The sequence below is a fragment of the Collinsella sp. TM06-3 genome (assembly GCF_003436395.1).
Taxonomy (GTDB): Bacteria; Actinomycetota; Coriobacteriia; order Coriobacteriales; family Coriobacteriaceae; genus Collinsella.
Window position 1 is genome coordinate 4304 of sequence record NZ_QSPG01000015.1, and the last position, 46048, is coordinate 50351.

The 46048-nt window shown below is 59.5% G+C and carries 37 protein-coding genes; 23 read left to right on the top strand and 14 right to left on the bottom strand.

Going from position 1 to position 46048, the window contains the following annotated elements; translation table 11 throughout:
- Window positions 1–122: 122 nt before the first annotated feature.
- A complete protein-coding gene (locus DXD56_RS06955; RefSeq protein ID WP_117640691.1) occupies window positions 123–371 on the bottom strand; it encodes a helix-turn-helix domain-containing protein in 249 nt (82 codons plus the stop codon).
- Between the two features lie 122 nt (window positions 372–493).
- On the opposite strand from DXD56_RS06955, the gene DXD56_RS06960 reads away from it, so the two are divergent.
- The 8 genes from DXD56_RS06960 to DXD56_RS06990 all read left to right on the top strand — a co-directional run bounded on the left by DXD56_RS06960 (window position 494) and on the right by DXD56_RS06990 (window position 9646).
- Window positions 494–3850 (top strand): hypothetical protein, encoded by a 3357-nt coding sequence (locus tag DXD56_RS06960; RefSeq protein ID WP_117640692.1) that lies wholly within the window; start codon window positions 494–496, stop codon window positions 3848–3850.
- A gap of 65 nt (window positions 3851–3915) precedes the next feature.
- The gene (locus tag DXD56_RS06965) at window positions 3916–4560 is read left to right on the top strand and encodes a hypothetical protein (protein WP_233524958.1); all 645 of its coding nucleotides are present in this window, start codon (window positions 3916–3918) and stop codon (window positions 4558–4560) included.
- Between the two features lie 627 nt (window positions 4561–5187).
- Window positions 5188–5778, top strand: coding sequence for a ribbon-helix-helix protein, CopG family (locus tag DXD56_RS06970; RefSeq protein WP_117640693.1), 591 nt, complete (start codon window positions 5188–5190; stop codon window positions 5776–5778).
- The gene (locus DXD56_RS06975; RefSeq protein WP_158549371.1) at window positions 5765–6964 is read left to right on the top strand and encodes a relaxase/mobilization nuclease domain-containing protein; all 1200 of its coding nucleotides are present in this window, start codon (window positions 5765–5767) and stop codon (window positions 6962–6964) included. Before DXD56_RS06970 ends, DXD56_RS06975 begins: the two co-directional genes overlap by 14 nt.
- Window positions 6965–7151: 187 nt before the next feature.
- A complete protein-coding gene (locus tag DXD56_RS10255; RefSeq protein ID WP_255413117.1) occupies window positions 7152–7277 on the top strand; it encodes a hypothetical protein in 126 nt (41 codons plus the stop codon).
- A gap of 271 nt (window positions 7278–7548) precedes the next feature.
- The gene (locus DXD56_RS06980) at window positions 7549–8187 is read left to right on the top strand and encodes a metallophosphoesterase (RefSeq protein WP_117640695.1); all 639 of its coding nucleotides are present in this window, start codon (window positions 7549–7551) and stop codon (window positions 8185–8187) included.
- On the top strand, window positions 8184–8909 hold the full coding sequence (locus tag DXD56_RS06985; protein ID WP_117640696.1) for a metallophosphoesterase family protein: 726 nt from the start codon (window positions 8184–8186) through the stop codon (window positions 8907–8909). Before DXD56_RS06980 ends, DXD56_RS06985 begins: the two co-directional genes overlap by 4 nt.
- Window positions 8909–9646 (top strand): metallophosphoesterase, encoded by a 738-nt coding sequence (locus DXD56_RS06990; protein WP_117640719.1) that lies wholly within the window; start codon window positions 8909–8911, stop codon window positions 9644–9646. The genes DXD56_RS06985 and DXD56_RS06990 overlap by 1 nt, the downstream gene beginning before the upstream one ends.
- Before the next feature lie 42 nt (window positions 9647–9688).
- Here DXD56_RS06990 and DXD56_RS06995 read toward each other — a convergent pair whose 3' ends face one another.
- Window positions 9689–10222 (bottom strand): hypothetical protein, encoded by a 534-nt coding sequence (locus tag DXD56_RS06995; protein ID WP_147325192.1) that lies wholly within the window; start codon window positions 10220–10222, stop codon window positions 9689–9691.
- Between the two features lie 232 nt (window positions 10223–10454).
- Here DXD56_RS06995 and DXD56_RS07000 point away from each other — a divergent pair, with 232 nt between their 5' ends.
- Window positions 10455–10667 carry a hypothetical protein gene (locus tag DXD56_RS07000; protein ID WP_117640698.1) on the top strand — a complete coding sequence of 71 codons (213 nt, stop codon included), beginning with the start codon at window positions 10455–10457 and terminating at the stop codon, window positions 10665–10667.
- A 200-nt stretch (window positions 10668–10867) separates the two neighbouring features.
- Here the strand turns inward: DXD56_RS07000 and DXD56_RS07005 are convergent, their stop codons facing one another.
- The 9 genes from DXD56_RS07005 to DXD56_RS07045 all read right to left on the bottom strand — a co-directional run bounded on the left by DXD56_RS07005 (window position 10868) and on the right by DXD56_RS07045 (window position 23818).
- Complete coding sequence (locus tag DXD56_RS07005) at window positions 10868–11254, bottom strand: hypothetical protein (protein WP_117640699.1); 387 nt, start codon at window positions 11252–11254, stop codon at window positions 10868–10870.
- Between the two features lie 9 nt (window positions 11255–11263).
- A complete protein-coding gene (locus tag DXD56_RS07010) occupies window positions 11264–11509 on the bottom strand; it encodes a hypothetical protein (RefSeq protein WP_117640700.1) in 246 nt (81 codons plus the stop codon).
- A gap of 218 nt (window positions 11510–11727) precedes the next feature.
- A complete protein-coding gene (locus tag DXD56_RS07015) occupies window positions 11728–12975 on the bottom strand; it encodes a tyrosine-type recombinase/integrase (protein WP_117640701.1) in 1248 nt (415 codons plus the stop codon).
- Between the two features lie 644 nt (window positions 12976–13619).
- On the bottom strand, window positions 13620–15581 hold the full coding sequence (gene pknB / locus DXD56_RS07020) for a Stk1 family PASTA domain-containing Ser/Thr kinase (protein WP_117640702.1): 1962 nt from the start codon (window positions 15579–15581) through the stop codon (window positions 13620–13622).
- Window positions 15582–15713: 132 nt separating this feature from the next.
- Window positions 15714–18584 carry an FtsW/RodA/SpoVE family cell cycle protein gene (locus DXD56_RS07025; RefSeq protein ID WP_117640703.1) on the bottom strand — a complete coding sequence of 957 codons (2871 nt, stop codon included), beginning with the start codon at window positions 18582–18584 and terminating at the stop codon, window positions 15714–15716.
- Window positions 18585–18600: 16 nt separating this feature from the next.
- Window positions 18601–20535: a Stp1/IreP family PP2C-type Ser/Thr phosphatase gene (locus DXD56_RS07030; protein ID WP_117640704.1), complete on the bottom strand. Its 1935-nt coding sequence runs from the start codon at window positions 20533–20535 to the stop codon at window positions 18601–18603.
- Entirely contained in the window at window positions 20532–20948 is a 417-nt protein-coding gene (locus tag DXD56_RS07035) for an FHA domain-containing protein (protein WP_006235180.1), read from the bottom strand. Before DXD56_RS07035 ends, DXD56_RS07030 begins: the two co-directional genes overlap by 4 nt.
- 6 nt (window positions 20949–20954) lie before the next feature.
- A complete protein-coding gene (locus DXD56_RS07040) occupies window positions 20955–21968 on the bottom strand; it encodes an FhaA domain-containing protein (RefSeq protein ID WP_117640705.1) in 1014 nt (337 codons plus the stop codon).
- Window positions 21965–23818 carry a serine/threonine-protein kinase gene (locus DXD56_RS07045; protein ID WP_117640706.1) on the bottom strand — a complete coding sequence of 618 codons (1854 nt, stop codon included), beginning with the start codon at window positions 23816–23818 and terminating at the stop codon, window positions 21965–21967. The genes DXD56_RS07040 and DXD56_RS07045 overlap by 4 nt, the downstream gene beginning before the upstream one ends.
- Before the next feature lie 437 nt (window positions 23819–24255).
- Between DXD56_RS07045 and DXD56_RS07050 the strand changes: the two genes are divergently transcribed.
- From DXD56_RS07050 to DXD56_RS07075, 6 genes are all read left to right on the top strand, one after another.
- A complete protein-coding gene (locus DXD56_RS07050) occupies window positions 24256–26394 on the top strand; it encodes a LuxR C-terminal-related transcriptional regulator (protein ID WP_158549373.1) in 2139 nt (712 codons plus the stop codon).
- 109 nt (window positions 26395–26503) lie between these two features.
- On the top strand, window positions 26504–27016 hold the full coding sequence (locus DXD56_RS09975; protein ID WP_117778762.1) for a hypothetical protein: 513 nt from the start codon (window positions 26504–26506) through the stop codon (window positions 27014–27016).
- A gap of 94 nt (window positions 27017–27110) precedes the next feature.
- Window positions 27111–27977 carry a hypothetical protein gene (locus tag DXD56_RS07060; RefSeq protein WP_117640709.1) on the top strand — a complete coding sequence of 289 codons (867 nt, stop codon included), beginning with the start codon at window positions 27111–27113 and terminating at the stop codon, window positions 27975–27977.
- Window positions 27978–28015: 38 nt separating this feature from the next.
- On the top strand, window positions 28016–28813 hold the full coding sequence (locus DXD56_RS07065; RefSeq protein ID WP_147325193.1) for a hypothetical protein: 798 nt from the start codon (window positions 28016–28018) through the stop codon (window positions 28811–28813).
- The gene (locus tag DXD56_RS07070) at window positions 28810–29454 is read left to right on the top strand and encodes an ABC transporter ATP-binding protein (protein WP_117640711.1); all 645 of its coding nucleotides are present in this window, start codon (window positions 28810–28812) and stop codon (window positions 29452–29454) included. The genes DXD56_RS07065 and DXD56_RS07070 overlap by 4 nt, the downstream gene beginning before the upstream one ends.
- 5 nt (window positions 29455–29459) lie before the next feature.
- On the top strand, window positions 29460–30119 hold the full coding sequence (locus tag DXD56_RS07075) for a DUF5028 domain-containing protein (protein WP_117640712.1): 660 nt from the start codon (window positions 29460–29462) through the stop codon (window positions 30117–30119).
- A gap of 105 nt (window positions 30120–30224) precedes the next feature.
- On the opposite strand, the gene DXD56_RS07080 is transcribed toward DXD56_RS07075, so the two are convergent.
- Window positions 30225–30941 (bottom strand): hypothetical protein, encoded by a 717-nt coding sequence (locus DXD56_RS07080; protein ID WP_147325194.1) that lies wholly within the window; start codon window positions 30939–30941, stop codon window positions 30225–30227.
- 115 nt (window positions 30942–31056) lie between these two features.
- Here DXD56_RS07080 and dnaX point away from each other — a divergent pair, with 115 nt between their 5' ends.
- A complete protein-coding gene (gene dnaX / locus DXD56_RS07085) occupies window positions 31057–33546 on the top strand; it encodes a DNA polymerase III subunit gamma/tau (RefSeq protein ID WP_158549375.1) in 2490 nt (829 codons plus the stop codon).
- A 54-nt stretch (window positions 33547–33600) separates the two neighbouring features.
- Window positions 33601–33861, top strand: a complete 261-nt coding sequence (locus DXD56_RS07090) for a hypothetical protein (protein ID WP_117638144.1) — start codon at window positions 33601–33603, stop codon at window positions 33859–33861.
- Between the two features lie 22 nt (window positions 33862–33883).
- Here DXD56_RS07090 and DXD56_RS07095 read toward each other — a convergent pair whose 3' ends face one another.
- Window positions 33884–34351, bottom strand: coding sequence for a hypothetical protein (locus DXD56_RS07095; protein WP_089573258.1), 468 nt, complete (start codon window positions 34349–34351; stop codon window positions 33884–33886).
- A 339-nt stretch (window positions 34352–34690) separates the two neighbouring features.
- Here DXD56_RS07095 and DXD56_RS07100 point away from each other — a divergent pair, with 339 nt between their 5' ends.
- The 6 genes from DXD56_RS07100 (at window position 34691) to nifJ (ending at window position 43485) form a co-directional block, all read left to right on the top strand.
- Window positions 34691–35011 carry a YbaB/EbfC family nucleoid-associated protein gene (locus tag DXD56_RS07100; RefSeq protein ID WP_006235174.1) on the top strand — a complete coding sequence of 107 codons (321 nt, stop codon included), beginning with the start codon at window positions 34691–34693 and terminating at the stop codon, window positions 35009–35011.
- A 13-nt stretch (window positions 35012–35024) separates the two neighbouring features.
- On the top strand, window positions 35025–35621 hold the full coding sequence (gene recR / locus DXD56_RS07105; RefSeq protein ID WP_089573257.1) for a recombination mediator RecR: 597 nt from the start codon (window positions 35025–35027) through the stop codon (window positions 35619–35621).
- 245 nt (window positions 35622–35866) lie between these two features.
- Window positions 35867–36760 (top strand): hypothetical protein, encoded by an 894-nt coding sequence (locus tag DXD56_RS07110; protein ID WP_117640715.1) that lies wholly within the window; start codon window positions 35867–35869, stop codon window positions 36758–36760.
- The gene (locus DXD56_RS07115) at window positions 36757–38601 is read left to right on the top strand and encodes a hypothetical protein (RefSeq protein ID WP_117640716.1); all 1845 of its coding nucleotides are present in this window, start codon (window positions 36757–36759) and stop codon (window positions 38599–38601) included. The genes DXD56_RS07110 and DXD56_RS07115 overlap by 4 nt, the downstream gene beginning before the upstream one ends.
- A gap of 3 nt (window positions 38602–38604) precedes the next feature.
- Window positions 38605–39543: an FHA domain-containing protein gene (locus tag DXD56_RS07120; protein WP_117584186.1), complete on the top strand. Its 939-nt coding sequence runs from the start codon at window positions 38605–38607 to the stop codon at window positions 39541–39543.
- A 402-nt stretch (window positions 39544–39945) separates the two neighbouring features.
- On the top strand, window positions 39946–43485 hold the full coding sequence (gene nifJ / locus DXD56_RS07125) for a pyruvate:ferredoxin (flavodoxin) oxidoreductase (RefSeq protein ID WP_117640717.1): 3540 nt from the start codon (window positions 39946–39948) through the stop codon (window positions 43483–43485).
- 435 nt (window positions 43486–43920) lie between these two features.
- On the opposite strand, the gene DXD56_RS07130 is transcribed toward nifJ, so the two are convergent.
- Window positions 43921–45282: an ATP-binding protein gene (locus DXD56_RS07130; RefSeq protein ID WP_117640718.1), complete on the bottom strand. Its 1362-nt coding sequence runs from the start codon at window positions 45280–45282 to the stop codon at window positions 43921–43923.
- Between the last annotated feature and the right edge of the window lie 766 nt (window positions 45283–46048).

The following is a 46048-nucleotide window of genomic DNA, read 5'->3' on the forward strand; positions in this document are numbered from 1 at the left end:
TAGGGACAGCGATGCTGTCCCCCTTCGCTCGCGAAGCTCGCTGCGCGGTCACGTGCCGTGACCTTGCCGCCGGCTGTGCCGTCGATTGATTCGCTCACTGCGTTCGCTGATTGATTGATGGACTAATCCGTTTTCTCAGTCACACCAGTCATGAGTGCAGCGATTGTCATGTCGAATCCGTTAGCAATTTTACAGAGGTTAGAAAGACTGACATTTCTTCGTCCGACCTCTATCGAGGCGTAGTAAGACCTGTCCATGCCGATGCGATTCGCAAATTGTACTTGAGAGTAACCAGACTTTGATCTTAATTCTTTGCAGCGTAGACCAAAGGATCGTTGTAGCGGCGAGATATCCATGACAAAAAGAGTCATGGATTGTTGTATAAAAGCCAACGGACCATATACAACAATCCCTGTTAAGGCGCATAATTATCTCTATTGGAAAGCACCCTGATGCCCAGTCGGATAGGGCACGGAAAAGGAATGGAATAGCAATGACTCAGGGAAAGCATTTCGCTGCCGGCGGCGATCACTTCGCCACACTGCCAAACAAAAAGATTCACACTCCGAAGGGGATCGCGCGTCTGACCGTCACCGCGGCGACCATGGCCGCCATGACCGGATCGAGCCTCATCTCACCGTTCACGGCATTCGCCCAGACCGGTGACGGGACCACGCAGCACCCCGCCGTGATGTCGCCGATCGCTGCCCACGCCGGCGCGGCATCCGGTACCGGCGCGAAATCCGCCGCACAGACCATCGCGGACCTGCAGAAGGCGGTCGACGAGGCGAAGGCGAAGGAGGACGCCGCCAAGGCATCCTACGATGAGGCCGCCGGTCCCTACAACGAGGCGGCTTCCGCCCGCGACCAGGCCAAGGCATCCTACGATTCGGCAGTCAGCGCCGGCACGGCAGCCGACCGAGCGGCGATGGACGAGTACGCCCGTCAGGTCGCAGAGGGCAAGGACGCCGCCGATGCTGCCGGCAAGGACCTCGAGCAGGCGAAGGCGGGTCTCGCAGACGCCAAGGCGGATGCGTCCGAGAAGGACGAAGCGTACCAGTCCGCCCTCAAGGCGGCCCAGGATGCCAAGGATGCCCTCGATAAAGCCAAGGCAGATGCCGTAAGCGCCACCCCGGAGGCAATCAGTGCCGCCGAGCAGGCCGTGCGCGACGCCACGGATGCCGTGAGCAGGGCACAAGCCGAACTCGACAACGCCAACGCGACGCTTGCCGATGCCCAGTCCAAGCTGGTTGCGGCCCAGTCTGCAAAGGATGCCGCCGATTCTGTCCTCGCTGCAGCCAAGCAGAACAAGGACGCGGCGGATGCGAAGGCCGCAGCCGCCAGCGCCGCCTACGAGAAGGCGAAAGCAGACCTCGCCGCAGCGGAGGCAGGCGCCAGCGGTCCGGAGTACGATGCCGCGAAGCAGAAGGTCGCGGACGCAGAGGCAGCCCTCGCAGACGCACGAGAGGCACAGTCCCAGTGCGAGTCCGAGCTCGAGCAGGCGCAGTCCGCTGCGGCAACGGCGCAGACTGACCTGAATGATGCCCAGGTATCCCTCTCCGTAAAGCAGCAGGCCGCGGCCGATGCCGAATCCGGCGTGAACGCCGCCCAGTCCGCACTCGATGCCGCGAACGCCGACCTCGATGCGGCCAAGCAGGCGAACGTCGACGCCATCTCCAAGCTGGATGCCGCGAAGCAAGCTGTCAAGGACGCTGAGTCCGCCAAGGCAGCCGCCGATGTAGAGCTCGCGAACACCAAGGCCGCAAAGGATACCGCAGACGCCGCCGTGACCGCCGCGCAGCAGAAGGTCGACGAGGCACAGGCAAAACTCGATTCCGCCGACGCGCAGCTCAAGCAGGGAGCCATCGGCTTCTTCCGTGCCATGGGTGCCGATGACGCAGTCAACATCATCCTGAACGCCAAATATGCCGGAAAGACCGAAGTCGGCAACTCCAAGGACGCCACGTCCCTTGATAACATGCTCAATGCGATCAGGTGGATGAAGTCCGTCAACGACTACCGCAAGTCGGTCGGCCTGTCCGAGCTCCAGGTCACCTACAAGCTCATCGCCGGTGCCATTGCGGATGCCAACTACAGTGACACTGTGCTCGATCATGCCCGTCAATATAATTTTGCCGAAAACCTGGCATGGAATTACGGAATCGATCCGAGTGGGCAGTGGATCGAGCAGGAGAAGGGCTTTTTCGACAAGGCAACGGAGGCCCTTTATGGAGTCACCGGTCTTGTCGGCAAGGATGCCTATGATTTCTATGCAAAGAACGGCGTCGCAATCAACCATTGGATTGCAAACAACTGCCGCTGGGAGAACGGCAGCAGCGGCACCGTCGGCCATTACATGAACATCATCAATCCCGAACTCGCCGTTATGGGAATGGCAACCTGCACCAAGGGCACCATGTCCGGGCTTCAGACGCAGTGCTACACCGCAGAGATCTCCGGCTGGTCCGGCTCCGGTTGGAACACGAACCCCATCTCCGTCGACGAGTACGAGCAAAAGCTGACCTCCTATATCAACGGTCTCAAGAACGCCAAGAGCGCACTCGACGCAGCCAAGGCCGATCTCGCATCCAAGCAGCAGGCAGCCACCGACGCCGCTGAAACCGTCCAGCAGAAGCAGGACGCAGCGGATTCCGCACAGGCAGGTGTCGATGCCGCGAAGCAGGACGCCACCGATGCCCAGCGTATCGTCGATGCCGCAAAGGCTGATCTCGCATCCAAGCAGCAGGGCGTCACGGATGCCCAGACCGAGCTTGATGCGGCGAAATCGGACCTCGATGACGCCAATGCGGCAGTCGATACGGCAAAGTTGACCGTCCAGCAGAAACAGGTCGCCTTTGATGCCGCCAACGCAGCCGTAACGGCCGCACAGACCAAGCTGGATTCCGCCAAGGCGAACACCGAGGCCAAGCAGCAGGACGTCATGGATGCGAACGCCGATCTCGCGAAGTTCTTCCAGGACGTCGCCGACGCCAAGAAGGCGCTCGATACAGCAAAGAGCGTCCATGACGCGGCGGCAGCCGATCAGGTCGAGAAGGCGACCGTCCTCGCCGCCGCCGAGCAAAAGGCGGACGCCACCGCACGCGCCCTCGCGGATGCCCAGCGTGCCGTCGATGCCGCAAAGGCCGACACCGGCGTTGCCGCCGACAGGCTTACCGGCTCCCAGACCAATCTCGAGGACGCACAGTCGAACCTCGACATCCTCACCGATCTTGCCGCGAAGCTCGCAGAGGCACAGCAGCGCGAGCAGGATGCAGTAAAGGCCGTCAATGACACCAAGGCCGCGCTCGATGCCGCGAAGGCGGATACCATCGCCGCCGAGTCCCTGGTCTCCGCCGCCGAACAGGCAAAGGCACAGGCAGACGCCAAGCTGTCGAAGCTGAACTCCATCGACGCCGGTGCGGCGGTCGCTTCCGGCCATGATGTGAACGCGGATGACGCCCTCAACGCGCTTTTCGCCGCAGCAGTCGAGGCACGTGCCAAGGTCGCGCCCGCCAAGGCCATCCTGGACGAGAAGCAGACCGCGGTGGACGAGCTCCAGCCCGGCTATGATGCGGCACTCGCCGCCTACGAGTTGGCGAAGTCCGACCGCATCGCGGCAGAGCAGGAGCTTTCCGCCGAGATCGCCCGTCAGGAGGCGGAGGAGGCCGCAAAGAAGCAGGCGGCATACAGCCCGAAGCACCTCGCCGGCACGGAGACCGCCCAGTCCGGTAGCCTCGCCCAGACCGGCGACCGCGCGGGCCTCATCGGGGAGACGTTCGCCATCGGCGGTACCGTCCTCGTGGCGACCGGCGTCTTCCTCGACCGGAAGAAACGCCGCGAGCAGATGTAAAAGCGAGCCGGGCGTTGGATATCGGCTAGTGTCCAACGCCCGGTTTCACGGACGGGGAGATCGGTGTGAGAACAAAGGCTATTATCGTTGCGCTTCTGGTGTGCCTTTCGGCACCTCAACTTGGATGTGCCAGCATTGCAAAGCAAGGAAGCGGCTCTGCGGAAAGGGCCGCCACAGCGGTAAAGAATAAAGACAAAAAGAAGCCAAGCGAAGAAAAGGCGACGCAAACCTCTGGAACCAAGTCCGAGGAGAAGAAAGAATCCGACGACAAGGACCAGAAGTCCGATGACTCCAAGAAGGAGGATAACAAGTCTTCCGATTCCTCGAAGTCGGACAACAAGGGCGATTCCTCCCAGTCCAAGCAGAATTCCGGCAATTCGCAGAGTTCCGGCAGCAACAATTCCTCTTCCAACGGCGGCAGCCAGAAGAAGTGGGTTGCCGAGCAGGGCCACTGGGAGACAGATTACAGCCAGGTCTGGGTGCCGAATGTGGTATATACGCGTCATGAACGTTACATTTGTAGTGCATGCGGTGCATCTTTCGATTCTATAGCCGCTTGGTCAGCTCATAGTGACGCAATGTGGGAACAAGGTCAAGACCATGGAGCATATATCAATGATTCGTATACTACCTCTGAGGACCAGGGACATTATGAACAGAAGGCTACGGGGCAGCATTGGGTCGTCGATGTTGCCGGTCACTGGGAATAATGGACATATGTTCCTCTCCTCTTACATTCGGTAAATATTTATTTATTTGTGGGCGGCCGGTTCGGCCGCCTTTTTTAGACGACAAGTCTGGGAGCAAACGATAGGAAAGCAATCAAACGAGAGGCCGTTCCAAAAGAATTCGGCGGTGCCGGATGCTTCGGGCAAAACCTTCCGCAAATCGGTAAGGTCTTCCATCGACTTGCTCCAGCCCTCGCCCGGAGTCCGCTACAGCGAATTTCTAACACTCAGCATCCTTCGCGTTAAAAATTCGCTTCCGCTCACGGTCTCCGCTGACACTACGACACCGCGAAGCCTTTCGCTCGAAACGAGGCCTCTCATTTCGTGTCTACGCTACGCTTCGCCCAATCGCCGTCCCGGTGATTGCAAGATTGGTGTTGGGCTAGATAAATGGGGCCATACTCGCCCCTTTATCTGCCAACACATCTTGTTTAACACCTCACACGGCGATAAAGTTAGAAATGAAGTTCGCCTTCATTTCTCTAAGGGAAGCGACGGCGTCACTTCAAAAATCGGCGCGACGTCAGTCGCTCCTAAAAAGGAAAGCAATCTCATATCGGTTTTGAATCGGTGGCCTCACCGATTCGCTCTGCTTTCCTGGGGGCATGAATGATGAGTTGCAAACGTCCGCACACCGTTAAGGCGACACTCACTTCTGAAGAATACGAAACGCTTTCCGCTTTGGCAGAAAAGGCGGGCATGACGAAAGCCGAATTCATTCGCTATGCACTGATTCATTGGAATGAATCGTTCGATGATCTAGTCATTTCCAAAAATAAGAACGGTGGCCGTAGCAAAAAGCTGCAAACCGTTTCAGAGGATTCGAACGAAAAGCGCTCGGAGGTTATTTACGTCAAAGTCACCGATGGCGAGCACGAGGCGATTCGCAAGCAGGCGGATGCGCTCGGCACGACCGTCAGTGCGTATGCCCGCCGCGTGATGCTGGCCGGGAAAATCGAGATGATCGATTTCGATATGAGCCAGGTCGCAAAAATCTATCACGAGCTGTATCGCGAGGGGACGAACCTCAACCAGCTGATGTATTTTGTGAATGCGCAAGGTCTTCCGGCCTACAACGAGAAGGCGGTTTTCCGAACGCTTGAAAAGGTTTACCAAAATGCCCGTAAAGTCACTCTCTTCATCGAAGAGCTCGAACAGCGCTATTTCACCGATGGCGGCGAGCTCGATGACCGTCGTTAAGCAGAAAGGTGTTTCGTCCGAGCGCTACGCGAAGCACCTGCGCAAGTACATTAACGGAAAGAATGCTTTGGCCCGCGGCGGCTGGAACCTCGCGAACGGAAAGCACTGGTTTTCCGAAATGGCTATGACGCGGAAGATGTTCCATCACGACAGGCCCGCGCGTGCCGGCGCGAAGAACATAACGATGCTTCATCAGATTCTCGCGTTTCTGCCCGAGGAGTGCAGCTGCAACGGAGGCAAGATGACCCCCGATGCGTGTATGGCCTACGCGGAGCAATGGCTTGCGAAACACTACCCGCATCAACAAGTGATTGTCGCGTTGCATGAGGAAAGCGATAAGGCGGGAAAACGCTACGCGGTTCATATGGCGATTAACCGCACGGATCTTTTGACGGGTAAGCGTTGCGAGACGGGCGGGCGTCGCGGAAAGTACGAACGCGCTGCGTGGGTTCGTGAAATGGACGAGGCCTGGAATCTCGCTCAGCTCGAAAAGGGAAAGAAGAACTCGAAGATTCGAGACCGACAGCCGCGCGACACTGAAAAGAAAATCGTTGAGCGGGGAGAGTACAGTTATAAAAACAATCTGCGCGAGTTGATCCATCTTGCAATCAACGAAGGTCATCCGAAGAATATGGAGCAGTTTAAAAAGTTACTTGCCTCATGGGGCGTAGACATTTTCATCAAGAACAATCGAGTCTATGCGACAGATCTCGATATCAAGGAGGCCGGCAACCCGAAGTGCACTTTCAACCTGACTCGTCTTGACGGGAGGTTTGCGGTCAAGCAACTTGAGGCGGCCTTCAAAAATAACGTGCTGGAGGCCGAGCGAGCCCTTCCTTATGAGAGGCGTTGCGAGATTTACATTCAACGGCTTAAGAAGGCGTATTCGGCGTGGGTCGAGCAGGCAAAGGCGAGCAAGGGCGTCGCCTACAATCTCTTTCCTAAGTTCATCGCACCGAAGTGCGATGAAGATCTGCTCGAGGATCCGGCGGTTCGTGATGAGCTTCTTGCCCGGCGCGGTTACGCAAGGGAGATTCGCAACCGTTACGCCGGCGCCGTTCCCGATGCTGGCGATGACCGCGTTCGCGCCGCAGGACGAGCCCATGGTGGCAACGGCGACATCTCGCCGCAGGTCGATCGTGCGGTCGACCGAGGCGATTACGATCGCGGCGACGCGCCTCGCTAGTTTTGGAAAGCCTATCGTCGGTGCCCTAGCGCGCTGCCATCCAGTGCCGATTCTGCCATACTCGCAATTCGGTGAGGATGAGGAGCGTGAATTGATCGGCGGGGGTCAGCCGCTCTGATAGAATCGTCCTTGCTGGCGGCAGCCCTCGTGCCGGGCAGAGCCCTCCATTCGATGGGAGGTGATGCCCATGACCGATTTCACCGAGCTCGTGAAGCTCCTGACCGCTATGGTCTCGCTCCTCACGGCCCTTGTCGGCCTTTCCAAGGCACTCAAGCAGGGCTCGAAGCCCAAAAAGAAAGGCCACCGTCGCTAAGACGATGACCCAACTTCATTAAGCAACGGCTCTGCCCAGCTCTCTACAACTTGGGCTGCCGTCGGCACCATTTTACCCTCCTGACGAGGAATTCGTCCATATTTCAAAAATCAAATCCTGTTCGCGCGTGGGCGCGTGGGCGTAAACTTTTAGTTGGGCAAACCCGACAGATTGGAGCTTGAAACATGAGGGATATGCACCTCATGTCGCTCATAAAACGTCTCCTGACCTCGAAGGAGAACGTTTTTTAGCGACAGAAGGAGACATAAATATGATCTTGTTTACCAGCGACACCCACTTCGGGCATGAGAACGTGCTGAAGTTCACCGACCGCCCGTGGGAGACGATTTGGCAGATGAACGACGCCATCGTCGACAACATCAACGGCAAGGTTGCCGTGGACGACGAGCTCTACATCCTGGGGGATTTCTCATTCAAGATGACCGCCCAGGACGCCTACGGGCTGCGCAAGCGGATTGCCTGCAGGCGCATCCACCTCGTCCCGGGAAACCACGACAAGGACTGGACCCAGCCGGCGGTCGCGGCCGCCTTCACCGTGGAGCCGCCGATCTGCGTGCTCAAGATCGACGGGCAGAAGATCGTCCTGAGCCATTACCCCATGGCCGACTGGCAGGGCATGAACCATGGATCGTGGCACCTCCACGGGCACATCCACAGCAGCGGCGGCGCGTACAACGAGTTCAACCGCAAGCAGGGCCTTCTGCGCTACGACGTCGGTTGCGATGCCAACGGGCACTCCCCGGTGAGCCTCGACGAGCTGAGGAAATGGTTCGCCGGAGTCGACGAGCCGTGCGGCCGGGTGAAATGGCCGTGGTGGGTCAACGAGACCGGCGACAGGCAGGTCGAGCGCGAGCTGGCGGCGTACAAGAGGGAAGAGGCGATTCGATGACAGTCTATGTGACGGGCGACATCCACGGTGGGCTCGACATGCAAAAGCTCCGCGACTGGGAGCTTGGCGACAGTCTTACCGGCGACGACTATCTCATCGTCGCCGGCGACTTTGGCTTTCCGTGGGATTTCTCTGCCGAGGAATGCGCCGATATCACCTGGCTGGAGTCGCGCCCCTACACGGTACTGTTCGTCGACGGCAACCACGAGCGCTTCGATCACTGGGCGGAGCGCCCCATGGAGTTATGGCATGGCGGGCTGACGCAGCGCCTGTCGGACACCTCGCCCATTCGGCGCCTGACGCGCGGCGAGGTCTTCGAGCTCGACGGATCGACGGTCTTCACCATGGGCGGTGCCACGAGCGTGGACAGGGAATACCGCGTGCCGTATTCCAGCTGGTGGCCTCAGGAGCTCCCGGACGAGCGCGATTTCGATACCGCGCGGACAAAGCTCGACGAGGTCGGCTGGAAGGTCGACTGCGTCATCACCCATACCTGCCCGACGCGCATGCTCTCGCCGACGCTCTACCCGGACCCAGGCTGGGAACGCCCTGATGTGGACCGGCTGACCGAATTCCTCGACGAGCTTGAGGACCGCCTGGACTATAAACATTGGTATTACGGCCATTTTCACCGAGACGGCAACCCGGACGAACGGCACACGGCGCTGTATGACCGGATCGTGAGGCTCGGGGACAAACTCCTGCCGTGGGGCGCGTACTGATGGCTGTCTATGTGACAGGAGACGTGCACGGCAGGGCCGAGTACGGGGCCAGCAGGTTCGCCTTCAGGTCTTGGCCGTTGGGCCGGACCCTGACGCGCGATGACGCGGTGATCGTGGCCGGCGACTTCGGCTTTGTCTGGGACGGCTCGAATGCTGAGAGGTATTGGCTCGACTGGTTCGAGTCGAAGCCCTGGACCACGTGTTTCGTAGACGGCAACCATGAGAACCACCACGCCCTGGCTGGGCTGCCGGTGCGGGAGTGGAACGGCGGGCTCGTCCATGAGGCGCGACCGCACGTGCTGCACCTGATGCGTGGAGAGGTGTTCGATATCGACGGGCTCACGGTCCTTGCCATGGGCGGTGCCACGAGCAACGACAGGCAGTATCGCAGGGAGGGGAGGAGCTGGTGGCCCGAGGAGATGCCGAGCGAGGAAGAGACGGAACACTGCCGCTCCTCGCTCGACCGCGTGGGCTGGAAGGTCGACTGTGTTGTGACTCACGAGGCGCCTGCCGCCATTGCTGAGGGGCTGTGTCGCGAGCGTGGGCGCGAGTATCGAGGCGACCGGCTGCAACGATTCCTTAGCGAGCTCGACGGACGGCTCGGCTACTGCGTCTGGTTCTTCGGTCACTACCACGGTGACAAATGGTGCGACGCCAAGCATCGCCTTATCTACCAAGGCATCGTGCCGATCGAAGATGCTGCGCCCGGTTCTAGGAACCTTCTAGAAGCGCTCTAGAAGGTTTCTAGAAATCAGCAGCCCGACAGGAGAAGCACGGGGCTACTCGCCCTTCATCTGGGTCATGACCTCGACCTTGGCCTCGGCCACAGCCGCCCGCTGCTCGGCTACAGCAAGGCGGTCCTTGAGGGCGGCGACCTCGGCCGTCAGGTCGCGCTGGGCCAGGAGCGCATCGCTCAGCTCGGCTTGGGCTTTCAACGCGGCGTCACGCTCGACGCGCAGACGCTCGATCTCATCGGACATGGCCTCAGCCTCGGCGTGGAGCTGGACGACCTGCCTGCTGAGCTCCCTGGCATCGGCGAGGTATCTGACGCTCGCGGCATGGAGCTCATTGTTCTCGAGCTCGATGCTCGCGGTGTCGAGCTCGAACTTCTCCTCGATAAAGGCGACCCGCTCATTGCAGTCGGCCTCAAGTCTTTCGTTCCGGTCTCTCGCCTCGACGAGCTTGCGGTTGAATTCGTCGAGCTGGGCCCTGAGTAACGCGTTCTCGGTTCTGAGGTCGCCCGTCTCGCGCAGCAGCTTCTCCCGCCACGTCGCCTCGATTCGCTCGGCGGCCTCGTCGAGGACGGACTTCACGCCGTAGATCTCCCTGATTTTCTTCTCGTCTGCCATGGTGCGGCACTCCAATCAACAACGGGCATGGCTCCGCCATGCCATATGGCTGGGAACAATGCACGGCCGCTGTTGATTTGTGTTCGCCCTGCAATCGGTGAGTTCTAAAAGGCGTCTCAAGTCATGCATTCACGCAGGTTTTCGGTTGGAGAAATACCGCACGTTTTCATGGTATCACGCGCCTTAAAGACCATGAATGGACGGCCATATCGATTCGTTGAAAATGGCACCTACGACGTGTTGGTGGCGGGAGAGTGATGGCGTTAAAGATGTCGAGAATGATTATGGGATTGTTTTAGATGCGGGCATGAAAAAGGGTCGAATCGAAGTGTCTGGCCGGACGCCAATTGTCCGGGAACTGTTTCGGTTCGACCCTGTTTCATTTTACATCCGCGGCATGTTTTTGTAGACGCCTGGCGATTACCGACCTTCACGACCTCGATGACGGTTTCCCCGTCCTCGATTCTTGCCAGATTGCGGTGGACATCGCTGCGCGAACGGCCGGATATCATTTGAGCCAGAATCCTCTTCTATTGAAGCGGATTCTGGCTCAGTGGTTTTTAACTCGGTTGTTTGACAGAAGCCCACGTCGATAGTCGGTCTGTGGACTTAAGATTTCGGGGGCTCCCAAGCGTTTTCGATCGCGGCGCGGTAGATTGCAGCGTAATTAAGCATCCAGCTGCCATCACCCGCTTTTTGAATAAACCCCTTATTCTTCAAAGAGGTATAGGCCCGGGAGATCGTGTTCTTACTTAGGTGGTAGCGCTCCTCAATCCATTTGCTTTTTGCGTAAAAGCCCATGGCTCGTTTGTTTTTGGAAGGATTTCCAAGCTTCCATACGAGGCCGAGGATGAGGCGCTCGGCAGCGACAGTGGTGGCACAACACGCCCAGTCGGGCACCGAAATATAATTCGCGTTATCCATTTTCCTTCTAATCTCTCGTTGCTCAGTAACATCATCGGAAAATTTGTCGGAAATCGACGGTAGCTCGCTCATGTTTACCACCTAGTCAAGGTGGGCGGTCCGACCTTCAAGCTGCTTGAAAAGCTCATAAAACGAGCTTTCAAACATGTAATTCGAGCGATGGATTTGGATGAGCTTGCCGGACTCGCGCATGAATTTGCGTGCGGTGTTTTCGCTCCAGCCAGTGAGTTCGCGGATATCGTTAACGCGGAGCAACCGATCGCACTGAGCGGCACCAGTGGGGAAAGTCGGTGTGGACGCCTGAGTGCTAATCTTTGGAGTAGCCATGATGAGCTATCCTTTCAATGAGGGCCCTCCCTGTGCTTGTAAGACTTACCAGGTTCATAAGCACTTGGGGGGCCGGTTTCTATGACTACATGCGTAGCCATCTGACAGCTTTAGCATGTATTAAAACTCATTAGTTGTCAATCAAATATAGCATCTACCTGCGGAAACAGTATTATAGTACCGTAATATTATGAATAAAACGATGAATGAAAAACATGCTATTTCTCGCTTCTCTGTATATAGGCGTTGATGAAGTCTTCGTAGCCTTTAACTGCTTTTATTTCTGATTGTTGAACGAGGCTTGTATACGTTTTGAGCGTGATATTGGGGTCCGCGTGGCCAAGAATACCTTGCACGCTTCTAACGTCCGATCCGTTCGCCAGCATAAAAGTGCTTACGCAATGCCTGAGCTGATGCGGGCAGATGCCCTTATATAGTTTTCCGCCAGTCGAATTATTCGGCTCATAGATTCCAAGATTGCAGCTAACTGCGAAATCGCGAAACCAATGGTTGAAGATGTAGTTCTTCATGTGACAGACAGTAGGGACCCCTTGCTCGACAGCAATATCGCTAATGATGGGAGTGCTGCCAGTCTGGGACAGCCCCAGAGAGGCCAGGAGCTCTTTTTGTATGGCTGACCATGATTGAAGACGTTCGGCCAGGGTTTCTCCAACGGGGATTTTGCGTTGGCTTTCTTGTGACTTGGGTGCCCTCAGTTCATGATCGTTGGTGTACTGCCTGTCAATTTTCAAGGTTTTATTGGCAGGGTCCCAATCGCGCCATTCGAGGCCCAGCATCTCGCCTTTTCGCATACCCGTATACACTAGTACTAGCGTACCAACAGCTTCGGCGGTGAGCTCAATGTGTTGAAGATGTGTGCATAGGGTAGCTACTTGCTCGATTGTCAGTGATTCTCTTTTGTTGCGTGGTCTGCGAACATGAACGGTAGCGCAGGGGTTTCGGTCAATTATTCTCTTTGCGACTGCATTCGACAGAATCTGGCGCAGTTTCGCATTGATTCGTACAAGCTCAGATGGTTTGTATTTTCCCGTACGACGAGCTTCGGCATATGTTTCTTCGATTAGATCGGGAGTTAGCCCCTCAATTGTCTGAAACGCACCGAATAGGTCTTCGATATGCCTGCAATCGTACGCTTCTCTTTCATAGCTCGTTGGCGCAAGCTCGGTGTCCCTATTTTCATGAAAGGCCCAGCAGTAGGACGCAAGCAAAGTGGGCTTTTTAGTTTTAGTGATCGTGCCAGATGAGTTGATTTCAGCCAGCTTGGCCTGCATTGCAGCCTTAGCTTCTGTTTTAGTCTTGCAACGAACCGTATAAGTTGGGGATCGTTTGTAACGCCCTGTCTTAGGGTCCTTGACCCCAAGGGAAAAATAATAGCGATAGGTGTTAGGTGATCTCTTGTCTTTCCAACACGTGCCTCTTCCGCTAATTAGTGGCTGTTCTGACATCTTTGCACTCCGTTTCTTTGAATAGTTTTCAACAATTCATTGAGTGCAGTTTAGCTAAAGCTGTTAGTAATATGTTTGTAAAAGCGTAGGCGCAGCTACCGGAGGTAAAAGACACAAACTGCTATGTTTATCTGCGGTTATATGGTGTTCAATGATGCTTGATGAATAGTAGGGGGTAGCATTAAATCATATCTCCTAAAGCGGGTGTCGACGGTTCGAATCCGCCCGGGGGCACCAGAGATTTGCCGAGCCCGGTACCACCACGGTGCCGGGCTCTTCTGGTCTAAGGGCCGGATTCGGACCGTCGACACCCGCGTCACTCATTTCCCCGCGGGGGGAGTTTTCGAATCCGCCCGGGGGCACCAGAGATTTGCCGAGCCCGGTACCGCCACGGTGCCGGGCTCTTCTGGTCTAAAGGCCGGATTCGGACCGTCGGCACCCGCGTCACCAATTTCCCGGCGGGGGGAGTTTTCGAATCCGCCCGGGGGTACCAGAGATTTGCCGAGCCCGGTACCGCCACGGTGCCGGGCTCTTCTGGTTCAATGCCATGTCAAAAATGAAGCGCCCGCTTGCTGGGGGAGCAAGCGGGCGCCTGTGAGCGAATATGTTTGCGGCGAGAGCCGTAATGAGCGGTTGGGTTGCGACTAGTTGGTCGTACCGGAATCGTCGCCCGTGCCCGAGCCCGAACCCGAACCCGAGCCAGAAAGTGCGACCGTCAGCGTAATCGTGCTGTCGGTAGACTGCTTGCCGGTGGGGGAGACGCCCGTAACGGTGGCGTTTTCGTTGCCGCTCACGGGGTTACCGTTCTGATCGCAGAATGCGATGTTGTAGAACCCGGCGTTGTTGAGCGCGGTAACGGCGGCGGAGATGCTCTTGCCGTACAGGTTGCCCGGAACGCTGGCTTTGCCGGACTTCTTGGCAATGACGACGGTAATCGTGGCGCCAGGCTTCTGCTTGCCGCTGGGGTTCCAGCTAATCACGGTGCCCTCGGTAACCGAATCGTTCTCCTGGTAGCTCACGTCGACGCCAAAGCCTGCCATATCGAGGGCGTTGCGCGCCTGGGCCTCGGTCATGTCGGTCAGATCGGGGACGGAGGTGGTGTCAGGACCGCTGGAGACCTTGTACGAGATGGTCGTGCCCTTCTCGACTTCCTTACCGGGTTCGGTGCCCTGCTCAAAGACCTGGCCCTCATCGGCCTCGTTGGCCTCCTCGGAGGCGTTGCCCTTCAGGCCAACGCTTGCCAGCGCGGCTTCTGCCTGGTCCTTGGTCAGGCCGACAAGCCGGGGAACCTCAACCTTCTCGGAGGGCTTGGGGCCCTTGGAGATTACCAGGTTCACCTTGGTGCCCTTGGCCTTCTTGGTTTTGCCGTTGGGCGTCTGCTCGGCGACCTTGCCCTCGTCGATATCGTCGTTGTAGCTTTGGTCGATGGTGCCGACCTCGAGGCCGGCTTCCTTGATCTGCTCGACGGCAGTCTGCTGGTCCTTGCCCAGCACATCGGGCACGGTGACCTGCTCGCCGCCAAAGAGTCCTGTGGCAAAGGCCACCACGATACCGATGACGGCAACGGCTGCCACCACGGCGGCGATGATCTTGTTCTTGTTGGATTTGGGCTTTTCGACCTCGTAGGAACCGGTGGAGCCCGAAACCGAGCTACGGGCGGTATTCTGGCCGCTCACGCCCGAGACGGGACGTACCATGGCGCGCGTCTGATCGGAAAGCTCGCGAGTCTTGGTGGCGCCCAGCTCACCGGGTGCACCGATGATGCGCGTGGGCTCCGAGATGTTGACGGCACGGCCCGACAGGTAGCTGTTGAGCACCTGACGCAGCTCGTCGGCGGTCTGGAAGCGGTTTGCCGGGTCCTTCTCCATGCACTTGAGGATGATGCGCTCAAGGTCGGCGTCGACACCGGAGTTGATCTGGCTCGGCGGAATAGGCAGCTCGTTGACCTGCTTGAGTGCGACCGAGATGGCGTCGTCACCGTCAAAGGGAACGCGGCCGGTGGCGCACTCGTACATCACGACGCCCAGCGAGTAGATATCCGAGGTGGGGCCGAGGTCCTGACCACGGGTCTGCTCGGGGCTGACGTAGTGGGCGGTCCCGAGCACGTTGTTGTCTTGCGTGAGGTGGCTGTTCTTGGCGCGCGCGATGCCAAAGTCCATCACCTTGATGTTACCGTCGGGCAGCACCATGATGTTTTGCGGCTTAATGTCGCGGTGGATGATCTCGTGCTTGTGAGCGACCGAAAGCGCGGAGCTGATCTGCGAGCCGATCTGGGCGACCTTCTTGGGGTCGAGGGCGCCGTGGCTCTTGATGCCGCTCTTAAGGTCGGTACCGCGCAGGTACTCCATGACGATGTAATAGGTGTCGCCGTCCTTGCCCCAATCGTAGACGCCCACGATATAGGGGGAGGAGAGACCGGCTGCTGCCTGGGCCTCCTGCTTAAAGCGTGCGGCGAAGGTTGCGTCGCCAGCATACTGCGGCAGCATGATCTTGACGGCAACCGTGCGGTCGAGGACCTGGTCCTGTGCACGGTAGACGGTCGCCATGCCGCCTGTCCCCACCTTATCCTTGAGGAGGTATCTTCCCCCGAGGACCCTCTGTTCCATTCCTGCTCCTAACATAACTATTCGCTCAACGATGTGTGTAGTACCTACGATGTGGCCGCTGGGGCCGTGTGGCGCGTTGCCGCTAACTCTTCGGCCGCGGCGCGCCTCGGGTGACCGATTCGATCATGGGCATCACGCTCCCTGTGCGGCGAGCGCTGCGGTCAGGACGATGCCGGCAATCTTGGCCGCCTTGACGTCGTGTTTGTCGTAATCCTCCAAGGCCACCGAGATGGCGACCGTGGGTGAATCGTAAGGTGCAAAGCCAACGAACATCGAGTTGACGTTGGTGCCGCCGGTCTCGGCCGAGCCGGTCTTGCCGGCGACCTTGACGCCGGGGACCTGGGCATCGGTGCCGGTACCGGACTGGACGACGGCGAGCATGGCCTGCTTGACCTGGTCGGCCGTGGCGGAGCTGACGGCCTGACCCAGCGAGCGGGACTGCGTGGTCTTGACCACAGTTCCGTCCGGGGCGAGTACCTGGGCTACAAAGTACGGGTCCATGACCACGCCACTGTTAGCGATGGCGGCGGCAATCACGGCGTTTTGCATGACGGTGGTCTGCGGGCCGGGCGTGTGGTCCATGCCGACAGGCTGGCCGGCGCCGGCCCAAGCGGTCTCCCACTCGGTCATGAGCGACGGGTCTGCCATGATGGAGGCCGCGGAGGTCAGGTCCTGGCCGAGCTTTTGGCCGTAGCCAAAGGCGTTGGCAAACTGCACGAGCGTGTTTGCGCCAACTTCGTTTGCCACCTGGCCAAAGACGACGTTGGAGGACACGGCAAAGGCCTGCTGCAGGCTGATGGTGCCGTAGCTCTCGTTGGCATAGTTGGTGACCGGTGCGTTGCCGATGTCCATGGAGCCGGGCGCTTGGTAGGTGCTGGTAAGGCTGGCGGTACCGGTCTCGAGTGCCGCGGAAAGCGTAACGACCTTAAACGTGGAGCCCGGCGTGTACAGCGCGTCCATGGCGCGATTGTACATAGAGCCGTCCTCGCCGCCGCCCGCTTGCAGCAGGGCGTCGATGTTGGTGTTGTCATAGGTGGGCGAGCTGGCGCATGCGAGCACCGCACCGGTACGCGGGTCGATGACCACTACAGCGCCCTTAAAGCCCTTGAGCGCCTGCTCGGCCGCCGTCTGGATACGCGAGTCGATGGTGAGCTTGGCGGTGTTGCCCGGCTGGGTCTGGCCCGCGAGCGACGCGATGGCGTTGTTCCAGCTGGAGTAATCCTTAGAGCCGGTGAGCGTGTCGTTCATGACACTCTCGATGGCGGTGGTGCCATACTGCTGGCTCACGTAGCCAACCACGTGCGCTGCCAGGTTGCCGTTGGGGTAGGAGCGTACGTAGGTGCCGTCCTCCTGCTGCAGCGACTCGGCCAGCGTCACGCCGTCGGACGTGATGATGGAACCGCGCTGGATGTACTTGGAGCGGGCAATAGTGTGGTTGTTGGTCGGCATATCCTGATAGTCCTTGGCCTTGATGACCTGGACATAGGTGAGGTTGCCGATAAGGATGGCGAACAGCGCCGTAAAGGCGAGCACCGCACGGGTTAGACGGTTGGCGAGCGCCACGCGGCCGAGCACACCGGATTCAGGCGTGTCGAGCAGGCGACGGCGCATGCGCGAGCCGACGGAATGGCTGCCGCTGCCGTAGGAAGACGAGGTGGCAAAGCGCGTGCCCGTCGGGGCGGCGGCGGATGCGACCTGATCATCGGTGATGGCGGTCATGGTGCCGGTGCCGGTAAGCTCGGCCTCGCGTCCGGTCGCTTCGTCACCGGCGCGCAGCAGGAGCGCGACGATGATAAAGCTTGCCAGCAGCGAGGAACCGCCCTGGCTCATAAAGGGCAGGGTGACGCCGGTCAGCGGTATCAGGCGGGTAACGCCGCCCACGATCAAAAAGGCCTGGAAGCTGATGGCGGCCGTAAGGCCCGTGGCGCTAAAGGCGGCGAGGTCGGATTTAGCGCGGGCAGCCGTGGTCAGGCCACGCACGGCAAAGAGCATAAACAGGATGAGCACGGCGCCGCCGCCCAAAAGGCCCATCTCCTCGCCGATGGCAGAGAAGATAAAGTCGGACTCGACGACAGGGATGTTGTTGGCCATGCCGTTGCCGATACCAACACCGACCAGACCGCCATCGGCAAGCGAGAAGAGCGACTGGACGATCTGGTAGCCCTGGCCCTGGGCGTCCTTAAACGGATCGACCCAAACTTGGAAGCGCACCTGAACGTGCGACAGGAACTTGTAGGCGCCCACGGCGCCGACGGCCAAGAGCGCAAGGCCGATAACGACATACGAGAATCGACCCGTGGCAACGTAGAGCATCAGCAAGAAGATGGTGTAGAACAGCACGGCCGAACCCAGGTCGCGTTCGAAGACGACAACGAGTAGGCACACGCCCCACACGGCAAACAGCGGCAGCAGCAGTCGCAGGCGAGGGATCTTAAAGCCCAGGATCTTGCGGTTGGAGATGGAGAGCAGCTCGCGGTTCTCGGCCAGGTATCCGGCCAAGAACAGCACGATAAAGACTTTGGCGAACTCGCCGGGCTGGATGGTAAAGCCCGCGATGCGAATCCACAGCTTGGAGCCCGAGATCGTGGTGCCGATAAAGATAGGCAGCATCAGCAGAATGATGCCGATAATGCCAAAAGTGTACTTGTAGCGCATGACTACGTCGAGGTTCTTAACCAACGCGAGCGTTCCCACCATGAGCGCCACCGAGACAAACAGGATGATGAGCTGTGAGATGGCGAGAGCGGAGGCGAGGCGTGTCACGAACGTGATGCCGATGCCCGAAAGTATAAATACGATGGGTAGGATGGCGGGGTCGGCGCCGGGCGCCAAGATGCGCACGGCGATATGTGCCGCGGCGAAGGCGGCAAAGAGGCCGATCGGCACCGCGAGCGTCTCAAAGGAGATGGCGGCGCCCGCGGTGAGCACGTACATCGCATACAGCAGGATGACGGGGAACGCCGAGGCGATGAGCAAGAGCAGCTCGGTGTTGCGGCGACTCATAAGCGGCACTCCCTTTCTAGTTCTTTTCGGAGGCTTCGGCCTCGGCGGACTGTTCGGCGGTTTTCTCGGAATCTGATTCGGAGGTCGATCCCTGATTGGTGTTGTCGCGAATCGTTTGCGCGTCGATCACCTGGCGGGTCTGCTCTTCATCGATCTGGTGGCGGTACTTGGATATCGTGTCCTGCGCATCGTCGACACTTGTTTGCGGAATGCCCGCCTTGAGGCGGTTTTGCGTGTCTTCGGGCAGGTCGGACAGCTTGATGCTGGTTTCGCTTTCGAGCCAGTGGAGCTTGAGTCCGAGCGGCTTGCCGGGAAGGCCGCGCCAAACGGCGACATTGCCCTGGTAGGTACCCAGGTAGTACGAGCCGGTGACACCCGTGTAGGCCCAGATGCCAGCTGCCAGCACAAAGACGAGGGCCAGGATGGCGGCGATAGTAATGTTGCGGCGACGCACGCGTTGCGCCTCGCGCATAACGCCATCGTCAACCAGGTCAACGACTACTACGGTCACGTTGTCGTGGCCGCCGGCGGCAAGCGCCGCGTCCACTAGGTTGTCGACGCAGATTTGCGCGGTTGAGGACTGCGTGGCGATGTTCTCGATATCGCTATCGGGAATCATGCTCGAAAGGCCGTCGGAGCACAGGATCAGGCGGTCGCCTTCCTCGATATGCAGAGTGAAGTGGTCGGCATACATGGCGGGGTCCGAGCCCAGCGCACGGGTGATGACCGAGCGGTTGGGGTGGACGCGAGCCTCGTCTGCCGTAATCTCGCCGGCGTCCACGAGCTCCTCCACGTAGGAGTGGTCGCGGGTCACGCGGATGAGCGTGCCCTCGTGGAGCAGGTAGGCGCGAGAGTCACCCACGTGGGCGATGGCGAGCGTGTCGTTTTCGATATAGGCGCAAGTGGCTGTGCAGCCCATGCCGGGCTTGCCCAGGCCGTTCAGGGCCGCCTCGATTACGGCGGCGTTGGCTGCCTCGACGGCTGCGGCCAGGCGTGCTGCGTCGGCGGACTGCGGGGCCGTCTTGGCAATAGTCTCGACGGCGATGGAAGAGGCTACCTCGCCGGCGGCGTGACCGCCCATGCCGTCGCATACGCAAAAGAGCGGGGACTGCACCAGGTAGGAATCCTCATTGTGCGGGCGTACGCAGCCAACGTCAGAGCGGGCGCCCCACATGAGTTGCGTGGTGGTGCCGGCATCATAGGTCGAGTCGGTCTCGATGCGCTCCTCGGTCAGGGGCTCAAAGCTCATGGTCGAGCCGGGGTCTTTGAGCTTGGCCTCAACGGCGGCAACGTCGATCTCGGCTGTGTCACCGGGAGAGACGGTGTCGGTCTCGGCGTTTGATTCGGAATCGCTGGTGTCCGGGGAGTCGGGCTCCTCGGACACGCGGGCGGTCGACTCGTCGTCTTGCGGGCTGACGTCTATGGGCTCGGGCGTCGCAAAGTGCGACGGCGCGGGCGTGCTTTGCGACTGGGCGGCGGGCTCGGTCACGGCATCGGACTCGCTTGCGGGCGCAGGCTGCGGGGCCTTGGGTGCAGGGCCGTCCTCGGGGGATGGCCCCGCCTCGGGCGCCGGCGTAGACACGGGCGCAACCTCGGATGCCGGGGCTATGGGAAACGCCGGCGCGGCGGGTTCGGGTGCCGCAAACACCGCAGCGCTCTCGTTGATTGCCGCGGCGACGGGCTCTGCAAAGTGAGCCGGCGCCGAGGTTGCTTCGGGCGCTGTGGGCTGTTCCGCGGCATGTGCGCCGATGGGCGCCGCTACGGCATCCTCTTCGTCCTCGTTATCGGCGAGATCCGAAATATCATGCGTTACATGTGAAAGAGGCAGGGAGAACACGGTGTCCTCGGGTTCCACAGGTGCGGAGCCCGCCGGAGCGGCGTGGGCCGGCGCAGCTGTGGCGGCAGCCGGTGCCTCGGTCATAGTCGCGGACTTGTTCTCCTCGTCGATCATCGACGGTTCACCTTCATGACCACATCGCCAATCTGGACTTCGTCGCCCTCGCGCAGCGTTGCGGGCTCCACAAGCTGGCGGCCGTTGACGAGCGTGCCGTTAAGCGAGTTGAGGTCCTCGATGATGAGCGCCGGGCCCTGCAGTGAAAAGCGCGCATGTGAGGCCGAGACGAACGGTTCGTTGATGCAGATGTCCGAAGATGGCGAGCGACCGACGATGACGGGGCCGAGCATGTCTACGTGGATGCCGCGGATACCGCGCGGACCCTTGTCCACATCGATCGTCCAGATAGCCGAGTCGCGACGCTGCCCGCGCACAAGTCCCACGCCGGTCTTCATGACGGCGAACAGGAAGATATAGAGCAGGGCGACCAGGACGATGCGGCCTGCAAAAAGGACGATATCGATGTTCATAAGAGACTATCCCCTAAATTCAAAGGTGCTCAGGCCAAACGTCAGCAGATCGCCGTTGCGCAGCGGGCAGCGCGTAATGCGGCGGTTGTTGACGAGCGTGCCGTTGGTGGAATTGAGATCCTCGATCGACCAATCCGAGCCCGTAAAGGTGAGCTGGGCGTGGCGGCGCGACACGTTGGGGTCGCGCAGGGCAATGTCGGAAACTGAGCGCTCGCGACCGATGGTCACCTGTGCGGAGGTGATGCTATGGCTCTCGCCGCTCACGACGTCGACGAGCTGGGCGAGCGGGCGCTGCGGGGCGCGAGTGCTCGCCATGTTGGAGGCGATGCCGGCTGCGGCGCCTAGGCCCACGGCGGCACCGGTCGCGGCGGCTCCGCCCATGCCGGCAAGCGCGTCGCGCGAGACGGTCTGCGGCACCGGGATGGGTGCGGCGGCGGGGTCGGGGACGCTAGGCGCGAAGGGATCTGCTACGGCAAGCGGGTCAGGAGCGGCGGCGCGAGGCGTCGGCTGCTGCTGGGGCATGGCGGCGGGGCGCTGCGGCTGCGGGGCAGCAAACTGCTGCTGGCCGGCGCGCGGGGCGCTGGCGGCACGGCTTGCCGCGGAGTTGTTTTGGCCCAGACCGTTTTGATAGGCGCGCTCTTCTTCGTACAGGCGGCCGAGCGTGGGGGCATCGACGTTCTCGGCAAAGACCGAGAACTTGCCGGCGCGCAGCTGCGGATCGATCATAAAGCGCACGAGGGGCTCGCCGACAAAGACATAACGGCGCTTTTCGGCCTGCGCCTTCACAAACTCGCGGACCTCGCGCGAAAGCTCGGGGTAGAACGGGGCGAGCATGGGATCGTCGTCGGCGGCGATCAGGATGGTATAGAGTGCCGGCGCCGTGTTGACGCCATTGATCACCAGAGTCTGATCCTCCATGTCGCGAGCGGCCTGCTTGGCAAGCTTCTTAAAGGAGAACGGGGCACGGGTGGCACCGAAGATGCCGGCCACGTGGTCCTCGAAGATGTTCAGGAAGTTCACGAAAGATCACTCTCCGTATAGGTTCTTTGGTATCCGAGCAAATATAGGCATATCCCAACGATTATAGAGGATAGGGTTCCCGCAACTGCCGCCTTGGCGGCGACCGCGGCTGCAAGGCTGGCAATTTCCATATGGTGTGCAAGACAGGATGCCGCTGCGCAGCCGATGCCGGTGACAGCGATGGCGGCGATGGCGGCAAGGTTTGAGCCCTGATCGGCACGCTTGGCATGGGCATTGAGCAGCGCAGATGACGCCGCGGCAGTTGTCGCGACCAGCGCAAAGGCAGCCCAAAGGAGCGGGTCTTCCAGCGCTGCGGCAACGTTGCCGAGCCCCAGCACGCCTCCGGCTGAAAGCGCGACCGTGGTCAGACGGGCAAAAAGCGCGCCCATGCCCGTTGCCGCGGCGGCGCTTGCCGGGCCGAGCCAAAATGACGCGACGCCGGCGGCGACCCCAGCTGCCAGGAAGGTATTGCCGGTCAGACAGCCAAGCGCAAGCGCGCAGGTGAGTGCGGCGCTCGCGGCAGCCTCGGTGCGACCCCAGGCGATCCACCAACCGGACATGGCAGCGGCAAAGATCACCGCGACGGGCAACATCGACAGGATGCCCTGCGCCTGCATGGTGGCGTTGGCCATGAGCACCAAAAAGCCCACAGCCGAGATGGCCGAGCCAATCTGGGGGGCCAGGCCAGCCGCCGCTCCGATCGCGATAGCCGCAATGACCAGGCCGGGAAGCGCCGCGACCCCGGCCGTTTGCATCAGCAAAAAGCTAAAGGTGCCGCACGTTAGCGCCGAGATAGCGTGCATGGTGTAGTCGCGCGCATGGCTCCAGCGCGTGCCCGCCCAGCCGAGCGCGGGGTCGACCTCTATGGCGTCGTCCTCATAGTGCGACGGCTCGATATCGTCGGGCTCCTGCTCGTCATCCGAAAGCTCGCCCACCATCTGCTCCAGGCTGCGACGGCCTTCGCGCACGCTGCCCAGACCGGCAAGGAGCTGGTCGCAAAATGCCTCGATGCTGTTGGGGCGGTCCTGCGGCATGGGGGAGAGCGCGCTCATGAGCGCGCTCTCGGCTCCCGGGGGAAAGTGTGGTATCAGCTCGCTGGGATAGGTGGCGCCGCCGATGATGCGGCCGAGCGAGTCGGCGGGCGTGGCCGCCATAAAGGGAGCGCTGCCGCACAGGCCCTCGTAGATCACACAGGCGAGGGCAAAGACATCAGCGCGTTCGTCGACCGTGCCGGTCTCGATATCGAGCTGCTCGGGCGGCATGTAGCCGATGGTGCCGCCGCGTGAGCCGCCAAAGCCACCGGCAGACGACAGTCGCGCCATGCCAAAGTCGGTGAGCTTTACATTGCCCGAGTGGTCGATGAGCACGTTGGCGGGCTTAATGTCCAGGTGGAGTACGCCATTGCTATGGGCGAAGGCGAGCGCCTGGCCCAGCGCGTCGGCAATGGCCGCGGCCTCGTCAAAGGTGAGCGAGTGGCCGTCCACGCGATGCAAAAACTCGGCCAGCGACATACCGTCGACATACTCCATGACCAGGTAGGCATAGGCGGTGTCATGCGTAAAGTCGATGACCTGCACGATATTGGGATGTTGAAGCATGGCGGCAGTGTGCGCCTCGCGCAGGACATCCATGATGTCGCTGGCGGGCATGCCGGCGCCGTTGATAAGGGGGATGCGCTTAATGGCGACGCGGCGGCGCAGGTGCGTGTCGCGGCAAATCTCGATGGAGCCAAAACCGCCGGTCGCAAGTGTCTCGAGCGGCTGGTACCGCTTGAGCAGCTCGCGAGAGCTGGTGCCCTCCAAAGGAACGTCCGGCGAGAACCGGGCGGTATGTTGCGAGAAAAGCGGCATGGCCAATCCTCGTGCGTTTAAAGTTCGTTTGCGAGCGGCGGGCGCGGGGCCGAGCCGTTCGCGGTGGCATAGATGCTGCTAGTGTAGCACGCTCGGGCAGATGGCGAGGAAACGGGGATGAGGTGGTCCGATCGATTCGGGCCGTTTCGGCTCGTTCGGAAAGCGCACCCCAGTTTTCAGCCAAATAATGGGATGCGCCTTCCAAATGGGGTGGGCTGCGGAAACTGCATCCCAGAATATTGCCCTGGAACGAGATGCGCTTTCCGAACCGGCGTCTAAAAGGAAACCGCATCCCGCTTTGATGTGGGGACTGCGAACAAAAGCCGGACCGTGATCTGGCGCGGATTGGAGTTCGCCTGAATCATTGATGCTGGCTGGTGTGAGAACAGAGATAAACGAGCGGCTCGAGCGATATAATGACACGCTATGGAGGCCATATGCTTTTTTCCCGCCGTTCTGCTACGTCTGCCTGCGCCATTGCGCTTGTCGTAATGGCGGTCACCCCTTATCACCGGTTTTCATCTTCAATCGGCCTGGCGTCAGGTGCAATGACCTGGCTCGTTATCCTGGGCGCATGCCTCGCGGCGTTTGGTCACGGTGTTGCGCTCCGCAAGGGGAGAGAAATAAGGCGGCCGGGGTTCCTTGGCGCCTTCGGTATTTTCCTTGCTGCTATTGCAACGGTTCCCGAATGGGCCGACCTGGCCTTCTATGCTCGCGGAGATTCTATTCCATTCGTGTTTGCGCCTATCTGGCTGTTGCGCGGCGTTTCATGCGCCTCGTGCTTTGCTGGGTCGTTGCTCCTCTCATATGTAATTTGGGATACGGCGGGCTCTCCTTTGACGCGGGGGGCGACGCGGGCTGACGAAAGAGAAACTCGTCATCCGCAGGACGCGATTTTTACAGAAACAATAGCCGTCATGTCTTGTCTGCTGTTCTGCTGTCGAGTTTCATGGAGAGTCATCCCTGAGCCATGGGGAGCACTCTCTGTTTCGGCCGCGTCAATTGGTCTTGTGCTTTTAATTCCGTTGGTCTATCTCGTATTGGTTGCGGTCCCGCTGTTTTGCTGTTTCAGCGCCTTTGGTCGGGGACAGAGCGACGTGTTTGCCCGTTCTGCGCTCGTGGCAGTCCCTATTGGCCTTGTTCCGGCTGTTGAGGCGGCATACTTTGCAAGCGATGACGCGATCATTGCATTGCTTGCGATGGGGTCCGCTATCGCTGCTGCCTTCGTATGCATGTTGCTAAAGAGAAAACGGGACAACAATTCGGATATCGCCTGCGTGTCCGACCCATTCGATGCGGGGGTGTTTTCCCCTGCCCTGTCGCCTAGAGAAGAGCAGTTTGTTCGACTGCTGCTCAAAGGGAAAACGCCGGCGGAAATTGCCAAGGAGACGGATACGAAGTCATCGACGGTGCGAACAACGCTTCACCGAGCATACGGGAAGGCGTCGGTTGCGGGCTCACGCGAGCTCGTGGCGTTGTTTGTGGACGAGGGTGATGCTGTAGGGCCCGAGCTGTCGCGGCGGCATGCTGACGATATGTTGGCATCAGCTCGGACGCGCCGGCTGTTTCGATACCTGCTCACATTATTTTTTATCCTCCTTGCGGCGGGCCCCTTGGTAATGGCGGATAGTTATTGGGGATCCGGTGTTTCATGGGCTGTTACCTTTTCTCTCTCAAGCTATGCATTGGGTCTCGGACTGCTTCTGTCGCTGCACTACGCGGGTGAAAAACTGAATCGTGAAGCTGCACTGACTAGAACGGATGGGGCGATTGGGCTCGGAAGCCCGTGCGTGTGGGCGATACTGTCTGCCGTGGAATGGTCTTTTGTCTATATCGCGGCATGGAGGTGCGTACGCGATCCGTTGATGGCTGTGCCGGTCCTGTTTTGCGGCATGACGTCTATGGCTTCGCTCGCTGTTGGGCTGTGTTCATTTAAGGCGCGTGGCCGTACTCGGGCTATCGTGCCGTTGGCGTTAATAGGTGTATCCGCTTTAATCTATGCAGCCACTAGGGGGCGAATCCATGGACTTGCGGTGCTGACGGGGATACTGTTCACATATATAGTGCTGCGTAGCTGTCCGCAGCGCAAAATGCTCGGGGTATGGATGCTTTGCTTTGGGGCGACGGCTCCTGTTTGGGTTGTCTTGCTCAACATGGCGCAGGATCTGATGGTTTTCGAGCCGTTGTTCCTTACTTCGTTGCTGGGGCAAAGTTCGGCTGTCAATGTCGTCGTGGCAACGGTGATCGTCTGCTGGTCTGCGCCCATGTTCGTCACGCACATCGCGCTCACCCGCTCGGTTGAGAACGAGAAGGCCGTCTTGGAGTACCGCGCGAACGGGCTTACCGAAGCAGCTCGCGTGCGCCAGCTTGCCCTGCTTGCGTCGCGCTCCCTTTCTGATGTTCAGTCGCAAATTTTGCTGATGACGGCAGAAGGCGCAACGACAAAGACCATTGCGGAGGATGTCGGTTACGCTGCATCTACGGTGCAAGCACTGCGGTCTGCATCTTACCGCCAGTTGAAGATCAAGAATAAAGCGGAGCTTGTTTCATTGTTATCGCAGGTAGATAACGTGTAAACGCCTGAGCGATCAACTCAATAGCGGGTGTTTACAGACATCTTTCTCTATTCATGCAAAGGTTGCCGTGCGTCGACGCATTGTTAACCGCTTTTGATTGGAGAAGGCCATGATTAAGCCAAGGAGCGCTATTGCTCGAATCGGAGTCGGCTTGGCGATTGTTGCGGGCTTGTCGATGGGTGCACCTGCCGCATCATTTGCTCAAGAGGAGTTTGACACTTCCCAGGTTTCTAGCATTTCGCAGAGCGCGGATGCCGGAATTGCCACATGCAAGAACAACGAAGATAGAGATTTCGCTTTTCAATGTTCTGGCACGAGCGCAACCGGCTATCGCCAGAAAGAAGATTCATCTTCAGTCTACATTTGGATCAAAGGCTATTCAGGAAAGCCGTTACGTTTGTACGTGGACGGTGCCTATGACAATAGAGGAACGGGCAATTTGAATTGCACGCAGGGCGTGTATCGCTCCAACCATGAGCGTGAATGGGAGATATACAATCTCGTCCGTGAGAATAAACGCAGCTATGCTCGTCTGACTGCATGGGCCGAGTCCGGATACGGCACGGTCTATGGAAAGTGGAGCCCCGATTGCTTCGGCCATTTTAACAAACTTCCCTCCTAGCCAATCCGCAGCTTCTTGTTGTGATTAGGGCCGGGCCGAGTGTTGCTACTCGGCCCGGCCGAAGGGAGGGTGATGTCGCTTGAATAGAAATCTAATGCGGCACGAGTTGTCCAAGATATTTGGCAATCCTATATTTGCGTTGACCCTTATGGTTGCAACTGCAATTTCGATGGCGGCTGCCATTGAGGCATGGTGGACGCTCGAGACTGAGCGCAAGCAGCTGTTATCGCTTGGCTATGGCGTTGGTTTGCAAGCCCAGGCATACCTCGGCCAAACGCGTGAAAGTAGCTTTGGTAACTGGATCGTTGTGAGTGCAAATGCACCGCTATCGGCATCAGTGTTTTTCTATGCGCTGCCGTTGCTTGCCATGCTGGCCGGGTCGTGGTCATGCCTGTCCGAGCGTTTGAGCGGTTACGAGGCGCAGATCTGCACACGTGTTTCTAGAAATGCATACGTGAACGTGAAGATGCTGTCTGCTTTCCTCTCTGCGTTTGCGGTCACGGCTATTCCGCTACTCGTGAACTTCCTGATTGTCTCAATGCTATTTCCCGCGTATCTCCCCCGGGTCGACGAATCGACTTACGTCGGGCTCTATCTGCATAGCTATTTTTCTGGCCTGTTTTATTCCCGGCCTCTGTTGTACGTGCTGGTTTATACACTGTTCGATGCGGTGACGCTGGGGGCTCTATCCATGGCCGTGACCGGTCTGTCGGTTGTGTTTCGCAGCAGAATCAAGGCGATGGTCGTTCCATATCTGATTATGGTTGCATGGCACTTTGTTAACGACTGGATTTTTAGCGTCCTTTCATGCGTCGGCTTTAACTGCAACATTCTTAACAGCATCAGGTCGGAATCACTAAATAACTGGCCCGACATTCGAGCAGGGTTTGCAGAAATCATTTTGCTGTTCGTCTTTTCTTTGATTTTCGCGAGATTCTTAAAAAGACGCGAGGTGGTCTGATGCTGTTTAGGCTGGTCGCCGCGGACCTGAGGACCGTTTTGAAGAAGAACATCCTTACTTTTATTGCGATTGCGGCAGTGACCGTTGCGAACTTGGTGTACGCCTACGGCTTGTCTTCTGTGTATGGGGTTCGGACGAATGCCTTGGGGTTTGCTGATAATCTCGCGCTCGTGTTTGCCGGATCCGCTCCGTTTGAGCCTAGGCCCGGGCTCATGTTTGTGCCTCCGTTAGGATGGCTATTTGTCATTCTGCTTATTCTCTATACAACACTCGATTATCCGACCGAATCGTTGCACGGGTTTGGTTTGCAAGCGCTTGTTCGATGCCGGTCAAGAACCCTTTGGTGGGTCTCGCGTTTTATCTTGGTGGCGGCGGTAACGGCATTTTCGCTGCTCGTGGTGGTTTGCTCTGTTGTGATTTGGAGCTTGATGGTGAGCGCCTCGTTCAGCGCGGTCATTCATGGTGAGTCGCTTCAGCTGGCTAATTTGGCGCCGTGGTTTCTCAAAGCTGGCGAGGCGGATGCGCTGCCGTTTTTCACAGGTCTCTTTTTTGCTTTCGAGGCGCTTGCGTTTGCGCAGGCAGTGATTGGCTTTGTACTTGGGCCGTCGGTCTCGTTTGTGGTTTTAATGAGCTACCTGATCTGCTCGGCATATGCACGGCATTGGGCGCTATTGGGTAACGCCTTGATGCTGTTGCGCTGGGGCGGAATTGTCAAAGATGGAATCGCGGCGGGCTCGAGTGGCTTGTTTTCAATTGTGATTATGTCGTTATGCCTATCGTTGGGTGGACTGTGGTTTCGAAGGGCCGACCTTATAGAAAAGGGGGACAAGATATGAGCGTGATCGTTAGGGACGTATCGAAGCGCATAGGCAAAAACGATGTTCTGCGTAACGTGTCCATCGAGGTTGACCCTGGGACTGTGGTCGGTCTTCAGGGGATAAACGGTTCGGGTAAGACCATGCTTATGCGAGCGGTCTGCGGATTGATCAAGCCTACCGAAGGCGAAATCTCTATCGATGGCCAAAGGCTTGGGGCGGACATCTCTTTCCCGCCGAGTCTGGGGATGTTGATCGAGGCGCCTTCCTTTTTGGGCTATCTGTCTGGTTACGACAATCTGGAGCTCATTGCTCAGATCAAGGGCGTTGCAACCCGCGAGGACATTCGCTCTGCCCTGCGGCTCGTGGGGCTCGATGCAGACGAAAAAAAGAAGTTCCGAGCATACTCGCTTGGGATGAAGCAGCGTCTGGGGATAGCTGCGGCAATTATGGAAAAGCCGAAGCTGCTTGTTCTCGATGAGCCAACAAATGCCCTCGACGAAGCGGGCGTGGAAATGCTCAAGCGCGTTGTGGCGATGGCGGCATCAACGGGTCGCGAGGTTATTCTGTCCAGCCATGACGGAGAGGTGCTCGAGGAGCTGGCCGATCGGGTTTACTGCATGCGCGACGGTGCCGTTGTGAAAGTTCGGGAAAGGTCGTGAGCGCGATGAAGAAGACCCTGTGGACAAGAAGGTCGGCGCTTGCGCTTTTCGGCTGTGCTGTTACTGGCCTTGCGGGCATGAGGGCGAGCGTCGTTAACGGGAACCGGACGGTCATTCCTGAGAAATATTATGCGGAGGGCGAATGGCTCTCGATGGATGGGGCGTTTCTGGGGTCGAAGGATGTGGCGACTGACGGGTATTCGTTTTGCATAGACGGGGCAGAGCTGCTCACGCCGCGCGAGTATCTCAAGCGTGCGCATGATGATTATTCAAAATATGGCATCGTGGATACGAAAACGAAATTGAAGGACGCCGACATCACGTGTGTTATCGCCGTAAAGATGCGTGTCAGGAATAAGGACAATGTCGAAGGCGGAATCAAAACGTATGTTTGGCATTTGGTGCCGGAGTCTGCGCCAAACTATGACTTTGTGGTCAATACCGATCTGATAACGCAGGCAATGCCGGCTCTGGGCGGTTCTGCTGCGTTTGCTGTACAGGTTGGGGCGGAGAACGAGTTGCTTGTCCCATTCATGATGCAAAACACCAACGACTATTTCGAAGGTTACGAGACCGTCCGTTTTGAGAAGGCTTTTCCTGGGACTTATACGATGAAGATGACCGATCTGCCAGAGAGAAGGCTCTTAAGGTTTGAAGTGAAGTAGCTCGAGAGTTAGGCAAAATGGGTCCATCGGCGGTACCCGCGCCCGATTTCAGGCGCTCCGACTCGGAATCGGGCGCGGGACGAGGCACCTTCGGTGTCGGCCGGATTACCGCTTCTTCTTGTTCTTCTTCTGCTTGCGCTGCTTGCCCTTGTTGCCCTGGGGCTTGTCGGCCTGTTTTGCTTCGGCAGCGGCCTTTTCTGCCTTCATCTTCTTGCGTTTGGTCTCGATGCGGAGTTTTTTGTTGATGCGCGCCTTAAGGAAGGCGCCAAACTGCTCGGCATCGCCGCGAACAAAGGTGTCCTTAGGGATCGCCACGCCCTGGTCGGCGAACATGGCAACAAAGATGCGCTCGCCGTCGAGCACGTGGTCGAGCTTTTCAAACGGGAAGAACTGCGACTTGCCGCTCTTGCCCCAGACCATCAGACCGTCCTCGTTGGCGGCGACGCGGCGGTAGCGGCCACCCATGGACTCGTCGGCCTCAACGGCATCGATAAAGTCGCGGGCGAGGGTGTGGTGCAGGTTTTTGCTCCACCAGGCCAAAAAGGCGCCGAATACGATCAGGACGACGCCAAACTTGATCCAGTTACCGCCGGCCAACAGCATGCCAATACCGAGCAGCGCGGCAATTGCCGCGGCGACATACAGCGAGCCGCGACGCCTGGGCGAGGCGACCAGGCGGGCGAAGTCGGTGACCAGATCGTTTTCGTACTGATACTCGTTGAGGTACAGGATGCCGTCATCGGCTGCTGCCTGCGCCTCGAGCGCGACCTCGACCTGGTCGGCTGCTTCGGAGGGAACGAGGTTGCTCTCTGCGTCTGCCATGCTCTTTGGACTCCTATCGCGGCGGGCTCGCCGTACGGGTTATTATGGATGCAGTATGCCGTGCGACCGCATGGCCGCCGCGGCAACAGGACTCAGTATACCCGGGGGAGCACCCATGGAATCGTTGTACCGAAAGTATCGCCCGCTCACCTTTGACTCCGTGGTGGGCCAGCAGCATATCGTCTCGACGCTCGAGCACGCCATCACCGAGGGGCGCCTGTCCCACGCCTATCTGTTCTGCGGACCGCGCGGCACGGGCAAGACCACCATGGCGCGCATTCTGGCCAAGGCGCTGCTGTGCCGCAATGCCGAGGCGGCGCGCGCCGAGGGTGCAAGCGGCTGCATGCCCGACGGTACTTGCGAGGAGTGCGAGCTCATTGCCGAGGGTAACCACCCCGATGTCTACGAGCTCGATGCCGCCTCCCGCACGGGCGTGGACAATGTGCGCGAGGAAATCATCAACTCCGTCAACTTTGCCCCGGTACGCGGCAAGTACAAGATCTATATCATCGACGAGGTCCACATGCTCACGACGGCGGCGTTCAACGCGCTGCTCAAGACGCTCGAGGAGCCGCCGGCGCACGTGATCTTTGTGCTGTGCACCACCGACCCGCAAAAGATTCTGGAGACCATCCTCTCGCGCTGCCAGCGCTTCGATTTCCACCGCATCGGCAACGAGGATATCGAGCGTCGCCTGGCATACGTGTGCGAGCAGGAGGGCTTCGATTACGACGACGAGGCGCTCGCCATCGTGGCGCGCCATGCCAAGGGCGGCATGCGCGACGCGCTCTCCACGCTGGAGCAGCTGAGCGTTTTTGGCAACGGTTCTGTGCATGCGGACGATGCCCGCTCGCTTTTAGGCGAGGTTTCGGACCAGATTCTGGGCGAGTTTTCCCGCGCCATTGCCGATCGCGATGTTGCCGAGCTCTATGGACTGATCCGTGCGCAGGTCGAGGAAGGAAACGACCTGCTGGAGCTGACGCGCGACCTGGTAGCGCATGTGCGTGACGTGTACGTTGCCTGCGTTGCCGGTGCCCGTGCCGAGCTGTTTGAGGGCGGCTCCGAGCAGGCCGAGGCGCTTGCTGCCGAGGCCGCTGCCTTTGGCGAGCATCCTGCCGACCGCCTGGCCCGCGTGCTGACGGTGCTCGACGATGCCGCACTGGAGATGAGGGGCGCGAGCGACGTGCGCCTGGTGCTCGAGATTGCCTGTACGCGTCTGGCACGTCCCGAGGCTGATTTAACGATTGAAGCATTGGCCGAGCGCGTGGCTCGCTTGGAGGCCATGGTTGCCAACGGCGCCGTGCCGGCGAGCGTGGCTGCTGCTCAGGCCGCTGCGCCTGCAGCATCCGTACCCGCTGCTGCCCAACAGCCGACGCTCATTTCGGGCGCTCGTGCTGCCGCTCCGGCGGCATCCGCTGCCCCCGCTGCTACGTCCGCGCGCCAGGGCGGTATGCCTTGGGACCGTGGTGCTGCTGTTCCGGCTGCCCAGCCTGCGTCCCGTTCTGCGTCCGTGTCAGCTTCCAAGCCTGCAGCGCCTGCACCTCAGCCTGCGCCAACTCCGACGCCTCAGCCCGTTGCGGCCCCCGCGCCTGCCACCGCTCCGGCACCTAAGCCCCAGTCCAACAATGCCGCCCAGGTTGCCGCCGCCGGTACTGCCGAGACGCCCGCGGTCGATGATGCCGGAGAGCTGCAGCGCAAATGGGCCGAGGTTGTCGAGCGTGTCAAGGCGCGTCAGGCTTCCTACGCAGGGCTTTTGCTCAACGCCCGCGCCACGGCCGACGACGGCTCCAAGCTCACGGTCTCGTTCCCCGCGGGTTCGACTTTTGCCATTAAGATGCTCGGTCGCGCCGATACGCAGTCGGTGGTCCTGCCGACGGTCTGCGCGGTCTTCGGTCGTCGTACCGTCGACTATGTCCTGGGTGGGGGTGGCACGCCGGCTCCTCAACATGAGGAGCATTCTCCATCTGCACGGGCTGCGGCATCTGCGGACCCGCAACCCGTGTCCTCGGCGGCCCCTGTATCCTCGAGCGCCAGCGCGCCGCAGCAGCAAGCGGCGCCGGTAGCGGCATCGACCCCGTCGGCGCCTAAGCCCGCGGCACCCAAACCGGCTGCTCCGACACCCGCGCCCAAGCCCGTCTCGCCCGCGCCCAAGTCGTCTGACCTGGGCAAAGCCCCCTGGCTACGCTCCGACAACCCCGCCGGCGCTCCTGCCACGGGTAAGCTCCCGACCGAGCCCGCACCCCGTGCGCCCGAGCGCTCGGCTGCCCCGAAGGCTCAGCCTGTCGCGCAGTCCGCGCCGTGGGAATCCGAGCAGGTGCCCTACGACGACGCCATGGTCGGCGGCTTCGCTGGCGATGCGAGCGGGGACGATCTGCCTCCGTTCGACGTGCCGGGTGCGACGCCCGCGCCCAAGCCCGCTGCGGAGGCACCCGCGGCCCCCGCAAGCGACGACGCCCCCGCGGCTCCCTGGGAGTCCAACCCCGGTGCGGGCAGCCCCTTCGGCCATCAGGGCGCAGCCCCGAGCATCCCGCAGACCGAGGACGAGGCCAAAGACCTCATCCGCAGCGTCTTCGGTCAGGCCACCATCTTCAAGCCGGTGGAGTAGCTGCGCAGGCGGGTATACTGCTCAAGAAGAGAACCCTTTGAACGGAGCGAGCTTATGATGTGGGAATATGTCCGCCTCGAGGACGATACGCAGGTTTCGTATTCCGAAGTCCGGGAGGACAACACGGTGAAGGTTGTTGTGGAGCGCCCGCGCGATTGGGGTTTTGACACGGCGGAGTGTATCTTGCCGGCATTCAATTGGGTGTCACACGAGGGCTTTAGCGAAGCGAACCTCAAAGAACTCGATGATTTCGTGCGCAACAATGCCCCGCTCATCCTGCGTTTTGCCTACGAAGGCGGACGAGTCTATGCCTAGTCTCTTCCGACTCGGCCATATATCACTTTCTTTTGTCCGGGCGCATCTGTATTTCGGACATGTGTAGTGTGGTGCCGCGTATATCGCATTCGAGCAGACAAGCGCGTGACGGTCGGCCTAGGATGCTGAGGTCGATACGATACGTCGCATGGCCGTCCGTGTACTCGACTTGCTCGGCGTTGACGGTTGCTCCGATTGTAAATAAAGAGCCCAGTTCGGCATCGACAATCTTGGAGTCCTTTATCTTGACCTTGAACTCTTGGTAGAGGGACGGGCTGTTGTAGTAAATGGTTCGGGTTCCGTCGGTGCATTCATCGGTCGTCTCCCATTTGACGACGGGCTGGTCCGAGCTGGCTATCAGCAGTTCTGCTCCAAAAGCTATGGCATGGGTGATGACAACCAGCAATGCCCAGCCGACAAAGAGATAGAGAACCACATATGCAACGGGGTGTTTTGAGCGGATGTTTTGGAGCGCGTCGGGGGCATTCATGGGGCACCTCCAAATTGCAATCTATGACAATCAAATTATACCCTGCCGCCATGTGCTCCGCCTCGAGCAGCGGTTTGGCATTTAGCTATTTAGTGGCACACATGAAATGCCGGATTCGGCTCTACTAGATTGAGTATGCGATATTATGCAACCTTGCATAATTCGGCCTTGCATAATCTTTGCGCGTGGTTTGTATTGGAGGACATGTATATCGACTGAGGTAGCGTGTCCGCCCCGCTTGCTTGCCCCGCGCCGTGGTACGATTTTTGAGTTTGAAAGTCCCGTCGCGCTCCGGCTGCCCTTGCAGCTTGTCGCGCGGCCGCACGTAAAGGAGCCATCATGGCCGGTATGAACATGCAGCAAATGATGAAGCAGGCTCGCAAGATGCAGGAGCAGCTTGCCGCCGCGCAGGAAAACCTTAAGTCCCAGACCGTCGACGCCTCTGCCGGCGGCGGCATGGTCAAGGTGACCGTTAACGGCGAGATGGAGCTCGTCAACCTCACCATCGACCCCGATGCCCTCGATCCCGAGGACGTCGATATGCTGCAGGACATGATCATGGCTGCCGTCAACGAGGCCGTCCGCGGTGTCAACGAGCTTGCCAACAAGCAGATGGGCGCCATCACCGGCGGCCTCAACATCCCGGGCATGCCGTTCTAAGACACGCATATATATGAGTGCCAACCATAGTCTGCAAAAATTGCTCGATGAGCTGGGCCGTCTGCCGGGCATTGGTCCCAAGTCGGCCCAGCGCATCGCCTATTACCTGCTCGAGGCCGATGCCGAGGAGGCGCGCCGCCTGGCCGAGGCTATCCTGGAGGTTAAGCAGGAGGTTCACTTTTGCAGCCGCTGCTTTAACTACGCCACGGCCGACGAGTGCTCCATCTGCCAGGATTCGATGCGCGATACCACTCGCATTTGCGTGGTGGGCGAGCCGCGCGATGTCCAGGCGATTGAGCGCACGGGCAGCTACCACGGTCTCTACCACGTATTGGGCGGCGTGATCAGTCCCATGGACAAGATTGGTCCCGAGCAGTTGCACATTCGTGAGCTGCTGGCACGCTTGGGCCACGAGGACATCCACGAGGTCATCATCGCCACCAACCCCAATATCGAGGGCGAGACCACGGCGAGCTACCTGGCCCGCACTATCAAGCCGCTGGGCGTTGAGGTATCGCGTCTGGCGAGCGGCCTTCCCGTGGGCGGCGACCTGGAGTATGCCGACGAGCTTACGCTTGGGCGCGCCATCGAGGCCCGTCGCACGATTTAGGTGGCGAGCCTGCTCCTGCCGTATGTCTTCATCGCGACGCACGGGGTAGCCATAATTTCCCCGTGCGACTGTAAGTTTGTTGTGCAACAAAGATGCTTTGTATCCGCTTATCGCATGGATGCTTCCACTCGCATCCTTAATTTGCCCATTCGTTGCGCAACCTTTTGGGTCCGCTGATACACTCAAATATGGATTCGAATGAATGCGCCGCTCCCGAGCGGCGTGTTTTTGTTGGAGGAGAACGCATGCGGCCCGGTGGCACTCAGACAAAGCGCGGCGCCGCGGTGCGCATGCGACGCCGACTGGGCTTGGCGCCGCGGGCGTACGCACTGCTGTCTTGCTCGCTGGTGCTGGTCATAGCTGGCGTTTCTGCCTATGGCATGACCGTGCCGTCCATGATGCAGGCACATGCCGCACGCGAACCGCGCGTGGGGCATGAGGTCAAAAGTGACCTGGGGACCACGACTGGATATGCTTGGGCAAGTGTGGTCGCGCATATTGTGTTTGGCACCGGCGCCGAGGCCCCGGACAACGAAGTCACGCTTGCCAATGGCAAAACCATCGTGCTCACCAACACCAAGATCATCGATCGGTTGTCCAACAATAGCGTGGCGGCAACGGTGAATAAGGTCGAGCAGCAGAAGGAGCAGGACGCCCAGCAGTCCGGAAAGCCCGGTAGCTCGGATACTTCTGGCTCCGGCTCGGATTCGTCGAGTTCGGGCGGTGGCTCTGGGTCGGGTTCCTCTGCCGGAGGGTCTGGAAACGGCGGCTCGACGGGCGGCAACACTGACAACGATGCAAACTCCGGTGGCCTTTCCGCTGCTGAGGAAGAGAGCATTCACAGCTGGCTTGTGACCAAGTACAACATGCTCGACGGCTATGTTTCTCGTGCCAATGACGTGGTCTCGACCTATAACTCTACGGGAGATCCCAGGCCGTGCGACAGCCTGGTCGGGGAGATGTTTGTCATTCGAGCCGAGTTCGGTCGTCAGACATTCTCGCCCCGGTCAAAGTGGTATCAGCAGTATGCCAATCTGTGGGGCTGTTACACCAACCTATGTCAATGGGTCGGCCATTACGGCGATGATGACGTCGCGCTCGGTAACTTCAACAATAACGTGGCGGCGCTTGCCCTATGATGACCGATCTTGCATCCACCACACCACAATCGCTCGGTCGCGATCCCATGGTCGGCCTGCGCCTGGCGCGTGTCGACGGGTTTGAGCCGGCCATTGCGCTCGGTCAGGACGAACTGCCTGCCTATCTGCGTCGTTTTACGATACTGTTTGCCGACGATGCCACCATGCGCCGTGGCGGTATCGGCCGCGTGACGCGTGCCGTCAACGCCCAAGGCGAGGCCGTGGCACTCAAGCAGCTCATCTTGCCAACGTGCGATGAGTTTGACGATGCCGCCGCCCATGAGGCGCTGGTCGCCAAGTTCAAAGCGGCGTTTCGCGAGGAATACGAATGCCATCGCGCCCTTTCGGGCCTTAAGGGCTTTCCCCGCCTCTATGGCTGGGGCGAGGTCGACGGTGTGCCTGCAATTGTCATGGAATGGGTCGAGGGCGAGACGCTCGCCCGCTTGCGCTCGCGCTTTGCCGTGGACGATGCCGGCCGCCTATCGCCGCTTGTGGCGGCGCGTCTGGGTCGCGACCTGTTCGATCTGCTCTGCCGTATGAGCCTGGTGGGCGAGGGCTTTGCCCACCGCGATATCTCGCCCGCTAATATTATGGTGCGTACGGCGCGTCTACCGCTTGACCGGCAGCTTGCCGAGGGCACCTTTGACCTGTGCCTGATCGACTTTGGCTCGTCGCTGGCGCTTGAGCCTGCGTCGGCCGTGGCCGGTACCGGCGGCAAGGCGTCGTTTACGGAGCGCTATGCCACGCTGCGTCGCGCGACGGTTGCCTATGCCCCGCCCGAGATGCTCACCGACGATATTCCCGACCTGCGCGCTTTGCGTATGTCGCCGGCGATCGACGTCTATGCCGCAGCAAGCACGGTTTACGAGCTCATTGCCGGCGCCGCGCCATACGAAGCCGCGCCGAGCACTTCGGGCACCTCGGGTTCGCGCAAAAAGACGCGCGACATCGCCAGCCCCTACCGTCTCAAGATGGACACGCTGCCCGACTATCCCATTGGTGCCCATGCGCCCGGTTGCGATTTGACTCAGCTGCTTCGTCGTGAGCCCGATGTGGCGCTCGCTGCGGCCGAGCAGGCCCAGCAGCTGGGGCTTGAGCCGGATTCCGAGGAGCTACGCGATGCGCTGGCGTTTGTCGATGCCCAGCTGTTCGACGTGGTGATGGCCTGTCTGTCCAGCCATCAAAAAGATCGTCCCGAGCCGGCGGCGGTCGAGGCGGCGCTCTCGGCGTTTTGTGACCACTATGCGCAAAATGTCGGTCGTTCGCTCCGCGGCGAGCCGCTCACGCCGTGCCCCATGGATGCGTCTGGCCGCGCGGTTCGTCGCGCGCTGATGGTCGGCGCGACGGTCGTCTGTGGCGTGGTTTGGGCTGTGGTCGTGGTTTCGGCCGCGCTGCTGGCGTCGGGCGCTCGCGTGACGGCGACTTTGGGATCGCTCGTGTGGTCTGGGTCGCTACCGGGTATTATTGCCGCACTGGCGTTGGCGCTGCCAGGCATAGCCGGCGTTGCCGCGGGGGCACTTGCGCGCGATCGGCGCTCGGGCTTCCTGCAGGGTGTGCTTGCGCTTTCTGCCTGCGAGGTTCCGGTGCTGGTTGTGGCTGCATGTAGCGTATTTTCCCAACGCGCCGTGATGGGCGGCCTTGTTGCCGCTCTGGTTGCAACCTATACGCTTACGTGGTTTTTGCTTGCGATGGGCTTTGCCTTTGAACTTCCCGTTTCGGCACCGCGACGCACAAAAGCCCAGATGGCGACTCCGCTTGCCGGTGGAGCCGCAGCTGTCCGTACTTTTGGCGGACCTGTCGAAGTATCGTCCGATTCTATTTCTACGACCAAGGAGGCCTAGGTCATGGCATCTCAAGTTGAGCTCACCCCATGCGGGGCCATGTTTGACATCTTTAAGCGCGCAGCGCATCTGAGCCATATCGAGCTGTGCGGCTTGGTGCTTTCGTCCCGTCCGCTCGCCGACGGCCGCAGCCCGCAGAGCCGAGCCGCCGATCGCTCTTGGGTTTCCCGCTTTATCGTTCGCGCGCCGGTCGGCACGCTTCAGCAGCGCTACTTTGCCGAATACGGTACCTCGGCTGCGCGTATTATGTCGCAACTGGCCCTGCGCCAGCGCAATCCCATGGACTCCACGGCTGTAATCAATATGGTGTGCGGTCCTGCAGGTGAACCGATGGTACGCGCGCTCGAAGAGTGCCACCAGGACACGAATCTCTATCGCAACGCGCTCGATCGCCTGTCCCAGGCGGCGGAACTCATGCCCGCCGAGCGCGCCGAGGTCGTGCTGGTGCTGTTTGTCGCCGTCGGTTGTTCGGCGGATGTGCGGTCCTCGGTGAACTATGCCATCGACTACGCGAACGCGACCTGCGGCGGAGGCACATCCACGCCGCGTTCGCTTGGCATGTCGCTGACTGCGGGCGAACGCGAACCCGCCCCGGCGCACCCTTTGGGCTTGCTGCGCGTGCAAAACAGTTTTGTCGTGAGCGCCCCGCGCTGGATTCAGCCGAGTGAGCAGGGTGTTGAGATTGGCGCGCTGGCCACTGGTGAGGGCGATATTACCGACGTCGGCGACGATGTCTCGGCCCGCCATGCCCATATCTGGTGCGATGCTCAAAATATCTGGCACGTCGAGGACTTGTCGTCCACCAACGGAACCGTGGTGGTAAACGGGGCCACGCGCGTTTGCATTCAGGTCGAGCCCGGCCGTTCCGCCCAGCTCAATCCCGGCGACGAGCTCAAGCTCGGCGAATCCACTACCTATGCCATCCTCTTCGGTGCCCTCTAGCCAGTCCCGCCAAATGGTCCCTCCGTCCCCAAGGGATCATTTTGCTCCCGGCAGTCACCCGAGGTAAACCTTTACCGCCCGCCTATATTTGCCGAAATTACACTTGACGGCGGGGTACAATAAACCCGCATGCGGATTTCCGTTGCGGGCGCTTCCCATCGCCGGGGCGTGCCCGGGAGCATCCGGCATGCGGCCTTTGCGGCGCTCGGTCATGTGCAAGACGGGCGGTCGGGTCTGTGGGGCGCATCAGTTGCCCCTCGCCTCGGCATGTCTTCTCTCCACGCCACGTACCTGCTGCTGAGCCTGCCTGCCAGATGATTGGAAGCAACAGCGTAAATCCCATCACGCCAACATCCCGGCGATCGCCGGGGCCTGTATACCTATATGAGAGGAGAGGGGTATATGGCGCGTAAGTTTAAGTCTATGGACGGCAACGAGGCGGCCGCATATGTTTCGTATGCGTACACCGAGGTAGCGGGAATCTATCCCATTACGCCGTCCAGCCCGATGGCCGACCATGTCGACCAGTGGGCGGCCCAGGGTCGCAAGAACATCTTCGGCACCCCGGTCAAGGTCGTCGAGATGGAGTCCGAGGCAGGTGCAGCCGGTACCGTTCACGGTTCGCTGGGCGCCGGTGCTCTGACCACCACCTACACGGCTTCTCAGGGTCTGCTCCTGATGATCCCGAACATGTACAAGATCGCGGGCGAGCAGCTCCCGGGCGTTTTCCACGTCTCCGCGCGTTGCGTCGCTTCGCACGCCCTGAACATCTTTGGCGATCACTCCGACGTCATGGCCTGTCGCCAGACCGGTTTCGCCATGCTCGCCGAGGGCAACGTCCAGGAGGTCATGGACCTCTCGCCGGTGGCTCACCTTGCCGCCATCGAGGGCAAGACCCCGTTCCTTAACTTCTTCGATGGCTTCCGCACCAGCCACGAGATCCAGAAGGTCGCCATGTGGGACTACAAGGATCTTGCCGAGATGTGCGACATGGACGCCGTCCAGGCTTTCCGCGATCACGCGCTCAACCCTGAGCACCCGCATACCCGCGGCAGCCACGAGAACGGCGACATCTTCTTCCAGAACCGCGAGGCCTGCAACAAGGTCTACGACGAGCTTCCCGCCGTCGTCGAGGGCTACATGAAGAAGATCAACGAGAAGCTCGGCACCGATTACGGCCTGTTCAACTACTATGGCGCTCCCGATGCTGATCGCGTCGTCGTGTGCATGGGCTCCTTCTGCGACGTGCTCGAGGAAGTCATCGACTACCTCAACGCTCACGGCGAGAAGGTCGGCCTGGTCAAGGTTCGCCTGTTCCGTCCGTTCTCCATCAAGCACTTTGTCGACGTTCTCCCCGAGACCGTCCAGAAGATCGCCGTCATGGACCGCACCAAGGAGCCAGGTTCCATCGGCGAGCCGCTCTACCAGGACGTCGTCTCCGCTCTCTACGAGGCCGGCAAGACGGGCATCAAGGTCGTCGGCGGCCGTTACGGCCTGGGCAGCAAGGACACGCCTCCCGCGTCCGCGTTCGCTGTCTTCGAGGAGCTTAAGAAGGACGAGCCCAAGCGCGAGTTCACCATCGGCATTGTCGATGACGTGACCAACCTGAGCCTGCCCGAGGCCGAGGATGCGCCCAACACCGCCGCCCCCGGCACCATCGAGTGCAAGTTCTGGGGTCTGGGTGGCGATGGTACCGTCGGCGCCAACAAGAACTCGATCAAGATCATCGGCGATCACACCGACAAGTACGTCCAGGCCTACTTCCAGTACGACTCCAAGAAGACCGGCGGCGTCACCGTCTCGCACCTGCGCTTTGGTGATTCCCCGATCCGTTCGCCGTACTACGTGACCAAGGCCGACTTTGTCGCTTGCCACAACCCCAGCTACATCGTCAAGGGCTTCAAGATGGTCCGCGACGTCAAGCCGGGCGGCACCTTCCTGGTCAACTGCCAGTGGAGCGACGAGGAGTTCGCCGAGCACATGCCCGCCGTGGCCAAGCGCTACATCGCGAACAACAACGTCAACGTCTACCTGATCGACGCTATCGACCTGGCCGCCAAGGTCGGCATGGGCAAGCGCACCAACACGGTGCTCCAGTCCGCCTTCTTCGCGCTGGCTAAGGTCCTGCCCGCCGAGGACGCCCTGCAGTACATGAAGGACGCGGCCACCAAGTCCTACATGAAGAAGGGCCAGGCCATCGTCGACGCCAACCACAAAGCCATCGATGCCGGCGCTACTGCCTTCCGTAAATTCGAGGTTCCGGCCGACTGGGCAACTGCCGAGGATGCTGCCCCCGTCGAGCTCTCCGAGGAGACCAAGTCCGCCATCGCCCAGCAGGTCAAGAACCTGCTCGAGCCCATCGATCGCATGGATGGCGACAGCCTGCCCGTTTCCGCCTTTGTCGATTGCGCCGACGGCCAGTTTGAGCTGGGCGCCTCCGCATACGAGAAGCGCGGCGTCGCCGTGGTCGTTCCTCACTGGGACGAGACCAAGTGCATCCAGTGCAACCAGTGCGCCTATGTGTGCCCGCATGCCACCATCCGTCCGTTCGCGATGACCGAGGACGAGGCTGCCGCCGCGCCCGAGGCTACCCGCACGCTCGACGCTATGGGTCCCAAGGCCAAGGGCATGAAGTTCACCATGGCCGTGTCTCCGCTCGACTGCATGGGCTGCACCAACTGCGTCAAGGTCTGCCCCAAGGGCGCCCTCGAGATGGTTCCCACCGAGCAGGAGATGGACCAGCAGCCCGTTTGGGACTACATGGTCGAGAACGTCTCCGAGAAGAAGGAGCTCATCGCGGCCAACGTCAAGGGCAGCCAGTTTAAGCAGCCCTACCTTGAGTTCTCCGGCTCCTGCGCCGGCTGCGCCGAGACCGCCTATGCACGTCTGGTGACCCAGGTTGCCGGCGACCGCATGTTCATCTCCAACGCCACCGGCTGCTCCTCCATTTGGGGCAACCCCGCTGCCACCGCTCCTTACTGCAAGGACAAGGACGGTCACGGCCCGGCGTGGAACAACTCCCTGTTCGAGGACAATGCCGAGCACGGTCTGGGCATGGCCGTTGGCTATGAGGCCGTTCAGAAGAAGCTGATCGCCGCTACGCAGGAGATCATCGCCGCTGACGGTCCGTCCGACGAGCTCAAGGCCGCCGGTCAGGCTTGGATCGACTCCGTCAACGACGCCGAGGCCTCCAAGACCGCTGCCGCCGCCTACGTTGCCGAGCTCGAGAAGTGCGGCTGCGACGCTTCCAAGGCGATCCTCGCCGACAAGGCCTACCTCACCAAGAAGTCCTTCTGGGTCTTCGGTGGCGACGGTTGGGCCTACGACATCGGCTTCGGTGGCCTGGACCACGTCCTGGCTTCCGGCCACAATATCAATGTCTTCGTCTTCGACACCGAGGTCTACTCCAACACCGGTGGTCAGGCCTCCAAGGCCTCGAACCTGGGCCAGGTCGCTCAGTTCGCCGCTGCCGGTAAGGTGACCAAGAAGAAGTCCCTGGCCGAGATCGCCATGAGCTACGGCTACGTCTACGTGGCGCAGGTCGCCATGGGCGCCAACCCGGCTCAGACCCTCAAGGCCATCCACGAGGCCGAGGCCTACGACGGTCCGTCCCTCATCATTGGCTACAGCCCCTGCGAGATGCACTCCATCAAGAAGGGCGGCATGCAGAACTGCCAGGCCGAGATGAAGAAGGCTGTCGAGTGCGGTTACTGGAACCTCTTCCGCTTCAACCCCGAGGCTGCTGCCGGCAAGAAGTTCTCGCTCGATTCCAAGGAGCCCGCGGGCGGTTATCAGGAGTTCCTGATGAACGAGGCCCGTTACGCTTCGCTGACGCGTTCCTTCCCCGAGCGCGCCGAGGAGCTCTTCAAGGAGAACGAGCAGGCCGCTATGGATCGTTACGCTCACCTGCTGAAGCTCAAGACGGTGTACAACGAGGCCTAAGTCTCCCACCGCAGGATCTGAGGGCTGACCTTCGCGGACGTCCTCGGACATGAAAGAACCCCCGCTGCGCACTACGTGCGGCGGGGGTTCTTTCGTCCTGCGGAGTGTCCGCGAAGGTCAGCCCTCAGATCCTGCTACGACTACGTCCTCGGATTGTGGGGCTGAATGAAGGATGTGGCTGTGGGGGTGCCTTGTCCCGGTCGCTGTTTCGCGGCGTGGCCGCGAAACCACGCGCCACTTTGGGCATGGAGGGCTAGCTGATTGTGGCCTTCTGCTGCCCCAGTGCTGTTTCGCGCTTTGCGCGAAACATCGCAGCACTTTGGGCATAGTGGGGGAGTTGGTTGTCGCTGCCTTCTATCCCCTTGCTGTTTCGCGCCTTTGGCGCGAAAGGCGCAGTACTTTGGGCGTGGGGGCTGGCTTGCGGACTCAGATGACCTAGAGAGATATGGGTGCAAACGAGAAATCGTTGTTGGGGTCGTCCTTTTCCATAAACTCATCGAGACAGAATGTCATATAGATTGGAACGTAAAGGATCTTGCCCTCTTTGCAAAGGTTTTCGTGGCTCAGCACAACGGCCTCGGGAATTTTGTACTCGCCCACACTCATCAAACGGTCGAGGGCTGCATGTGCTCGAACTTTCTTGCCCGATTTGACTTCGATTGGGACAACATGCCCGCGGGCACCTTCGATTACAAAGTCGACTTCACCGACCTCACGCGTTTGGTAGTACCACGTATCTGCTCCGAGGGCAACGAGTTCCTGTGCGACCACGTTCTCATAGAGGCCGCCGAGGTTGGGGGTTTTCATGTCAAGGTAGACGGCGCGTGCCGTGCTGCCGGGATACCGCGATGCGAGCATACCTGTATCGGACTCGTATAGTTTAAAGGCCGTCGTTTTCTCCGTCCTCTTGAGAGGGCTTCGTGCCTCCGTCACCTGGGGGACCATCAATCCAACGCCTGCGTTCACCAGCCATAGGAAATCCTGCTCGTATTTTTGAAGACGAGCTCCCTCGCCTAGAGACGAGACGATAAAGCGATGGGACTCCGCCTCAAGCTGAACGGGAATTTGCTCGAAAATGGAGCGAACGTTAAACGCTCGAGTCGATGCATATTTAGAGATATCACTTTTGTACTGATCGACTAGCTGAATTTGAAGCTCACGCGTTCTCACGAGCGAATAACCCGAATCGATATAGTTCTGAACGACCTCCGGCATGCCGCCGCAAACGATATAGGCTCTAAAGTTCTTGAGCATCGCCTCATGAATATAGTTTTCGACGGGTCGCCTTTCGACAAGGCGGCTGCGAATTCCTGCAAGCACATTCTCGCTGACGCTGTTTGCCCAACAAAACTCTTCAAAATCCATCGGCCGCATAACAATGTGCTCGACATACCCTACCGGAAAAGAAGAGATTCCCCTAAACTCGGTCCCAAGCATAGACCCCGAGAAGACATAGCTAAAGCGCCCGTCCTCGACCAATGCCTTCATAAGCGTGACAATCTGCGGATACTCCTGAATCTCGTCGACAAAGATAAGGGTATCTCCCTCAACAAGCGGTGCGTCTGCAAGAAGGGCCACACGGTTGATAAAGTCAATGGCGTTCTTGGCGCCAGCAAGTACATCCTTTGCCTCGGTATCGAGCAGCAAATTGACCTCATAATACGATGCGTAGTTGTCTTTTCCAAACGTGCGAATCGCATAGCTCTTGCCTATCTGACGTGCGCCAGTAACAAGCATGGCCTTATTAGAGTTATTCTTCCAGCTCAAAAGCCTGTCAGTGACCTTACGGCGTAGCATTAAAACCCCTAAATGACAAAAATTGGCAAATAGATTTGCCCCTAATCATACAAAAATTTGCGAATAGATTTGCCCCAAATCATACAAAAAATGGCAGATAGCAAAGCTTGCTTCGGTCTCAAAGCCGCCGAACCGGCACGGTACTTTACGAAAAGGCGTGCGGCGCTGTTGCTGAGGGTGGCCAAGTCGACAGTGTCGCCGTTGACGTTCTCGGTTGCCTAGGCGCGCAGGAGCGAAAGGGCGTCAGCGGCGTTCATGCAGTACCCGACGGTAAAGTTCCATACTGCGAACTCACAGTCGTTTGCCGAAGGGTGAGACGCGATTGATTATTCCCTAAGTTGGATGAAAAACGCCATGTTATTGCAGGGCTGCATACTCGTCCAATAATTGCATAGAATCTCGTATAGTGCGAGTAAGATTTTGCGCTATCTGTTTTGTGTTTAGCAAAGATATAGTTTGCATAATCCAGCTTAATCCTCGCTCCATTTAAATAAAGTCGCACGTAAATGGCGTAAACATATCTGATCTGGGTTTCTGTACGCTGAGCGGATAAAAACGACCGTTCACCGCTCAACTATTTTCAAAATGAATAAAATGAGCGATAAAGAGAATATAAACCTTAATAAACTCGCGTATCGCACGGGCGCGGGTTATTAATGGGTTGTAGGCCTTTTACAGAAAGGATTCCAGCAATGTCTAAGCCTCTTGGCAAGCCCGATCGTATTGTCGTCGCCCTCGGCGGCAACGCCCTCGGCAACAACCCCGT

Excerpts from the sequence above, each read along its gene's own strand:
- DXD56_RS07130 (WP_117640718.1), bottom strand. The coding sequence starts at position 45,282 with ATGCTACGCCGTAAGGTCACTGACAGGCTTTTGAGCTGGAAGAATAAC.
- DXD56_RS07100 (WP_006235174.1), top strand. The coding sequence starts at position 34,691 with ATGGCCGGTATGAACATGCAGCAAATGATGAAGCAGGCTCGCAAGATG.
- pknB (WP_117640702.1), bottom strand. The coding sequence starts at position 15,581 with ATGGAACAGAGGGTCCTCGGGGGAAGATACCTCCTCAAGGATAAGGTG.
- DXD56_RS07045 (WP_117640706.1), bottom strand. The coding sequence starts at position 23,818 with ATGCCGCTTTTCTCGCAACATACCGCCCGGTTCTCGCCGGACGTTCCT.
- DXD56_RS07050 (WP_158549373.1), top strand. The coding sequence starts at position 24,256 with ATGCTTTTTTCCCGCCGTTCTGCTACGTCTGCCTGCGCCATTGCGCTT.
- DXD56_RS10255 (WP_255413117.1), top strand. The coding sequence starts at position 7,152 with ATGACCGATTTCACCGAGCTCGTGAAGCTCCTGACCGCTATGGTCTCG.
- DXD56_RS07035 (WP_006235180.1), bottom strand. The coding sequence starts at position 20,948 with ATGAACATCGATATCGTCCTTTTTGCAGGCCGCATCGTCCTGGTCGCC.
- DXD56_RS07010 (WP_117640700.1), bottom strand. The coding sequence starts at position 11,509 with ATGGCTACTCCAAAGATTAGCACTCAGGCGTCCACACCGACTTTCCCC.
- dnaX (WP_158549375.1), top strand. The coding sequence starts at position 31,057 with ATGGAATCGTTGTACCGAAAGTATCGCCCGCTCACCTTTGACTCCGTG.
- DXD56_RS07070 (WP_117640711.1), top strand. The coding sequence starts at position 28,810 with ATGAGCGTGATCGTTAGGGACGTATCGAAGCGCATAGGCAAAAACGAT.
- DXD56_RS06980 (WP_117640695.1), top strand. The coding sequence starts at position 7,549 with ATGATCTTGTTTACCAGCGACACCCACTTCGGGCATGAGAACGTGCTG.
- DXD56_RS07060 (WP_117640709.1), top strand. The coding sequence starts at position 27,111 with ATGCGGCACGAGTTGTCCAAGATATTTGGCAATCCTATATTTGCGTTG.
- recR (WP_089573257.1), top strand. The coding sequence starts at position 35,025 with ATGAGTGCCAACCATAGTCTGCAAAAATTGCTCGATGAGCTGGGCCGT.
- DXD56_RS07025 (WP_117640703.1), bottom strand. The coding sequence starts at position 18,584 with ATGAGTCGCCGCAACACCGAGCTGCTCTTGCTCATCGCCTCGGCGTTC.
- DXD56_RS06975 (WP_158549371.1), top strand. The coding sequence starts at position 5,765 with ATGACCGTCGTTAAGCAGAAAGGTGTTTCGTCCGAGCGCTACGCGAAG.
- DXD56_RS06985 (WP_117640696.1), top strand. The coding sequence starts at position 8,184 with ATGACAGTCTATGTGACGGGCGACATCCACGGTGGGCTCGACATGCAA.
- DXD56_RS07005 (WP_117640699.1), bottom strand. The coding sequence starts at position 11,254 with ATGAGCGAGCTACCGTCGATTTCCGACAAATTTTCCGATGATGTTACT.
- DXD56_RS06960 (WP_117640692.1), top strand. The coding sequence starts at position 494 with ATGACTCAGGGAAAGCATTTCGCTGCCGGCGGCGATCACTTCGCCACA.
- DXD56_RS06970 (WP_117640693.1), top strand. The coding sequence starts at position 5,188 with ATGATGAGTTGCAAACGTCCGCACACCGTTAAGGCGACACTCACTTCT.
- DXD56_RS07030 (WP_117640704.1), bottom strand. The coding sequence starts at position 20,535 with ATGATCGACGAGGAGAACAAGTCCGCGACTATGACCGAGGCACCGGCT.
- DXD56_RS07080 (WP_147325194.1), bottom strand. The coding sequence starts at position 30,941 with ATGGCAGACGCAGAGAGCAACCTCGTTCCCTCCGAAGCAGCCGACCAG.
- nifJ (WP_117640717.1), top strand. The coding sequence starts at position 39,946 with ATGGCGCGTAAGTTTAAGTCTATGGACGGCAACGAGGCGGCCGCATAT.
- DXD56_RS07120 (WP_117584186.1), top strand. The coding sequence starts at position 38,605 with ATGGCATCTCAAGTTGAGCTCACCCCATGCGGGGCCATGTTTGACATC.
- DXD56_RS07075 (WP_117640712.1), top strand. The coding sequence starts at position 29,460 with ATGAAGAAGACCCTGTGGACAAGAAGGTCGGCGCTTGCGCTTTTCGGC.
- DXD56_RS07110 (WP_117640715.1), top strand. The coding sequence starts at position 35,867 with ATGCGGCCCGGTGGCACTCAGACAAAGCGCGGCGCCGCGGTGCGCATG.
- DXD56_RS07000 (WP_117640698.1), top strand. The coding sequence starts at position 10,455 with ATGGACGGCCATATCGATTCGTTGAAAATGGCACCTACGACGTGTTGG.
- DXD56_RS07115 (WP_117640716.1), top strand. The coding sequence starts at position 36,757 with ATGATGACCGATCTTGCATCCACCACACCACAATCGCTCGGTCGCGAT.
- DXD56_RS07095 (WP_089573258.1), bottom strand. The coding sequence starts at position 34,351 with ATGAATGCCCCCGACGCGCTCCAAAACATCCGCTCAAAACACCCCGTT.
- DXD56_RS09975 (WP_117778762.1), top strand. The coding sequence starts at position 26,504 with ATGATTAAGCCAAGGAGCGCTATTGCTCGAATCGGAGTCGGCTTGGCG.
- DXD56_RS06990 (WP_117640719.1), top strand. The coding sequence starts at position 8,909 with ATGGCTGTCTATGTGACAGGAGACGTGCACGGCAGGGCCGAGTACGGG.
- DXD56_RS07090 (WP_117638144.1), top strand. The coding sequence starts at position 33,601 with ATGATGTGGGAATATGTCCGCCTCGAGGACGATACGCAGGTTTCGTAT.
- DXD56_RS07015 (WP_117640701.1), bottom strand. The coding sequence starts at position 12,975 with ATGTCAGAACAGCCACTAATTAGCGGAAGAGGCACGTGTTGGAAAGAC.
- DXD56_RS06955 (WP_117640691.1), bottom strand. The coding sequence starts at position 371 with ATGACTCTTTTTGTCATGGATATCTCGCCGCTACAACGATCCTTTGGT.